We start from the raw sequence: 57671 nt of genomic DNA on the forward strand, positions 1-57671 counted from the left end.
AGAAGAAGATCACGGCCACCACGACGAAGGCGTACTTTTGTCCCAGGTGGCGAAACGGCGGTGGCAGGCGCGTTATACTCATGTTACTGACCGGTACGTAGTGTGGAGCTCGCATCGTACGTACCGGTCAGTAACATCGTCAAGCAGTTTTTGGCGACCCCGATTTCCAGGAGCTCGCATGTCCCGTAAATCCGCTCCGTCATCCACCGCCGCGCCGGCGCCCAAGCTGGCCGCCGACCGTATCCGCGCCACCGCGCGCGAACTGTTCTATCGCGAAGGCATCCGCGCGGTGGGGGTCGACGCCATCGTATCGGCCGCCGGCGTCACCAAGCCCAGCCTGTACCGCAGCTTCTCGTCCAAGGACGAACTGGCCGCGTCGTACCTGCGCGACTACGAGACCGAATTCTGGAGCCGCTTCGACGCCGGGGCGCAACGCCATCCCGACGATCCGCGCGCGCAGCTGCGGCTGTACCTGGAAAGCCTGGCCGAGCGCGCCGCGAACGCGGGGCCGTACCGCGGCTGCGGGCTGAGCAACGCCGCCGTGGAGTATCCCGATCCCGATCATCCGGCGCGTCTGGTGGCCGAAGCGCACAAGCGCGAACTGCGCCGTCGCCTGATCGATATGGCGCGCCGCATGGGCGCGCGCGAGCCCGAAGTGCTCGGCGACGGCTTGATGCTGCTCATCGAGGGCGCTTTCATTTCGGGCCAGCTATTTCACGGCGACGGGCCGGCGCGTCACGTCGCGCGATTGGCCGACAGATTGATCGAAGCCAGTCTGTAGCGATTCCGTTTCATATTCGTTCGATTTTCAAGCCGCCCCTCGGGGCGGTTTTTTTTGGTGGGGGCGGGCGATGTGCCGCGTGTAAGTCCGCCATTTTCGTACGTGTTCAGGTGCCGATTGCCGGTATCGGGATATATGGGCTTATTTGAAACTAGAACAGCTTTTTCACCGGGTGCCAGGCACCTGTTCGCAGCAGTTTTTTCACGACTGTTTATTGGCCTCCTTTACCGATTTGAATATGAATGACAGAAAATCCAATAGCATGTCGCCAGCGGCGAGATACTTGCGTTTCGGCGTTGTCGCGGTAGCGGGTGTGGCGGCGGGCGCGCTGCCTTCGTCGGATGTCGATGCCCAGGCCGCGCCGGCCGCCGCCGAGGTAGCCAAGATCGAGGCTCTGTCGGATGCGGACATTTACAGCGACTACGAGCACGAGCATGGCATCGTGATGACGCCCGATGGCAAGGACGACTACATCAGTTACAGGTCCGCCGAGAGCGGTCGTCCGAAGCCCCCCCCCCCCCCCTTTCAAACTTCAAACCATTGGGTAATGACGTCGTAGCGGAGCGGATACGGGTAGAAGTGCACGGTGACGAAACCCTCGGCGTGTATGTCGACTCGGAGCACCGTTCGCTCACCGTGCGTGACAGCACGATAGATGCATACGGCAAGCCGCCTTCCGTCGACTCTCCCGATTATTACGGTGCCGCGGCTGTCTACGCCGGTACGCTGAATATCGAGAATTCCACGGTTCACCATAACTATGCGGCCCAGCCGTTCGAAGACGCGGTAGGAGTCGGGGTAACCTCGCTCGGGGATAAGGCCATACTCAACGTTACCGACAGCGAGGTATCGGGTGCGAGGGGCGCGGTCATCGGTTGGGGGGGGCGAAGCGACATTTACCGATTCGGTCCTGCGTGGTTCGGCCTTCGGGCTGTACGCCGAAATGTGCGACACCTGCAGAGATGATGATGGCACCTCGCCTTCGATTCGCGTCCAAGGCGGGGTTGTTCAGGGCGGCATGGGTGCAAATAACGTCGCTGTGGTGGCAACAGGGTCTGGAAAGGTCGCGATCGAGAATGCGGAACTGCTCGGAGCCAGCGGCATGTACGCCACGTTCGGCGCGCAGGTCGATATGAAAGGCGGGCGCATTCTGGCGCACAACACCAATATCCTGGGAAGCCAGGGTTACGCCGATGGTCCCTATGGCGGCGTGGTCGTGACAGAGGACGGTCAAGTCAACCTGGAGGGCGCCAAGGTCAGTGCAACTGGCCTGGGGGCCGCCGGCTTGTGGTTGCTGGGCGACAAGGACACCAGCCCGCGAGCCAGCCTGCGCAACACCGACGTCCACGGAGAGGTCGCCGCCATTGCGCTGGGGTTCAATGGCGAGGCGAACATCTCGGGCGGCAGCTTGAGCGTAGAGGATGGGGCCGTGCTCACCACCCTGACGCCCGATGCAGTCGAGTATTACTACGACTACGCCTTGTCCATGGAGCATCTGCCAGCTGATGCGCCGTTGACGCCGGTCCGCGTCACGCTGTCCGATGGCGCGCGCGCCAGCGGAGAAACGTTGATCGCGCATGGCGGGTTGTTGCCCATGACGCTGCGCTTGAGCAGCGGGGTCGACGCCCGCGGCGACATCGTCACGCTGCCGCCTTCCGCGCCGCCCGATTCCGCGGAGCAACCGGATGCCGAGCCGGAACCGGATGCCGAGCTGGAACCGGACGCCGCGGCGCAGTCGGACGCCAAGGCGAATGCGCGGGTCATGGCGCAGGTAGATGGCGGGGAACCTGTTGCCGTGCCGATCCCGGCCCCTTCGCATCCCGATGCCCCGATCGACGTGTTCATCGACAGCGGTGCCCAATGGCGGGGCATGACCAAGACCGTCAATGCGTTGCGCATCGAGGACGGCACCTGGACCGTCACCGGGTCGTCCACGGTGAACAGCCTGCACCTGCAGGCAGGCAAGGTGGCGTACGCAACGCCTGCCGAAAGCGACGGAGAATTCAAACACCTGCGGGTCAAGACCCTCTCGGGAAGCGGCCTGTTCGAGATGAACGCCAGCGCCGACCTGAGCGATGGCGACCTGCTGGTCGTGTCCGACGAGGCCAGCGGGCAGCACAAGGTGCTGGTGCGAGGAGCCGGCACGGAACCCACCGGTGTGGAAAGCCTGACGCTGGTCGAGCTGCCCGAGGGCAGCCAGACGAAGTTCACGCTTGCCAACCGGGGCGGGGTGGTCGACGCCGGCGCGTTCCGCTATCGCCTGACGCCGGACAACGGTGTCTGGGGCCTGGAACGGACCAGCCAGCTTTCGGCCGTCGCCAACGCGGCCTTGAATACCGGGGGCGTGGGCGCGGCCAGCAGCATCTGGTATGCGGAAGGCAATGCGCTCTCCAAGCGCCTGGGCGAGTTGCGGCTCGATCCCGGCGCGGGCGGCTTCTGGGGGCGCACGTTCGCCCAGAAGCAGCAGCTCGACAACAAGGCTGGCCGACGCTTCGACCAGAAGGTGTACGGTTTCGAGCTGGGGGCCGACCATGCCATCGCAGGACAGCAAGGGCGCTGGCACGTGGGCGGCCTGCTGGGCTATACCCGCGCAAGGCGCAGCTTCATCGATGACGGCGCCGGGCATACCGACAGCGCGCATATCGGGGCCTACGCGGCGTACGTGGCGGACAACGGCTTCTATTTCGATTCGACCCTGCGCGCCAGCCGCTTCGAGAACGACTTCACGGTAACGGCCACCGACGCCGTTTCCGTACGGGGCAAGTACCGGGCCAATGGGGTAGGCGCCACCTTGGAGGCCGGCAAACGTTTCACGTTGCACGACGGCTGGTTCGTCGAACCCCAGTCCGAGGTGTCGCTGTTCCATGCCAGCGGCGGAACCTACCGTGCCGCGAACAACCTGTCGGTCAAGGACGAAGGCGGCACCTCCGCCGTGCTGCGCCTGGGCTTGGCGGCCGGGCGACGCATCGACCTGGGCAAGGACCGCGTGATCCAGCCCTATGCCACCCTGAGCTGGCTGCAGGAATTCAAAGGCGTCACGACCGTTCGCACCAACGGGTACGGGCTGCGCACCGACCTGAGCGGTGGCCGGGCTGAATTGGCGCTGGGCCTGGCCGCCGCGTTGGGGCGCGGCCACCAGCTCTACACTTCGTACGAGTACGCCAAGGGCAACAAGCTGACCTTGCCTTGGACGTTCCACCTGGGCTATCGCTACACCTGGTAGCGGCGCATCGCAACAACGGGGTCATCGCGACCCCGTTGTTGCATTCCCGGACCGCGCTGCGGTCAGCTGTGGTAGGCCGATTCGCCGTGGCTGGTCACGTCCAGTCCTTCGCGTTCCTGGTCTTCCGGTACGCGCAGTCCGCACAGTTTGTCGGCGATCTTGTAGGCGATCCAGGCCACCGCGGCGGACCACACGATCGTCAGCAGCACGCCTTCGAGCTGCACCCACACTTGGCCGGCGATTGCGCCAGCGCTGTCCAGGCCGGGGCCGCCCAGCACCTTGGCATTGAACACCCCGGTCAGCAGGGCGCCGACGATGCCGCCCACGCCATGGACGCCGAACACATCGAGGGCGTCATCGGCGCGCAGCAGACGCTTCAGGCCGTTTACTCCCCAGACGCAGACCACGCCGGCGGTCACGCCGATGACCAGGGCGCCGACCGGGCCGACCAGGCCGGCGGCGGGCGTGATGCCGACCAGGCCCGCCACGGCGCCCGAGGCCGCACCCAGCATCGAGGGTTTGCCCTTGACGGCCCATTCCGTGAACAGCCAGCCCAGCACCGCGCCCGCGGTGGCGATCATGGTGTTGAAGAACGCCAGGGGGGGCGCCGTCGCTGGCCGCCAGCGACGAGCCGGCGTTGAAGCCGAACCAGCCGACCCACAGCAGCGCCGCGCCGATGAAGGTCATCGGCAGGTTGTGCGGCTGCATCGCTTCGCGGCCATAGCCGATGCGTCGGCCCACCACGTACGCGCCGACCAGTCCGGCCACCCCCGCATTGATGTGCACCACGGTGCCGCCGGCGAAATCCAGCGCGCCGCGGGCATTGAGCAGGCCCGGCGCGGTTTCGGAGGCGAACCAGACCATGTGCGCGATCGGGATATAGGCAAAGGTGAACCAGATCGCCGTGAACACCAGCACGGCGCGAAAAGCGCGCGCGCTCGGCGAAGCTGCCCACGATCAGGGCGCAGGTGATGCCCGCGAAGGTCGCCTGGAACGAGGCGAACAAGAGCTCGGTGAGCGTGCCCGACAGCGCGTACGTGCCATCGGCCGGCGTGAACATGCCGGAGAAGAACGTGCGCGACAGGCCGCCGAAGACGGCGTTGCCTTCGGTGAAGGCCAGCGAGTAGCCGTAGGCGAACCACAGCAGCAGCCCGAGGGCGAAGGTGCACAGCACTTGCAGCAGCACCGACAGTACGTTTTTGCTGCGCACCAGGCCGCCGTAGAACAGGGCCAGGCCGGGCACCGCCATCATCAGTACCAGCAGTGTCGAAACCAGCAGCCAGGAGATATCGGCTTTATCCATTTTTATGGGCTCCAGGGAGTCGTGTTTACAGGGCGGCCTCACCGGACTCGCCGGTGCGGATGCGGATGACTTCCTCGAGCGGGGCGGTGAATATCTTGCCGTCCCCGATCTTGCCGGTGCGGGCCGACTGTTCGATCGCTTCGATCACCTGGTCGACCAGGTGATCCGGCACGGCCGCCTCGACCCGCAGCTTGGGCAGGAAGTCGACGGCGTATTCGGCGCCGCGGTAAAGCTCGGTGTGGCCTTTCTGGCGTCCGAAGCCCTTCACCTCAGTGACGGTCAGGCCCTGGACGCCGATGTCGGACAGGGCCATCCGCACTTCGTCCAGCTTGAAGGGCTTGATGATGGCGATGACGAGTTTCATGGCGGTTCCTCTCATGGTTACGCGTAGGCATCAAGACCTATGCAAATTCCATGCCATGTTTTTTCGTACCCGCGGCCCCGGCCCCGCACGGCGGCGGGCATCCTGGGCGTGCGCGCATGCGCCACAACAGGGCACGCCGGGTGGCGTATGCGCCACGCTGGTGCATGACGCGCCAAAAGCCGCTTAATGTTGAAACTAATTGTGTTTTTTCGGGCTGCTTTGTAGCCAATTGCGTGGAAATTGCAGATTGCTGCAAGGCGGGCTGGGGTTGTTTCGCGCTGCCCATGGCGCGCCGATGTCGATCGCGGACCCAATGCCCATGCGGCTTTCCGTCATGCCGGCAAGCCGGCCGGGGCGCCTGCCGCGCGCATTTGCTTGTCATAAATGTATCCACGCCTTGATACGCGGGTTTACACGTAAGCGCTTGGCGCGGCCGTGCCCCTCGGGAAGAATGGCCTGCATGGGTGGCGGCGTTGCCGCTGTCCATGCAGGCCTGGAACGGTGTCGCGACAATCGACCCGTTCCGTTGGGCCACGGGGCGTAGCTGACGGCTGCTTCTCGGGATCGCCGGCTGGCGATTCAGTTTTTCTCCTGTGCTTTGAAAGGCGGCGCCGCTTGCGGGCCGCTTTTTTTTCGCTTGGCGTCGGCGCTGTGCGAGGCTCTACACTGTGAGGTCAAGCAACAACCGACACGAAGGCGAGGAAGCCATGAACCGCACACAGCAATGGATGGAAGACCTGCAGAAGAACATTTCCGATCTGATCGCCCGCAGCCCGGCAGCGGATGTGGAGCGCAATGTGCGCGCGATGATGACGCAGACGTTCGCCCGGCTGGATCTGATCACCCGCGAAGAATTCGAGGTGCAGGTGGACCTGCTTGCCCGGGCGCGTACGCGGGTCGATCAATTGTCGGCGCAGGTGCAGCAGCTGGAAGCCCGCCTGGCCGCGCTCGAAGCCGGCAAGCCGCAAGCATAGGCAACCCTGCGGCCGCTCCCGCGGCGTGACGTTTCCGGCACGGCGCGCCCCCACGCCAGCGCCGTCTTGGCCATACTGGCGCATCGTCATCGCAGGGGAGTTGGCCATGACCCTGGCCGTATTGGCCAGCCGGGCAATCGCCGGCTGGCAGGCGCCCGCCGTGCGCGTCGAGACCCATCTGGGCAGCGGCCTGCCCGCTTTTGCCATCGTCGGGCTGCCCGACGTCGAGGTCCGCGAAAGCCGCGAACGGGTGAGGGCGGCCATCCAGAACAGCGGCTTCGATTTCCCGCCCGGCCGCATCACCGTCAACCTGTCGCCCGCCGACCTGCCCAAGGCCTCGGCGCGCTTCGATTTGCCCATTGCGCTGGGTATCCTGCTGGCCAGCGGCCAGGTGGCCGCCAGCGCCGCGCAAACGGCGGCGCTGCCCGACTGCGTGTGGGCGGCCGAGCTGTCGCTGTCGGGCGCCCTGGTGCCGCTGGCCGCGCCCTTGGCCCTGGCGCTGGCCGTGGCACGCGAGCAGCCGGGCGCGACGCTGGTGCTGCCGGCTGGCAGCGCCGCCGTGGCCGCATGGGTGCCGGGCATCCGGGTGCTGGCTGCCCATACGCTGGGCGAGGCGGCGGCGTACCTGGCCGGGCACGCCGAGCTGGCGCCAGCCGAGCGCCGCAGCTGGCCCGAGGCCGAACCCGGTCCGTGCCTGTCCGACGTGCGGGGCCAGCCGGCTGCCCGGCGCGCCTTGGAAGTGGCGGCCGCCGGCGGCCACAGCCTCTTGATGTGCGGGCCGCCCGGGGCGGGCAAAAGCATGCTGGCGCAACGCCTGCCGGGCCTGCTGCCGCCGCTGGAGCAGCGCCAGGCGCTGGAGGTGGCGGCCATCGCGGGCGCCGGCGGGGCGCCCGAGGTCCTGCGCGGCCAGCCGCCGTTCCGGGCCCCCATCACTCCGCCTCGGCCGCCGCCCTGGTGGGCAGCGGCGCCAGGCCTCGCCCGGGCGAGATCAGCCTGGCGCACCATGGCGTGCTGTTCCTGGACGAACTGCCCGAGTTCGAGCGTCGCGCCTTGGAGTCCCTGCGCGAGCCGCTGGAGACCGGCAAGGTCGTCATCTCCCGGGCGCTGCACAGCGTCGAGTATCCCGCCGTATTCCAGCTGGTGGCGGCCATGAACCCGTGCCCCTGCGGCTGGCGCGGGCATGCGTCGAAGGCCTGCCGCTGCACGCCGGACCAGGTGCGCCGCTATGCGGCGCGCGTGTCCGGGCCGCTGGTCGATCGCATAGACCTGTGGATCGAGCTGCCCGCCACCGAGCCGCAGTGGCTGGCCGAGCCGCCGGGCGAGCCCTCCCTCCCGGTGCGCGAGCGCGTGGCGCGCTGCCGCCAGCGGCAATTGGCCCGCCAGGGCTGCCTGAACGCCAAGCTGTCCGGCCCGGCGCTCGATGCGCATTGTGCCCTGGGCGCCGCGGCCCGCACGCTGCTGCAGCAGGCCATGCGGCGCCTGGGCGGCTCGGCGCGCGCCGCCCATCGCGCGCTCAGGGTGGCGCGCACCCTGGCCGACCTCGCGCACGAGCCGGAGATCGGCGCCGCCCATATCGCCGAAGCGGTACAGTACCGCCGTCCCGCCTAGCTGTGAAGATTCAATAGGTTGTATGCATGGTTCATCCGAACCGGATTTGAGAAACTGGAAATCGCCGACCCCCCAGTTCACTCAAGGAGCCCGGCCGGATGAACACCCATAAGCATGCCCGATTGACCTTCCTACGTCGACTCGAAATGGTCCAGCAATTGATCGCCCATCAAGTTTGTGTGCCTGAAGCGGCCCGCGCCTATGGGGTCACCGCGCCGACTGTGCGCAAATGGCTGGGCCGCTCCTGGCTCAGGGCCAGGCGGGCTTGGCCGATGCGTCCTCGCGCCCGACGGTCTCGCCCCGAGCGATTGCGCCGGCCAAGGCGCTGGCTATCGTGGAGCTGCGCCGCAAGCGGCTGACCCAAGCGCGCATCGCCCAGGCGCTGGGCGTGTCAGCCAGCACCGTCAGCCGCGTCCTGGCCCGCGCCGGTCTGTCGCACCTGGCCGACCTGGAGCCGGCCGAGCCGGTGGTGCGCTACGAGCATCAGGCCCCCGGCGATCTGCTGCACATCGACATCAAGAAGCTGGGACGTATCCAGCGCCCTGGCCACCGGGTCACGGGCAACCGACGCGATACCGTTGAGGGGGCCGGCTGGGACTTCGTCTTCGTGGCCATCGATGACCACGCCCGCGTGGCCTTCACCGACATCCACCCCGACGAGCGCTTCCCCAGCGCCGTCCAGTTCCTCAAGGACGCAGTGGCCTACTACCAGCGCCTGGGCGTGACCATCCAGCGCTTGCTCACCGACAATGGCTCGGCCTTTCGCAGCCGCGCCTTCGCCGCGCTGTGCCATGAGCTGGGCATCAAGCACCGCTTTACCCGACCTTACCGCCCACAGACCAATGGCAAGGCCGAACGCTTCATCCAGTCGGCCTTGCGTGAGTGGGCTTACGCTCACACCTACCAGAACTCCCAACACCGAGCCGATGCCATGAAATCCTGGCTACACCACTACAACTGGCATCGACCCCACCAAGGCATCGGGCGCGCTGTACCCATCTCCAGACTCAACCTGGACGAATACAACCTATTGACAGTTCACAGCTAGTCGCGCGTTTCCAGCAAGCGGTTGACGCGCAGCGCCAGCAGCGTGCAGACCACGCCCGACAGCAGGTAGACGCTGACGGCCACCAGGCCGAAGCGCGCCGACAGCCCCAGCGCCACCAGCGGCGCGAACGCCGCGCCCAGCAGCCAGGCCATGTCGGCCGTGAGCGCGGCGCCGGTATAGCGGAAACGGCGGATGAAGTTGGCCGTCACCGTGCCCGAGGCCTGCCCGTACGACAACCCCAGCAGCGCGAAGCCGATCAGGATGAAGGCGTCCTGCGCCAGCGGCCCGCCGCCCAGCAGCCAGGGCGTGAACAGCGCGAACAGGCCGATCAGCAGCGCCATCAGGCCCAGCGTGGTGCGCCGGCCGATGCGGTCGGCCAGCCAGCCCGAGGCCAGGGTGCACACGATGGCCAGCGCCGCGCCGGCGATCTGCACCACCAGCACGTCGCCGCTCATCTGGCTGGCGCCGGCCGCGATCCACGATAGCGGGAACACCGTCACCAGGTGGAACAGCGCATAGCTGGCCAGCGCCGCGAACGCGCCGATCAGCATGTTGTAGCCTTGCTCGCGCAACATCTCCGTGGTGCGGATCGGCTCGAGTTCGCCCTCTTCCATCAGCTGGGTGTATTCCTCGGTCACGACCAGCCGCAGGCGCGCGAACAGCGCGACCACGTTGATGGCGAAGGCGACGAAGAAGGGATAGCGCCATCCCCAGTCGAGGAAGTCGTCGCGGGCCAGCGTCGAGATGAGGAACAGGAACAGGAACAGGGCGCTGGCGATCATGAAGCCGATGGGCGCGCCCAGCTGGCCCAGCATGGCGTACCAGCCGCGCCGCCCCGCCGGCGCGTTCAACGCCAGCAGCGAAGGCAGGCCATCCCACGAACCGCCCAGCGCCAGGCCCTGCAGGCAGCGGAACAGGCTGAGCAGCAGGATCGCGTACATGCCGATGGCGTCGTAGCCGGGCAGGAACGCCATGCCGCAGGTCGCCGTGCCCAGCAGGAACAGGGCCGCGGTCAGCTTGGCGCCGCGCCCCCAGCGCCGCTGCACCGCCATCGACAGCGCGGTGCCGAACGGGCGCGCGATGAAGGCGAACGAGAAAATCACGAACGCCCACAGCATGCCGTCGAGTTCGCTCTCGAACGGAAAGAACACGCTGGGAAACACCAGCACGCAGGCGATGCCGAAGACGAAGAAATCGAAGTATTCGGAGGCCCTGCCGATGACGACGCCGACCGCGATCTCGCCGGGTGCCACGTGCGAGTGGCTGGCGCCGCCCGAGGAGCCCGGATGGGGCGTTGCAGGGGCATAGCCGGGATGCTGCGTGGTGGTCGACATGTGATTGCTCGCTGGTCCGGAGGTTGAATTCGAAGGTCTGAATTCGCCTTTCTGCGTTCGTGCAATTCACTGCATGCGAAGCCGGGCAACGCCGCGTCGGGCCGCGCCATGGATCGCGCCGCCTGGGCGAAAAAACACCGCCACCGCACACTTTTACTCTTTTTACCCTAGATTTTTCGCGTCTTCCAGCGTAGCGTTCAGATTCATTTCCCACGGTTACGTTTCGGGGTAGGGCTATGCCGTTATTCCAAAGACTCCGCGGATTGACCATGCTGGGCGTGCTGCCCCTGCTTGCAGGGTGCAATGCGGTGCTGCTTTCGCCGTCGGGCGACATAGCGCTGCAACAACGCAATCTCATCATCATCTCGACCGGCCTGATGCTGCTGATCATCGTGCCGGTGATCGCCCTGACCCTGCTGTTCGCCTGGCGCTACCGGGCCGGCAACACCGCGGCGCGCTACGAGCCGGACTGGAACCACTCGACCGTGCTGGAGCTGCTGATCTGGTCGGCGCCGCTGCTGATCATCATCGCCCTGGGCGCGCTGACCTGGGTCAGCACCCACCAGCTCGACCCGTACCGCCCGCTGGCGCGCATCGCCGACGGCCCGCGACGTGCCGCCAGGCACCAAGCCGCTGGTGGTGCAGGTGGCGGCGCTGGACTGGAAATGGCTGTTCGTCTATCCCGAGCAGGGCATCGCCACCGTCAATGAAATGGCGGCCCCGGTGGACCGCCCCATCCAGTTCCAGATCACCTCCTCGTCGGTGATTAACTCGTTCTTCGTGCCGGCGCTGGCCGGCCAGATCTACGCCATGCCGGGCATGCAGACCACGCTGCACGCGGTCATCAACCACCCCGGCGAATACGAGGGCCTGTCCGCCAACTACAGCGGCGGCGGCTTCTCCGGCATGCGCTTTCGTTTCCATGGCCTGGACCAGGCCGGCTTCGACCAGTGGATCGCGCGGGTCAGGCAGGCCGGCGGCGCGCTCGACGCCAGCGCCTACCAGGCGCTGGCGCAGCCCAGCGAGCGCGAGCCGGTGCGCCATTACGCCAGCGTGGCGCCCGACCTGTTCCAGCGCATCGTCGGGCGCTGCGTCGAGCCGGGCCGCGCCTGCATGGACCACGGCAAGCCGTCTCCCGCCAAGGCGCTGGCGACGCAACTGGCCGGGCAGATCTGCCGCGGCGAGCAGGACCTGGTGCTGTAGCGCGCACGCCGCCGGCGTGCGCGCGGGCTTTCATTCATGGCTCACGCGGAAATCGACATGACTGATCAACCGGACCAAACGCTGCTCCTCGGCCGCCTGAGCTGGGAAGCCATTCCGTATCACGAGCCCATCCTGCTGGTGACGTTCATCGTCGTGGCCCTCGGCGGCATCGCGCTGCTGGGCGCCATCACCTACATGCGCGCCTGGGGCTATCTGTGGCGCGAATGGTTCACCAGCATCGACCACAAGAAGATCGGCATCATGTACGTGGTGCTGGGCATCGTGATGCTGCTGCGCGGCTTCGCCGACGCCATCATGATGCGGCTGCAGCAGGCCATCGCCTTCGGCGACAACCTGGGCTACCTGCCGCCGCACCACTACGACCAGATCTTCACCGCGCACGGCGTGATCATGATCTTCTTCGTCGCCATGCCGCTGGTGACCGGCCTGATGAACTACATCGTGCCGCTGCAGATCGGCGCGCGCGACGTGGCCTTTCCGTTTCTCAACAATTTCAGTTTCTGGATGACCGCCACCGGCGCGGTGCTGGTGATGATGTCGCTGTTCGTGGGCGAATTCGCGCGCACCGGCTGGCTGGCCTATCCCCCGCTATCGGGCATCCTGCACAGTCCGGACGTGGGGGTCGACTACTACATCTGGACCTTGCAGATCGCCGGGGTGGGCACCTTGCTTTCAGGCGTCAACCTGCTGGTGACCATCGTCAAGATGCGCGCGCCGGGCATGACGCTGATGCGCATGCCGGTGTTCACCTGGACGGCGCTGTGCACCAACATCCTGATCGTGGCGGCGTTCCCGGTGCTGACGGCGGTGCTGGCGCTGTTGTCGATGGACCGCTACGTCGGCACCAACTTCTTCACCGCGGACGGCGGCGGCAACGCCATGATGTACGTGAACCTGGTGTGGATCTGGGGCCACCCCGAGGTGTACATCCTGATCCTGCCGGCATTCGGCATCTTCTCCGAGGTGGTGGCCACGTACTGCCGCAAGCGCCTGTTCGGCTACGCCTCGATGGTGTACGCCACGGTGGTCATCACCGTGCTGTCCTACCTGGTCTGGCTGCACCATTTCTTCACCATGGGCTCGGGCGCGAGCGTCAACTCGTTCTTCGGGATCACCACGATGATCATTTCGATCCCGACCGGCGCCAAGATCTTCAACTGGCTGTTCACCATGTACCGCGGCCGCATCCACTTCGAAGTGCCCATGCTGTGGACCCTGGGCTTCATGGTGACCTTCGTCATCGGCGGCATGACCGGCGTGCTGCTGGCGGTGCCGCCGGCCGACTTCGCGCTGCACAACAGCCTGTTCCTGATCGCGCACTTTCACAACGTCATCATCGGCGGCGTGCTGTTCGGCCTGATGGCCGGCATCACCTACTGGTTTCCCAAGGCGTTCGGCTACCGGCTCGACCCGTTCTGGGGCAAGTGCTCGTTCTGGTTCTGGCTGGTGGGCTTCTACCTGGCCTTCATGCCGCTGTACGTGCTGGGGCTGATGGGCGTGACGCGCCGGGTCAACCATTTCGAGGACGCCTCGCTGCAGATCTGGTTCCAGGCCGCGGCGCTGGGCGCGCTGCTGATCGCCCTGGGCATCGCCAGCTTCCTGATCCAGCTGGTGGTCAGCTATCGCCGCCGCGAGGCGCTGCGCGACGACACCGGCGACCCATGGGACGGCCGCACGCTGGAGTGGTCCACCTCGTCGCCGCCGCCGGCCTACAACTTCGCGTTCACGCCGCGCGTGCACGACCTGGACGCCTGGTGGCAGATGAAGCAATACGGCTACGCCCGCCCGCTGCAGGGCTTCGTGCCCATCCACATGCCCAGCAACACCTGGGCCGGCATCGTGCTGGCCGGGCTCAGCGGCGTGCTGGGCTTCGCCCTGATCTGGCACATGTGGCCGCTGGTCGTGCTGGCGTTCGCCGCGCTGATCGGCGTGACCATCGCCCATACCTTCAACTACCAGCGGGACCACTACGTACCGGCCGAGGAAGTCGTCCGCTGCGAAGCCGCCCGCACCGCGCTCCTGTCCCGACATGTCTGAGCCCACCGCCACCACCCTGCCTCCGTCCGCCGCCCCGGATCCGGAACGCCTGTTCTACGTCCCCGGCGAGCATCACCCGAAGAACGGCACCCTGCTGGGCTTCTGGGTCTACCTGATGAGCGACTGCCTGGTGTTCGCGTGCTTGTTCGCCACCTATGGCGTGGTGGGCCGCAACTACGACGGCGGGCCCACCGGCGCGGAACTGTTCGACCTACCGCTGGTGGCGGTCAATACCTCGCTGCTGCTGCTGTCGTCCATCACCTACGGCTTCGCCATGCTGGAGATGCGCCGCCAGCGCATCGGCGCCACGCAGGCCTGGCTGGCGGTCACCGGGCTGCTGGGGGCCGGCTTCCTGGGCCTGGAGCTGTACGAGTTCGCCCACCTGATCCACCAGGGCGCCGGCCCGCAGCGCAGCGCCTTCCTGTCGGCCTTCTTCACCCTGGTCGGCACGCACGGCCTGTACGTCACCTTCGGCATCGTCTGGCTGGTGACGCTGATGGTGCAGGTCGCCCGGCACGGCCTGATCCCCGAGAACCGGCGCCGCCTGATGTGCCTGTCGATGTTCTGGCACTTCCTGGACCTCATCTGGGTCGGCGTGTTCACCTTCGTCTACCTGATGGGAGTCCTGCCATGAGCGAGCGCACCGAGCACGCGGCCGATCTGCCGCCCCCGCATGGCGCCGGCCATCACCACGAGGACGACGACGGCCCGCACGGCACGCTGGCGAGCTACCTGACCGGTTTCGTGCTGGCCGCGATCCTCACGGCGATCCCGTTCTGGCTGGTCATGGACGGCGTATTCGCCAGCTCGCGCACCACCGCGCTGGTTATACTGGCGTTCGCAGTGGTGCAGATCGTCGTGCACCTGGTTTATTTCTTGCACATGGACGCCAAGTCGGAAAGCGGCTGGAACATGCTGGCGCTGATCTTCACGCTGGTGCTGGTCGTGATTACGCTCAGTGGCTCGATCTGGATCATGTATCACCTCAATAGCAACATGATGCCCATGTCCGTGCATGACGTACGGAACATGCCTTGACACATCCCACGCAGCAAAACGCGGCCGGCGGCCGCGAACCCGCCCCGACGCGCCGACCGCGCGGCGCAGCGACCCTGATCATCCTGGCCGCGCTGGCGGCCGCGCTGTTCGCCGGCGCCTGCGCGCTGGGCGTCTGGCAAATACACCGCCTGGCCTGGAAGCGCAACCTCATCGCGCAGGTCGAGACGCGCGCGCACGCGCCGGCCACGCCCGCCCCGGTGCCGGCCGACTGGCCCGGCCTGAGCAACGCCAATGCCGAATACCGGCGCATCGCCGCCAGCGGCACCTGGCATTACGCCGGCCAGACCCTGGTGCAGGCGGCCACCGAACTGGGCAGCGGCTATTGGGTCATGACGCCGCTGCGCCTGGACGGCGGCGGCACGGTGCTGGTCAACCGCGGCTTCGTGCTGCCCGAATGGCGCCGCCAGCAGTCGGCCGGCGACGCCGCGCGGCCGGACGCGCCGGCGCGGGTCGAAGGCTTGCTGCGCATGGGCGAGCCGGCCGGCGGATTCCTGCGCGAGAACAAGCCCGCCGCGGAGCTCTGGTACTCGCGCGACCTGCCCGCCATCGCCGCGCGGCGCGGCCTGGGCGAAGTGGCGCCCTACTTCATCGACGCCGATGCCGCCGCCGGCGCGCCGCGCAACCCCGCGCAGGCGCCGGTGGGAGGGTTGACGGTGCTCAGCTTCCCCAACAACCACCTGGGCTATGCCATCACCTGGTTCGGCCTGGCCGCCATGGTGCTCGCGGGCGCGGCCATCGTCGCGCGCCACGAGCTGCGCGCGCGACGGCGCGGCTGAGCGCGCCGCCCGCGTTTGCGCCCGGGCGCCGCGCCTGCTCAAATAGCCTGCTCGGACACCTCCAGGAGACGCCCATGAGTACGGAAAAAACAGCCATCGTCACGGCCGGCGGCAGCGGCATGGGCGCCGCGGCCGCGCGCCGGCTTGCCGCCGACGGCTTTCGTGTCGCCATTCTCTCTGCGTCGGGCAAGGGCGAGGCGCTGGCCGCCGAGCTGGGCGGACTGGGCATGACCGGCTCCAACCTCGAGCCGGCCGACATGCAGGCGCTGGTCGACGCCACCCTGCAGCGCTGGGGCCGTATCGACGCGGTCGTCAACAGCGCCGGCCACGGCCCCAAGGGCGCGCTGCTGGAGATCGACGACGCCGGCTGGCACGCGGGCATGGACTACTACCTGCTGAACGTGGTGCGCATCGCCCGGCTGGTCACGCCCGTCATGCGCGAGCAGGGCGGCGGCAGCATCGTCAATATTTCCACCTACGCCACCTTCGAACCCGAAGCGGCGTTCCCGACCTCGGGCGTGCTGCGCGCCGGACTGGCCGCCTTCGCCAAGCTGTACGCCGACCAGTACGCCGCCGACAACGTGCGCATGAACAACGTGCTGCCCGGCTTCATCGACAGCCTGCCCGAGAAGGAAGACCGCCGCGCGCGCATTCCCATGGGCCGCTACGGCCTCGCCGAAGAGGTGGCCGACCTGATCGCCTTCCTGGCCTCGTCGCAATCCAGCTACATCACCGGCCAGAACATCCGCATCGACGGCGGCATCACGCGCTCGGTCTGAGCGCGGCCGCCCTTTTCAATCCGATCCGACCATGAGCACGCTCTACACCCTGACCCGCGGCGACGCGCCGCTGGTCGTCAACATCCCCCACGGCGGCACCTGGGTGCCGGCCGAACTGCGCCCGCTGATGCAGGCCGAGGCGCTGGGCGTGCCCGACACCGACTGGCACGTCGACCGCCTGTACGATTTCGTGCGCGCACGCGGCGTCACGCTGATGGCGGCCACCCACTCGCGCTACGTCATCGACCTGAACCGCGACCCCGACGGCGGCGTGCTGTATCCGGGCGCCTCCAACACCGAGCTGTGTCCCACCACGCGCTTTGACGGCGGCCCGGTCTGGAAGGACGAGGCCGCCGGCCATCTGCTGCTCGACGTGGCGGCGCGCCGCCGCCAGTACTTCGACCCCTACCACGCCCAGCTGGCCGCCGAACTGGCGCGCGTGCAGGCGCGCCATGGCTATGCCGTGCTGCTGGACGGGCACTCCATCATTTCGCACTGCGCGCGCTTTTTCGACGGCAAGCTGCCCGACCTCAACCTGGGCACCGCCGACGGCGCCAGCTGCCCGCCCGGCCTGCAGCAGGCGGCCGCGCAGGCCTTGCAGGCGGACGGCTTCACCGCGGCGGTCAACGGACGCTTCAAGGGCGGCTGGATCACCCGCCACTACGGGCGGCCGGCCGAGGGCTATCACGCCCTGCAGCTGGAAATGGCCCTGTCGGCCTACATGACCGAGCAAGCGCCGTTCCATTGGCAGCCGGAACGCGCCGAGCCGCTGCGCCAGGTGCTGGAAACGCTGGTCGCGGCGCTGCTGGCCTGGCGCGCCGCCTAGGTGTGAACTGTCAATAGGTTGTATTCGTCCAGGTTGAGTCTGGAGATGGGTACAGCGCGCCCGATGCCTTGGTGGGGTCGATGCCAGTTGTAGTGGTGTAGCCAGGATTTCATGGCATCGGCTCGGTGTTGGGAGTTCTGGTAGGTGTGAGCGTAAGCCCACTCACGCAAGGCCGACTGGATGAAGCGTTCGGCCTTGCCATTGGTCTGTGGGCGGTAAGGTCGGGTAAAGCGGTGCTTGATGCCCAGCTCATGGCACAGCGCGGCGAAGGCGCGGCTGCGAAAGGCCGAGCCATTGTCGGTGAGCAAGCGCTGGATGGTCACGCCCAGGCGCTGGTAGTAGGCCACTGCGTCCTTGAGGAACTGGACGGCGCTGGGGAAGCGCTCGTCGGGGTGGATGTCGGTGAAGGCCACGCGGGCGTGGTCATCGATGGCCACGAAGACGAAGTCCCAGCCGGCCCCCTCAACGGTATCGCGTCGGTTGCCCGTGACCCGGTGGCCAGGGCGCTGGATACGTCCCAGCTTCTTGATGTCGATGTGCAGCAGATCGCCGGGGGCCTGATGCTCGTAGCGCACCACCGGCTCGGCCGGCTCCAGGTCGGCCAGGTGCGACAGACCGGCGCGGGCCAGGACGCGGCTGACGGTGCTGGCTGACACGCCCAGCGCCTGGGCGATGCGCGCTTGGGTCAGCCGCTTGCGGCGCAGCTCCACGATAGCCAGCGCCTTGGCCGGCGCAATCGCTCGGGGCGAGACCGTCGGGCGCGAGGACGCATCGGCCAAGCCCGCCTGGCCCTGAGCCAGGAAGCGGCCCAGCCATTTGCGCACAGTCGGCGCGGTGACCCCATAGGCGCGGGCCGCTTCAGGCACACAAACTTGATGGGCGATCAATTGCTGGACCATTTCGAGTCGACGTAGGAAGGTCAATCGGGCATGCTTATGGGTGTTCATCCGGCCGGGCTCCTTGAGTGAACTGGGGGGTTGGCGATTTCCAGTTTCTCAAATCCGGTTCGGATGAACCATGCATACAACCTATTGAATCTTCACAGCTAGGCTGCGGGATATCGCGCACTCACCCAGACGCCACCATCGTGATCGATCTTGCCGCCATCCAGACCGCCCGGGACATCCTGCGGGGACAGGTCCTCAATACGCCGTTCACGCATTCCCGCACGCTGTCCGATATCCTCGGCGCCGAAATCTGGCTGAAGTTCGAGAACCTGCAGTTCACCGCCTCGTTCAAGGAGCGCGGCGCCCTCAACCGGATGCTCAACCTGACCGAGGCCGAGCGCGCCGCCGGCGTGATCGCCGTGTCGGCCGGCAACCATGCCCAGGGCGTGGCGTACCACGCGCAGCGCATGGGCGTGCCGGCGGTGATCGTCATGCCGCGCTTCACTCCCACGGTCAAGGTGGCCAACACGCGGCGCTTCGGCGCCGAAGTCGTCCTGGCCGGCGACACCTTCGACGACGCCAAGGCGCGCGGCTACGAACTGGCGCGCGAGCGCGGCCTGGTCATGATCCATCCCTACGACGATCCAGCCGTGATTGCCGGGCAGGGTACGGTGGCGCTCGAAATGCTGCAGGCGCGCCCAGACCTGGACGCCATAGTGGTGGGCATCGGCGGCGGCGGCCTGATCGCGGGCATCGCCACCGCCGCCAAGGCCATCAAGCCGGACATCGAGATCATCGGCGTGCAGACCGAGCGCTTTCCGTCCATGTACGCCGCCGTCAAGGGCGTGGCCATGGAAAGCGGCCACTACACGATCGCCGAGGGCATCGCCGTCAAGTCACCCGGCACGCTGACCCAGGAGATCGTCACGCGCCTGGTCGACCACATCGAGCTGGTCAACGAAAGCGATATCGAGCATGCCATCGTGGTCCTGCTGGAAATCGAGAAGACCGTGGTCGAAGGGGCCGGCGCGGCCGGCCTGGCGGCGCTGCTGCGGCTGCAGGAACGCCGCGACGAGCGGTTCCGCGGCAAGCGGCTGGGGCTGGTGCTCACGGGCGGCAACATCGATCCCCTGATGCTGGGCGAGCTGATCGAGCGCGGTATGGTGCGCGCCGGGCGCCTGGCGCGCATCCGGGTCGACCTGCGCGACCTGCCGGGCGCGCTGGCGCAGGCCACCAAGCTGATCGCCGACGCGCACGCCAACATTACCGAGGTGCATCACCAGCGCGCCTTCACCACCTTGCCAGTGCGCAATGTCGAGGTCGATTTCGTGCTGCAGACGCGTGGCCATGACCACATCCAGGAAGTCATCGCGGTGCTCAATGCCGCGGGCTTCGCGGCCAGCAACCACGATCACTGATCCGCATCGGCCAGGCGCCTGAGCCGGTACAGGCGCTCGCGCTGCAGGATCGCGGCTAGCGGCAGGGGCTCGCGCCCGAGCGCCACATAATCGTCGGCAACCGTCGCCAGCGCGTCGCGTAGCGCGGCCGGGTCGGCCTGCCACCAGCGCGCCAGCAGATGATCCGGACTGAACGCGTCCAGGCCCTGGCGGCGCAGCTCGGAGCGGTTGAAATCCTTCAGGTTCCAGGTCATCACCAGGGTGGCGGGCGCCTGCGGCAGGCCGCAGCGGGCCCGTCGCGCCAGGCCGGCGGCGATCACATGGAAATCCTTGGGGTCGCTGTAGCGCAGCCCCGTTTCGTAAGGCTGCGTATCAACTTCCAGCGCCCGCGGAAAGCTGGCGTTCGTCGCCTCCCATTGCGCGGCCAGGGCTGCGGCGGGAATGTCCCACAGGCGCGCGGCGTTGCGGCGCCATTCTTCGCCGATGCGCTCGGTCCAGACGGGCTGGAAGACGCCTGTCCGCGCCACTCGCAACAGCAGCTGGCGGGCGATGCCGGACATCAGTACGCAGGCATCGAGAACGACAAACGGAGGCGCGGGGTTCGGTATCAAGTTGAGGTAGGGCATGCGCGGCCCGTTGGCGCGGCGCGTCTATCGGGCCTGGGGAAAACAGCGGTGCCGTTTGATGGTGCACCCACCCGGAATCGAACCGGGACGCCTTGCGGCGAGGGATTTTAAGTCCCTTGCGTCTACCAATTTCGCCATGGGTGCGGCTGTCCGGCAGGGCGACAATGATAACGTGCTTTAACGGGCCGCTGGCCGCGCCGCGGGCCTGAATCCTATACAATGCGCGCCGTGGAAGGTTGGCAGAGTGGTTGAATGCACCGGTCTTGTTCAATCGAGCGCCACGCGGGAAACCGCATGGCTGTAAGGAGTCAAATTCGGCGAAGCCCCTGGCCCTGTCCGAGGTAACGCCGAGCGAAGGCCACCCCTGCCGGGGCGGCAACGTGTAGAGACTTGACGGCTCCCACCTAAGGTCGCCCGACTATGGTGAAGGCAAAGTCCAGACCAGCAAACAGACATCGTTCTGGTGGCGAAAGCCATAGCGGTACGGAAAACCGGCGGGGCTTCACGGCCCTCGTGAGTTCGAATCTCACACCTTCCGCCATTTCATCGCGGCGCCATGCCCGCCTGCGGCAGGGGCCGTGCAAAAAAGCGCATAATTGCCGTTTCGATATCGACTCTGGTTGGAGGCGCGACATGCGAGCCGTAGAAATCACCCGTCCTGGCGGTCCTGAAGTCCTGGTGCCCACCGAGCGCAGCGTTCCCGAGCCTGCTTCCGGCGAAGTGCTGATCAAGGTGTCCGCTGCCGGGGTCAACCGGCCCGACGTGCTGCAGCGCAAGGGCAACTATGCCCCGCCGCCGGGCGCCTCGGACCTGCCCGGCCTGGAAGTGGCCGGCGAGATCGTCGGCGGCGATGCCGCCGCGGGGGGCTTTGCCATCGGCGACAAGGTCTGTGCCCTGGTGGCCGGCGGCGGGTACGCCGAATACGTGGTGGCGCCGGCGCCGCAGTGCCTGCCGATTCCGCGCGGCCTGACCGAGATCGAGGCGGCCGGCCTGCCCGAGACCTATTTCACCGTCTGGAGCAACGTGTTCGACCGCGGCCGCCTGGCGGCCGGCGAAGCGCTGCTGGTGCACGGCGGCGCCAGCGGCATCGGCACCACGGCCATCCAGCTGGCGCGCGCCATGGGCAACAAGGTCTACGCCACGGTGGGCAGCGACGAGCGCGCGCGCGCCGTCGAAGCGCTGGGCGCCGCGCTGGGCATCAACTACAAGACGCAGGACTACGTCAAGGAAGTGCTGGACGCCACCGGCGGCGCCGGCGTGGACGTGGTGCTGGACATGGTGGCCGGCGAGTACATCGGCCGCAACCTCAAGTGCCTGGCCGACGACGGCCGCATCGTCATCATCGCGCTGCTGGGCGGCGCGCATGCAAACGTGGATTGCAATCAGGTGCTGCGCCGCCGGCTGACCATCACCGGTTCGACGCTGCGTCCGCGCCCGGTCGAGTTCAAGGGCGAAATCGCTCGCGCGCTGCGCGAGCGGGTCTGGCCCTTGCTGGAAAACGGCACCCTCAAGCCGGTGGTGCACGCCACGCTGCCGCTGGAGCAGGCCGCCGCGGCCCATGCCATGATGGAAGCCGGGGAAAACATCGGCAAGATCATCCTGACCGTATAGCGCCAGCCGGACGGCGGGCGCGCCGGATCGCCCGGTGCGCCCGGATTTTCTTGCCCTGGTAACGGCGCATCGGCCGGCAACAGGATACAATCTCAGGTTTGACCCGACCCCGGGTCAGGCCTTTTGACTCTTTTTTCTGCGCCATGACCACAGCTGAGAATCGCGCCCGCCTGGTGCTGGGCAACTGGAAGATGCACGGCAACCTGGCCGAGAACGCCGCCTTGCTGGCCGAGTTGCGCGCCGCCGATGCCGCCGCCCATTGCGAAATGGGGGTGTGCGTGCCGTTTCCGTACCTGGCCCAGACCGCTGCCGCCTTGCAGGGCAGCGCCATCGGCTGGGGCGCGCAGGATGTCAGCGCGCACGCCAAGGGCGCCTACACCGGCGAAGTCGCCGCCCCCATGCTGGCCGAATTCGGCTGCCGCTGGGTGCTGGTGGGCCACTCCGAGCGGCGCACGCTGCATGCCGAGAGCGACCAGCTGGTGGCCGACAAGGCCCGCGCCGCGCTCGAGGCAGGCCTGACCCCGGTGGTTTGCGTCGGCGAATCGCTGCAAGAGCGCGAAGGCGGCAACACCCTGGGCGTGATCGAGCGCCAGCTCGAACCCGTCCTGGCCCTGGGCCGCGATGCCCTGGTCCGCATGGTCCTCGCCTACGAACCCGTCTGGGCCATCGGCACCGGCCGTACTGCCAGCCCCGAGCAGGCGCAGGAAGTGCACAGCGCCATCCGCGTGGCGCTCGACGGCCTGCAAGCCAGCCAGGTGCGCGTGCTGTACGGCGGCAGCGTCAAGGGGGCCAACGCCGCCAGCCTGTTCGCCATGCCCGACATCGACGGCGGCCTGGTGGGCGGGGCCTCGCTCGTCGCTGAAGAATTCCTGCGCATCGCCGCAGCTTAAGTTTCCGTTCCGGAGTCTGTAATGTCTTTGATGCTTACTGTCCTGCTGGTCGTCCAGGTTGTATCGGCGCTGGCTATCATCGTTCTGGTCCTGCTGCAGCAGGGCAAGGGCGCCGACATGGGGTCGGCGTTCGGTAGCGGCTCGGCCGGCAGCCTGTTTGGCGCCACCGGCGCGGCCAACTTCCTGTCGCGCACCACCAAGTGGGCCGCCGTGGTGTTCTTCGTCAGCACCGCGGGCCTGGCGTACGTCACCCACAAGGGGCCGTCCGGTCCCGCCATCGATTCGGGCGTGATGCAGAATTTCCCGCAGGATCGCTCGGTGCCGCAGGCACCCGGCAGCGCGCCGGCCGGCAGCGGCTCGTCGGTGCCGCAGGCCCCGGGCAGCGGCGTGCCGGCCGCCCCCGCCCAGCCTGACGCCTCCGTGCCCCAGGCGCCCTGGCGGTTTTGCCCATGGGCATTTACATGCTAGAATGCCCGACTTTCCAGGATCTTCGGATCCTGGTCGAAGTTTTGCAGGATGCCGACGTGGTGAAATTGGTAGACACGCTATCTTGAGGGGGTAGTGGCGAAAGCTGTGCGAGTTCGAGTCTCGCCGTCGGCACCAAGGATTTGTCCAGGCAGGCCCTGGCGCGGGAAAGACCCGCAAGAGAAAGCCAGCAAAAAAGCCCATATGCGTCAGCGCCTATGGGCTTTTTGTCGTCCAGGCAGATGCCCAGGCTATCAATGGCCTGGGCATCTGCCAATCCAGGCTCAGTGGCAATGCACCGTGCCTGCCTTTCTGTCCATGTGGCAGCATTTTCCAGGCGGCGAGTCTTTCCGGCAGCCACCGCCGTGGGCCGAGGCCGGAAACGGCAGGGCGAGTGCCAGAAGCAGCCACGCCGTGGCGAAAAGTTGGATCTTTCTCATTGGTCTCTCCCGGATCGATGAAGGTGAACAACCGGCTGTTCCAGCGCTATCCACTGCCTCCCTGGGCCGGCCTTCTCGGGCATGGGTGCCCCTGCGTTCTTGTTTCGCATGGTTACATTAACAACAAAATCGTCAAGCGTCGAATCTGTGGGCCGTGCGGGCGCCAGGGGGCTTGAGCGCCGCCGCCGCGAGGTCTGACCGAATCGGGGACGCGTGGCGCATAATGGTTCCGGGCTTGGCATCCAGGATCCGGCTGAAAGGCGCGCGGGACGGGCACGGCATGTCCACCCGGCTGGCGCGTCCCCGGTGGACGGTTCCGGAGCGGCGCCCCTTCTGGAAAGGAGTCAGCCATGTCGATCACACCACCCGACGACGAGGGGGCCGAGCCCGGGCCGTCCAGCCAGGCGCCGCACGCGCAGGCCGCGGCGTTGCGCCGGCCGATCGAACGCAGCCGGTTCGGCGGCTCGCAGCGCCGCCCTGAACGCCAGGACGGCGACGATGCGCCGGTGTCGCGCAGCGACCTCAGCAAGGGGCCCGAGGAGGTGCTCGAGCGCCGTACGGCCAGCATAAATTGGCGTGTGCTGCTGGTCTCGTCGGCCGTGATCGTCGCGTTCTCGGTATGGGCGATCCTGGTGCCCGGCGATGCGCGCATGAGGATGAAGACGGCCGTCGACTGGATTGCGGCCAATCTGGGCTGGTACTACGTGCTGACCATGACGCTGGTGATCGGTTTCGTGCTGTGGGTCGCGTTTTCCAAGGAGGGAGACGTGCGCCTCGGCCCCGATCATTCGCGGCCGCAATACCGGCTGTCGACCTGGGTCGCGATGCTGTTTGCCGCCGGCGTCGGGATCGACATGCTTTTCTTCTCGGTCACCGGGCCGGTCGTGCAGTACCTGCATCCGCCGTCCGGCGAGGGCGGCACGGCGGCAGCCATGCAGGACGCGGTCGTCTGGACGATGTTCCACTACGGGGTGGCGGGCTGGTCCATGTATGCCTTGCTGGGCATGGCGATGGGATACTTCGCCTACCGCTGGGGCATGCCCCTGTCCATCCGCGCGGCGCTCTATCCGCTGTTGGGCAAGCGCGTGCGCGGCCCCCTGGGCGACGGCATCAGCATCATCGCGCTGGTCGGCACGGTGTTCGGCGTGGCGACCTCGATGGGCATCGGCGTGGTGCTGCTCAACGTCGGTTTCTCGCTGATTTTCGGGCTGGAGCAAGGCCTGTCGCTGCAGATCGCCCTGGTCGTGGGCGCCGTGATCCTGACCATCGGGGCCACGACGTCCGGGGTCGACCGCGGCATCCGCTGGATTTCCGAGCTGAACCTCTGGAGCGCGGTGGCGATGATGGTCTACATCCTGCTCACCGGGCAAACGGCATTCCTCCTGAATGCGCTATCGGAGAACATCGGCCGGTTTCTTGTGACGTTCCCCGCGCGCACCTTGCAGACGTTCGCCTACGAGCCCGGCGGGCCGGAGTGGATGGGCGGTTGGACGCTGTTCTTCTGGGCGTTCTGGCTGGCGTGGGGGCCGTTCGTCGGCGTCTTTCTCGCGCGCATTTCGCGCGGGTGGACGCTGCGCGAATTCGTGATCGCCGCGATCACCGCACCGGTGCTGTGCGACTTCATCATCGTTTCGCTGTTCGGCAACTCGGCCCTTTATCACGTGCTGCAGGGCGACACCGCGTTCGCCGCGCTCGCGGTCGAAAGCTCCGAGCGTGGTTGGTACGCGCTGCTGGCGATGTTTCCGGGAGCCATGTTCCTGATAGGCCTGGCCACGCTGTCGGGGCTGTTGTTCTACCTTACCAGCGCGAATTCGGGCGCGATGGTGATGTCGAACTTTTCGGCGTCGATCCCCGACCCCTCGCACGACGGGCCGAAGTGGCTGCGCATCTTCTGGGCCGTGCTGACGGCAGTGCTGACGGTGGCGATGCTGCTGGCCGGCGGCGTGACGACGATGGAGTACGCCACGCTCATCTTTGCCTTGCCGGTAACCATCATTGCCTACACGGTCATGGCGTCGTTCTACAAGGTGCTGAGGATGGAGCGGGCCGAGCGCGAGGGGCAGGTGCTGCGCAGGCCGTCCATGGCGCCGATGGGCGGCCATCTGCCGGAGCGCTCATGGAAGCAGCGCCTCGAACAGCTGCACGCGTTCGCGTCGCTGCGGCAGGCTACCCAGTTCCTCGACCATACCGTGCGCCCGGCGCTCGGCGACGTTGCCGCCGAGTTCCGCAACCAGGGCTACGAGGTCGCGAGCGAATCCCTGGCCAGCGAGCGCGGCATCGAGGAACCGCTGCTGCGCGTGTCGATGGACGGTTTTCGCGCCTTCCAGTATCACGTCGCCGTCGTCGAGGCGCCGGTGCCGATGTTCAGCGGCCGCATGTCGCGCGAGACCGACGTCTATTACCGGCTCGAGGTGTTCACCCAGACCGGTTCGGGCGGCTATGACCTGATGGGTCTGACCCGGCAGCAGGTGATCGACGACGTGCTCGAGCGCTTCGAGGCTCACCTCGCATTCCTCACCTTTTCCACCAATACCGATACGGCATCGGTGCTGACGCCGCCGGCGCCGGCCAGGAACCCGTAGCCCGCGCACGCCCGACGGTATCTCAGCGCGCCGCGCCGGGCGCGCCGGCGGGCGCTGCCTGCCGGCCGGCCAGTACGTCGGACAGGGCCCCGGCCTCCCGGACCAGCAGTTGCGCCAGTTCGGTTTCCCGATGCTCCGGGTAGCGGATGCGGGGGATGAACAGCGAGAAGCAACCGATGACGTGTCCCCCGGTGCCGAAGATGGGGGTGGAAATGCCGGCGGCGCCTTCGATCTTCTCGCCGCGCGTGCTGACGGAATAGCCTTGCTCGCGGATTTGCTTCAGGTCGCGATTGAGTTCGCGCGCCGGCAGGGCGGCCAGGCCGGTGGGCGAGAGGGGCTCTTTCTTGAGCAACGTGCGCACGCGTTCGGGCGGCAGGTGCGCCAGCACGGCATGTCCCGAGGCGCCCCAGAGCACCGAGACCGGGCGGTACAGGTCGAGTTGGTAGCGCAACTGGTTGGCCGATTCGACCTGCTTGGCGAACACCAGGGTGGCGTCCTGGTCGCGGTACAGCGCCAGCGCGCAGGACTCGTTGGTGTAGGCGACGATGCGATGCAGCGGCGCGCTGGCCAGCTGCACCACGTTCACCTTGTTGGAGATCATGGCGCCCAGCCGGTACATCTCCGGGCCGAACGCGTAGCGGCGCGCGCCCTGCACGCGCTGCATCAGGTTCAGCGCCACCAGTTGCTGCAGCAGGCGGTGCGCCGTGCTGTGCGGCAACTGCAATTCATCGGCGATGTCTTTCACCCCGACGTCATCGTCCTGGGAGGCGAGAAAGGCGATCAGCCTGACGATTCGTTCGACGGTACCGCGCTCGTTTTCCATGTCTGCGCATTTTCCGAGTGACCCGGCCCAGGAGGGGCCAGGGTGCTGCGTGAGTGATCGGCCAGTGCCGGCGACAGCGTGAGTGTAGAGGGTGGCGGCGTTGCCCAAGCGCGACCGCCGGCGCCGGCCGGGCACGCTTTCGCCACGGTTCCGGCTTGCTTTTTGCCGATTATATATTCCGTTGTTCGGAATTTACATATCATTTAATGACATCCAAATCCGGCGTGCCTAAACTGGCCTGGCCTCGAGAAGAAGGCGGATGCCACAGGAGATAGGACGACATGCGAGTGCAACGGTTGCTGGCGACGGACGGGATAGGCGGGTACTACTGGCGCGACCAGGAGGCGATCGGGCAGGGCGCGCCGCGTGACGGCTTCTTGTACCGGGGCGCGCCGGTCACGCCCGGTTTTACGTCCATCATCCAGGTGAGTTCCACGGTGCTGCTGACCGGCGTGGCCGACGACGGCAGCGAACTGTACGGCGATTGCGCGACGGTGAATCACGCCTTCCGGTCGGGGCGCCAGCAGGCGCCGGATGCGGCCAGCCTGATCGCACAGGCCGAGGGGCCGCTGTCGCGCTGGCTGGCGCAGTGCGACCTGTCGTCGTTTCGCGACGCCGCCGCGCAACTCGATACCATGCGGCTCGACGGGCAGCCGTTGCACATGGCGCTGCGCTACGGCCTGTCGCAACTGCTGCTGCAGGCGGTGGCCGCGCATCACCGAGTCACGATGGCCGAGATCCTGGCGCGCGAGTATGGCCTGACGCTGGCCGACACGCCGTGCGACCTGTTGGGTTCCTGCGGCGGCAACTGGTACGAGAACGTCGACAAGGCGATCGTGCGCGAGCTGCCTTATTTTCCGCAGACCGCCATGGTGCGCACCGACCAGCTCGACGAACTGCCGGCGTACGCCGAATGGATCAGCCAGCGCATCCGCGCGGTGGGCCGTCCGGATTTCTTCCCGACGCTGCATTACGACCTGCACGGGCTGCTGTCGCAGCGGGTGGGCGACGACCTGGATGCGGCGCTGGTCTATCTGCGCAAGGTGGAGGCGGCCAGCGCGCCGTACCCCGTGCTGTTCGAGGATCCGCTCGACGCGGGCGAGCGCGGCGCCCAGATCGCGCTGATGGGGCGGCTGCGCGAGGCCCTGCGGCGCGCCGGCTCGGGCATTCGCCTGATCGCCGACGAATGGTGCAACACCCGCGAGGACGTGCGCGAGTTCGTCGCGCAAGGGTGTTGCGATCTCATCCAGATCAAGATGCCGGACCTGGGGGGCGTGGACAACACCGTGCAGGCCTGCCTGATCTGCCGTGACGGCGGTGTCGGCGTGTACCTGGGGGGCAGTTGCAACGAGACGGACATCTCGGCCCGCGTCGCCGCGCACGTCGCGCTGGCGGTGCGTCCGGTCGAGTTCCTGGGCAAGCCGGGGCTGGGGCTGGACGAGGGCGTGATGATCGTCACCAACGAAATGCAGCGCGCGATCCGCTCCTATCGGACGCGCCTGTCCGCGGCGTAGCGTCCGTCCGCACGGCGCGGGCGGTTTGTCGGCATCACTGGTTTTGGGGGCCCGTCGGCCACGCATGGCGTGCGGCCGGCGCACAACATGATCGAACCAAGGACACAGACATGACACGTTGGCAGCAATGGATCATCGCCGCGCTGGGGTGCGGCGCGGCCTGCCTGGGCATTGCGACGAGCGCCCTGGCAGCTCCGGCCGGCTACCCGAAAGGACCGGTCACCCTGGTGGTGCCGACCGGCCCCGGCGGCGGCACCGACCTGGCGGCGCGCGCGTTTTCCGAGCGGCTCTCCGCCATACTGGGCCAGCCCGTGGTGGTGGACAACCGCGCCGGCGCCGGCGGCATCATCGGCACGCAGGATGTGGCCAAGTCCAGGCCGGACGGACACACGCTGCTCATCTCCAGCAACCAGTTCGGCATCCTGCCGGCGGTGCAGGACAACCTGCCTTTCGATCCGGTCAAGGATTTCATCCCCGTCACCTCCATCGGCCTGATTCCGACCCTGGTGCTGGTGAACCCGTCGTTGCCGGTGCGGTCGGTCGCCGAACTGATCGATTACGCGCGCAAGCAGCCCGGCGGCGTGCAGTACGCGTCGGCCGGAATCGGCTCGCCCAACCATCTGTTTGCGGCAATGTTCGGTTCGATGGCCGACGTGCCGATGATGCACGTGCCGTTCCGGGGCACATCGCCGGCGCTGGTGGCCGTCGCCGGCGGGCAGACCGCCGTGGCCTTCGCCTCCCAGCCGGCCTCGCAGAGTTTCGTCGCCGCCGGCAAGCTGCGCGCCATCGCGGTCACCTCGGCCCGGCGCCTGCCGTCCTTGCCGGACCTGCCGCCGGTGTCCGATACCGTGCCCGGCTACGACGCCGATATCTGGCTGGGCGTGTGGGCCGTGGCCGGTACGCCGGACACGGTGGTGGACGCCATTCATGCCGCGTTCGAGGAGGCCTTGAAGGATCCACGCGTGATCGACAGCCTGGGCAAGATGGGCATCGTGGTGGCGACCCGCTCCCGCCAGGACTTCACCGCCATGGTCGAGCGCGAGATCGGCAAGTGGGCCCGCGTCGTCGCCGAGGCCGGCGACGGTTTCCAGAAGCAATAGCCGCCAACCATCCGATCGCTGGAGTGCCGCATGCAGCTCGCATCGCCGTCGCCCGCCGTGGGCGTCACCCGGCCGCTGGCCGACGCCATCGTGGCCACCGCATCCTCCAGGCTGGGCGCCGCCACGCTTCAGACGGCGCAGGCCTGCCTGCTCGACAGCCTGGCGGTGACGCTGGCCGGTGCGCAAGAGCCGCTGGTTGCCGTGCTTGACCGCACGCTCGCCGGTTTCGGCGGCGCGGGGCAGGCCACGCTGATCGGCCGGGGCAGGCGTGCGCCGTTGCCCGACGCGGCGCTGGTCAATGGCGCCGCGGGCCATGCGTTCGATTTCGACGATATGCACATCGAGTCGGCCATGCATCCGAGCGTGCCGGTGGTCGCGGCCGCCCTGGCCGTGGCCGAACACGAGGGCGCGGACGGAGCGGCGCTGCTGCGGGCCCTGGCGCTGGGCATCGAGGCGCAGCTGCGCATCGGCGAGGCGGTGCGGCCCCACCATTACCAGCGGGGCTGGCATGCCACCGGCACGCTCGGCCATTTCGGCGCGGCGGTCGCGGCGGGTTGCCTGCTGGGACTGGACGCGCAACAGACGACGATGGCGCTCGGTATCGCCGGTACGCAGGCCAGCGGCCCGAAAGAGACTTTCGGCACCATGTCCAAGCCGCTGCATGCCGGCCAGGCGGCGCGCAACGGCGTGATGGCCGCGCTGCTGGCGCGCCAGGGGTACACGAGCACCGAGGATATCCTGGACGGGCATTATGGGTTCGGCCGCGTGTGCGGCGATGGCGCGCATTGGGACGGCCTGCTCGACGGCTGGGGCGAGCGCTGGTCCATGCACGACATTCTCTACAAGCCGCACGCCTCGTCCTTTTGCACGCAGGCATTGATCGAATGCGCCCTGGCCCTGCGTGCGACGCCGGGCTTTGCCTGGACGGCGGTGGCGCGGATACATGGCGAAGTCAGCGCGATGTCCATGGCCAATGCGCGCATCGTCGAGCCGCGCGACGGCATGCAGGCCAAGTTCAGCCTGTCCCATGCGATTGCCCAGGGCCTCGTGCATGGCCAGGCCACGATTGCAGATTTCTCCGATGCCCGCGCGCGCGAGCCGGCCCTGCGGGCCTTGCGCGCGCGCACCACGATCGCGCAAGGGGCCGGGCTGGCCTGGCCCGAAGCCATCGTCACCGTGACGCTGGCCGACGGCAGCCAGTTGCGCCGGCACGCGGACCTGCGCGCGAGTACCGCTACGTCGCAGGACAAATGGCGCGTCACGCTCGGCAAGTTCATGAGCGTGGCCGGCGCCGTGCCCGGTTTCGCGTCCTGTGACGCGGTGCGCGACGCCGTGCTGCGCCTGCCCGAGGCGCCCGGCGCGGTAGCGGCCCTGATGGCGCTGCTGCGGCCGCAGGCCGCGACGCCCTCCGGAGCCTGAGACCGCCTGCTTTCCCAACCCCATTGCCATTACACGAGGAGACCCGCATGACGACTTTGGGAGTCGGGGCGATCCTGTCGGCGGAACCCGCCGAGATCGTCCGCCGCTTGACCTTCGCCACCAAGGAGGCCGCCGCAGCCGGCCACGAGGATCTGTTCCATGCCATGTCGCGCGTCAATCTCGCGCATGCCGTGATGCTGCGCGACCGCAACCTGATACCGCCCGAGGCCGCGCGGGCGCTGGTGGCGCTGATGGTCGAACTGTTCGAGCGCGGACCGTCCAGCGTCGCGCTGGAGGCCGGCGCCGGCGACCTGTATCCGCAGATCGAGGCGCACGCGGCCGCGCTGCTGGGCGCCGACGTGGCGGGCTACCTGCAGCTCGGGCGGTCGCGCGGCGACGTCATTCCGTCGGCGATGCGCCTGAAGCTGCGTATCAAGCTGATGCGCCTGCTGGCGTCGGTGCTGGCCCTGCGCGAAGCGATTCTCGATCGGGCCGTCGAGCATGCCGATACCATCATGCCCGCCTACACGCACTGGCAGCAGTCGCAGATCATGACGGTGGGGCATTTCCTGGGCCGGTTCAGCGCCTGGCTGGAGCGGGATACGCAGCGCCTGTTCGAATGCGTGTCGCGCCACAATCTTTCGGTGCTGGGCAGCGCCAACGGCGTGGGCACCAGCGTGCGGGTCGACCGCGCAATGACCGCCGCCTGGCTGGGGCACGACGAGCCCACGCTGTCCACGGGCGACGGCACCAATGCCTGGGACTACATGATCGAACCCGTATCGGTGGCGGTGCTGCTGTGCTCCCACCTGGCGCGCCTGACGGGCAACTTCATTCTCTGGCACACCCAGGAGTTCGGCATGGTGCGGCTAAGCGATGCATTCTGCACCGCCAGCACCTATCTGCCGCACAAGCGCAATCCCGAACCGCTCGAGACCGTCAAGGTGTTCGCCGAGCAGGTGCAGGGGGCGCTGGCCACGGTCTACCTGATGGCGCGCAACGAGGACTGGCCGCACAGCCTCATCAACCACGGCTTCGACGCGATCAATGGCGCCTTGACGCTCAGCGGCGACGCGGCGGACCTGACCGGCGCCATCATGCGCGACATCAGCTTCGACCCCGCGCGCATGCGCGAGCTGCTGGACCTGAGCTATGCCACGGCGTCGGAAGTGGCCAACACGCTGGTGGCGGCCGGCGGCCTGCCGTTTCGGGAGGCGCACGAGATCGTCGGCACGGCGGTACGCGCCTGCATGGCGGACGGACGGGCTGCGCTCACGCTGGCGCGGGTGCGCGACGCGGCCCGCGGCATGGGCATCGACCTGCCGCCGATCGACGATGCGCAGCTGGCTGCCTGCATCGATCCGGGCAATTTCGTGCAGGCCATCCATTCCAGCGGCGGGACGGCGCCCGCGGAGGTGCGCCGCGTGCTCGCCGTGTGGCGGGACGCGCTGCACGCGGACCAGCGCGCGTGGCGGCAGTGGCAGGACCGCTACGACGAGGCGGACCGCGCATTGCTGGCGAGCGCGCGCGGCGGCGCTTGAATCCGGACCGGCGCGGCGGCCGCTACCGTCGCCCGGCTGTTTACTTCAGGAGGTTTGCATGGCTGACCTGTTTTCAGTGCTGCGTATCGCATACACCCTTGCGCTGGGCGCGGCGCTGGCCGCGCCGGCGGCCGTCGCGGCGCCGTTTCCCGACCGTCCGGTGCGCCTGGTCGTGCCCTATCCGCCGGGCGGCGGCGCCGACATCTTCGCCCGCACCCTGTCCGAGCCGCTGGCGGCCCAGCTGGGCCAGCCAGTCATCGTCGAGAACCGGCCCGGGGCCAACGGCATCATCGGCACCGATGCCGTCGCCCGCGCCGCGCCCGACGGCTACACCATCCTGCTGGGCAACAGCGGGCCCAATGCCATCAACCAGGCCATTTATCCCGACCTTCCCTATGACGCGGTCGACAGCTTCGAGGAAGTCAGCCTGATCGGCTACACCACCCATGTGCTGGTGGTGCATCCGGGCGTGCAGGCCCGCTCGGTGACCGAGCTGATCGCGCTGGCGCGCCGCTCGCCCGGGCAGCTGAACTTCGCCTCGACCGGGCAGGGCGGCACGCCGCACCTGGCGGGCGAGCTGTTCAAGCTGATGACCGGCACGGACATGGTGCACGTGCCCTACAAGGGCGCGTCGCCCTCCAACGCGGACGTGATCGCCGGGCAGGTGCAGCTGACGTTCAACACGCTGCCGCCGTTGATGACCTCGATCAGGGCCGGCAAGGTGCGCGCGCTGGCCGTCACCGGCAAGCAGCGTTCGCAACTGCTGCCCGAGGTGCCCACCATCGATGAGGCCGGCGTGGCCGGCTACGATGTGCAGACCTGGTACGGCATCCATGCGCCGGCGGGCACGCCGGCGGCGGTCGTGGATCGGCTCAACCAGGCCCTGGTGGCCGTCCTGTCCAACGCCCAGGTGCGCGCGGCGCTGGTGGGGCAGGGCTATGAGGTTGCCACCAGCACCCCCGGCGAGTTTTCCCGGATGGTGCGCGACGACGTGGCGAAGTGGCGCAAGGTCGTGAAGGAGGCCAAGGTCAAGGTCGACTGAGCCGGCGCGCAGGTGTCTTGTATCTTTCCTCCGGTGGTGATTAGCTATCACCACCGCGCGCCGATGACCGCGAGTTGGTGCCCAAAGCGAGGACTTTGTGGGACAGATAGCGGCTCGGCAGCGCACTGCTGGGCCGGCGAGACACTGGACGGTATCGTAGGGCGAGGACCCTGTATGTACAAGGCAAGTGGGCGCAGTGGCTGACAGCAGTTTGTTATCTGCAGGAGGCCAAGTCCATGTTTTCATAGGTATTGATGTATCAAAGGCCAAGCTGGATTGCACGTTGCTGACGGCTGAGGCTGACAAGCATAAGACCAAGGTGGTGGTCAACACCGCCGCGGGCGTACAAGCCCTGCTGGCGTGGTGCGCCAAACACGGCGCACAGCCGGCGCAGTTGCACGCCATCCTGGAGCCTACGGGTCTGTATCACGAGCAAGCGGCCACGGCGCTGCCCCAGGTCCGGGTCTCTTTGGTCAATCCCGCCCAGGCCCGGGACTTTGCCAAGGCCTTGGCGCTGCGCTCCAAAAATGATGCGCTCGACAGCTACGTGCTGGCTCGCTATGGACAGACGCTGAGCCCGGCGCTGTGGCACCCGGCGCCCTTGCATGCGCGTCAACTGCGCGCCTTGTTGACGCGACGCGAGGCGCTGAGCAAGGATCTGTTGCGTGAGCTCAATCGCAAAGAGAAGAGCCAGTTCAGCCCCTCGGCGCCCTTGGTCGATGGTTCCATCGACAAGGCCATCGCGTTCTTGCGCGAACAGATCAAACAAATCGAGCGGGCGATCGATCAGCACATCGACAACCACCCCGACCTCAAGCAAGACTGCGAGCTGCTGAACTCCATCCCCGCCATCGGGCCTCAGGCCGGCAACGCCATCCTGGCCGTCATGCACAATCGGCATATCGACTCCGCCCAGAGCCTGGCCGCCTATCTCGGGGTGGTCCCTGTGCAGCGCCAATCCGGCAGCAGTCTGAACAGCTGCGCACGCCTGTCCAAAGCCGGCCCCTCCCAGGTGCGCGCCACGTTATACATGGCGGCCCTGGTTGGGACCCGCCACAACCCCCACATCCGCGCCCTTTACCAGCGCCTGCTCAAAGCAGGAAAAAGCAAAAAGGCCGCGCTGGGCGCGGCCATGAGAAAACTGGTGCATCTGTGCTTCGGGGTCCTCAAAAACCGCATCCCCTACCAGCCCAATTACGCCATGAACGGTTGACTGCCAAGACGGTATCTGTCCCCGCAGGGGGGCTGGCGCCTGCAAGATTTCATGGCGTCTGCCCGTGCGTGTGCCTGTCCCCGCTGGGACAGGCACACTGCCGTACGCCATCGACGCTTGACGACTAAGACAGTATCTGTCCCCGCAGGGGGACTGACACCTGCTGATTGTCGACACCCGCCCCGTGCGCCAGCGCTCAGTACGTGCCGGGGTACGCGCCGCCATCGATCAGCATGTTCTGCCCGGTGATGTAGCCGGCGTGCACGCTGCACAGGAAGGCGCAGAGCGCGCCGAACTCGTCGGGACGGCCGAAGCGGCCGGCGGGGATGCCCAGCTGCTGTTCCTCGCGCAGCGCTTCGATACTTTGGCCGCACGCCTGCGCCGCGACGCGCATCGTGCTCTTCAGCCTGTCGGTGTCGAACCTGCCCGGGAGGATGTTGTTGATGGTGACCCCGCGGGCCGCGATCTCCGAGCGGGCCAGGCCGGCGATAAAGCCGGTCAGGCCGGAGCGGGCGCCATTGGACAGGCCCAGCGTGCTGATCGGCGCCTTCACGGCGGTCGAGGTGATGTTGACGATGCGTCCGAAGCCGCGCGCCTGCATGCCGTCCACCGTGGCCTTGATCAGCGCGATGGGCGTCAGCATGTTGGCGTCGATCGCCTTGATCCAGTCATCGCGGTCCCAGTCCTGGTATTGCCCCGGCGGCGGACCGCCGGCGTTGGTCACCACGATGTCGAAGTCCGGCCCGGGGCCGCCCGGCGCTTCGAGCGCGGCCTGCCTGCCTGGCTCGGTGGTGATGTCGCAGGCGACGGCGATGACCTTGCCTGCCTGGCCGCCCGATTGCCGGGCCTGGTTTTCGGCGTCCTTGCGCAGCGCGGACGCCGCGTCCTGCAAGACGCCGTCGTTGCGCGCGTTGATGACGACGTTGACGCCGTTCTGCAGCAGCGCGCTGGCGCAGCCATAGCCGAGCCCCTTGCTGGCGCCGCATACCAGCGCCCACCGTCCTGCAATGCCGAGATCCATGTGTGTCTTCCTTGGGTTGGATGGCCGGTCCGAGCGGGAACGGGCCTGAATTACGAAAAGCGTGGGGGGCGCCGCCGTCAGCCTGCGGCCGGGCCGGCGCGCGCCGCCGGCACTGCGTCGACCAGCTCCCAGGCCTGGCGCAGCATCTCGTAGGCCTGGCGCGCGGGCGAGTCGTCCGCATGCGGGCGTATCCACAGGTGATAGGTCATCTCGGGCAGCGGCGGCAGGCCGTCGGCCTCGTCCAGCATGCGCATGTCGGGCGCGAGCAGGTCGATGCTGCGCGGGGTGACGCCCAGTCCGGCGCGGATCGCCGCCTTGATGCCGACCAGGTCGGGCACGATGCGCGTGACCGTCCAGCGTATATGGTGCTGCTCGAGCGCCGCCAGGGCCATTTCGCGATAGATGCTGGAGCCGTCGGCCAGGATCAGCGGCAAGGCCTTGTCGGGGCGGTGCACATAGTCCGCGGCGCATAGCCAGACCACCGGCGAGCGTTTCAGGATCAGCCCCTCGAATTCCTGGTGAAAGCGGGCCGAGATGGCCATGTCGATTTCGCCGCGCTGCAGCAGCTCGAACAGCCGCGGCGCGCGGTCTATGCAGACGTCGATGTTCAACTGCGGCAAGGCCTGGCTGGCCTGCCGCAGGATGGAGGGCAGCAGGGTCTCGACGGCGTCGTGCGGCGAGCCGATGCGCAGCGTGCCCTGCAGGCGTTCCTGGAAAACGCGGAAGACCTCGTCGTTGAGCGCCAGCACCTGGCTTGCGTACTTGAGCATCTTCTGCCCGTCCTCGGTCAGGACGCGGCTGCGCCCCTGCTTCTCGAACAGGGCGGTGCCCAGCGTCGCTTCCAGCTGATGCATCTGGTGGGTAATGGCCGGCTGTGTCTTGAACAGCTTTTCCGCGGTGGCGGAAAAGCTGCCGGTCTGCGCAATGGTCACCAGAGTGCGCAACTGCTGCATGTCCAGATGGCGCACGGATCGTATCCCCTGTCTTGATTTATTAATCATTTTAATGGTTCAGGAAAATCTTTCATTAGTAGACGCTGCGCCGGCTACCTAGAATTCCTCTCGTTGTCTGTGCCCGCCGCATGCGCGGGCGCGCATTTCGCTCCTGCCCGGGCGGCGCCTGTCGCGCCGCGGGCAGGTCCGTCCGAACACTTTCACTTCTGCAGGTGCTCATGAAGTTCGATACGCTGCTGACCCATGGCGGTCGCGACCCGAAGGCGCACAAGGGGATGGTGAACACACCTGTCTACCGCACCTCAACCGTTGTATTCGAGTCCATGGCCGAGTACAAGGCAACCCGTGGCGCGAAGTTCGACCACGTACGCTACGGGCGGCTCGGCACGCACACCGTGAAGGAGCTGGAGAACCTGGTGGCCGCCATCGAAGGCGGCCATCGGGCGGTTCTCACGCCCTCGGGCGTTTCGGCCATCGCCACGACCCTCAATACCCTGGCCCGTCCGGGCTCGCACATCCTGGTGCCAGACAACGTCTATTACCCCTGTCGCGAGTTCTGCGAAAAGGTGCTGGCGCCGCGCGGCGTGCGCGTCGAGTACTACGCCGGTTCGGAGGTCGAGCGCCTGGTCCGCCCCGATACCTCGGTCGTGTACTGCGAGAGCCCTGGTTCGCTGACCATGGAAATGCAGGATTTCGCCCGCATCGCCGCCGCCGCGCATGCGGTCGGCGCCAAGGTGGTGGCCGACAACACCTGGGCGACGCCGGTATTCCTGCAGCCGTTCGAGCACGGCATCGACGTCTCCATCCATGCCGCCACCAAGTACCTGGTGGGCCATTCGGACGTGATGATGGGGACGGTGACGGCGCATGACCCCGAGCTGTGGCTGGCCATCCGCACGGAAGCGGCCGCGCAGGGCCTGTCCATCAGCCCCGACGACGCCTATCTGGCCACGCGCGGTATCCGCACGCTGGGGGTGCGCATGGCGGCGCACTACCGCAACGCGCTGGACGTGGCGCAATGGCTGGCCGGGCATCCACGGGTGGCGCAGGTGCTGTATCCGGCGCTGCCGCAGCACCCCGACCACGCGCTGTGGCGCCGCCAGATGCGCGGCGCCTCGGGCCTGCTGACCCTCGAACTGGAGCCCTGCAGCCTCGAGCAGCGCGACGCCTTCATCGACCGGCTGACGCTGTTTGCCATCGGCGCGAGCTGGGGCGGCTACGAGAGCCTGGTGCTGCCGGCCGATACCGCCGGCAAGCGCAGCCTGGCGGGCAGGGACTATGCCGGGCCGCTGGTGCGGCTGCATATCGGATTGGAAGATGTCGAAGACTTGAAGCGCGACCTGGACCAGGCGCTGCGCCGGGAGGATTGAACCGTGTCGAAAATACAAGACTTGTTGTCCGGCATGCAGCCGGGAACCGTGGCGCATGACTACCTGCCGGTGGGCACCATGAGCTCGGGCATGGCCATCGCCATCCCGGTGACGGTGATCAAGGGGGCGGCGCCGGGACCTTGCCTGTGGGTCAATGGACAGGTGCATGGCAATGAACTCAACGGCGTGATCGCCGCGGTGGAGCTGGGCCGCCGGGTGGATCCGGCCGCGCTGTCGGGCAGCCTGGTCATCACGCCCACGGCCAACCCCCTGGGGCTGGACAACCGCACCAAGACGGCGCCGCAGGATCTGCAGGACCTGGACCAGACTTTCCCGGGCAATCCGCAGGGGATGGTGACCAACCATATGGCCCATGCCCTGTTCCAGGAAGTTCGGGCGGTGGCCTCGTGCCTGGTGAACATGCATACGATGGGCTCGATCCACGACAGCAAGCCGTACTGTGTCTACAAGGTCTTTCCGGGCAGCGCGGTCACCGAGGCGCAGCTGCTGCGCATGACCTCGTTCTTCGAACCCTCGGTCAGCTGCCGCATGGACGTGGGCGGCGCGGGCGAACTGCCCGGCAACATTGCCGGCGGGCTGGATTACCAGTGCCTGGCCATCGATGTGCCGGCCTTCATGGTCGAACTGGGCCAGGGCAGCTGGTACACGCCGGAGAACGTCGAGCAGGCGCTGACCGGGCTGCTGCGCCTGGCGAGCCACCTGGGCCTCATCGACGAAAGCGGCGTATCCGCCGGCGCTCCCGCGCCCGCCAGCGTGCGCCGGGTCACCCGGCGCCGCTGGGTGATGGCGCGCCATGGGGGCTTGTTCCTGGCGGCCGGGCGGGCCGGCCAGATCGTGCCGGCCGGCGCGCCGCTGGGCCGCATCGTGGATTTGCATGGCGCCGGGGTGGAGGCCGTCAGCCTGGATACCGATTGCATCGTCATCGGCATGCGACGCGATCCGGTGGTGCACACCGGCGACCGCGTGGCGTTCGTGGCAACGCAATGGGACCAGGCCGATATCGGCGCCGGCTGAGGCGCGGCGCCGCGATACCCGTCCATTCCGATTCGAGCAGGTCCGGCGCCGCGGGCGGCGCCGGTGGTTGCGTTCGGCCCGCGCCCGCGGCGCGTGGCCTTTTTCAACGAAGAACAGAGGGGAATACCATGCAACATACTCTCGCGAAGTATCTGGCCGCCGCCGTCGCGGTACTGCCCTGGACCGCCGGGGCGCAGGACAAGGCCGCCAAGCCCTGGCAGCCGGACGGCCCGGTGACGCTCATCCTGGGCTATGGCGCGGGCGGCGGGCACTATGCCCTGGCGCAGGTGCTCCAGGCCCGCATGGCCGAGGAACTGGGCCAGCCGCTGATCGTCATGCCCAAGCCGGGCGCCGGCGGATTGATCGCGACCGACTTCGTCGCCAACGCGCGGCCCGACGGCCGCACCATCACCTGGTCCGGGCCGGGCGTGCTGACGATCTGGCCGCAGTTGCGCCAGATTTCCTATGACCCCAAGAAGCTGACCCCGGTCAACCTGCTGGTCCAGATGGGCTACATGCTGGTGACCAAGCCGGGAGAAAGCCGCTGGAACAGCGTGCAGGACGTGATTGACGGCAGCAAGAGCGGCGACGTGACGTATTCGTCGGTGGGCGTGGGCACCTCGAACTCGATGACCGGCCATTTGCTCAATGCCATGACCGGCAGCCGGCTGCGCGAGATCGGCTACAAAGGGGGCGGCCCGGCGCTGATGTCCACCATGGCCGGCGAGACCGATATCGGGTTCGGCGATACGGCCACCCATGAGCTGATCGCCGCCGGCCGGCTGCGCGCCATCGCCACCACCACCCGCCAGCGCGAGCCGCGTTTTCCCGACGTGCTGACGGTGGCCGAGACCGTGCCGGGCTACGAGGTGACCAACTGGCTGGGCGTCATCGCGCCGCCGGGCACGCCGCAGCCCATCGTGGATCGCTACCAGCAGATCTTCGCCAAGCTGATGGCCGAGCCGGAGATCGCCAAGCGCGTCAAGGAACTGGGCATGACGCCCGACGTCGGCACGCCGCAGGCATTCAGCGAGCTGATCGATTCGGAGACGCAGCTGTGGAAGCGCCTGATCCGCGACCAGAACATCAAGGTTGAGTAAAGCATGCCGACAGGAGAGAAGACGATGACTACGATGCAACAACGTTACGATGCGGTGAAAGACGCCATGGCGCAGATCGGCCGTCTGGCTGCGCAGCTCGACGGCGAGGCGCTGCGCGAGGCGATCGGCCCGGTGCTGGTCGCCCTGGGCGAGCGCGACGAGCTGTTTCCGCGCGATGAGTTCCCGATCCGGGCCGGCAAGCCCGGCGGGCTGTATCAGTTGTGGCGCGGCGAGAGCGGCGACCTGGCCCTGTATGCGTCGGCGGGCAAGACCGGCAAGAAGCAGCCGCCGCACGATCACACCACCTGGGCGGTGATCGCCGGCGTGTACGGCGAAGAGCACAACGTGTTCTTCGAACGCACCGACGATGGCTCGCGCGCCGGTTTCGGCACGTTGCGCCAGATCGACGCCCTGACCGTGGTCCAGGGCAACGCCGCGCGCCTGAGCGGCGAGGTGTTCCACACGATCGAAGTCGTGTCCGAGGAAGATTCGCTGCACCTGCACCTGTATGGCCGCGCGCTCGATACGCTGAGCGGACGCATCAATTTCGCCACGGAAGAAGGCGGCGCCTATACCCGCTTCATGGCGGTGCCGGAAACCTACGCGCCCTGGATCGCGCCGCGCGATTTGTACGAGATGCTGACCGACGGCGGCGAGCTGGCCATCCTGGACGTGCGCGAGAACGGCGTCTATACCCAGGGGCACCTGTTCCATGCCGCGTCCATGCCGTTGTCGGTGTTCGAGCTGCGCGTCGACGACGGACTGCCGTCGCCGCACGTGCGCATCGTGGTGATCGACGACGCCGACGGCCTGGCCGAGCAGGCGGTGCGCCTGCTGCATCAGCGCGGCTACCACAACGTGGCGGTGCTGCAGGGCGGACAGCCGGGCTGGAATGCTGCCGGCCTGCCGGTATATACCGGCGTTTTCGTGCCCAGCAAGGCTTTTGGCGAAGTGGCCGAGCACGTCTACGGCACGCCCAGCATCAGCGCCGTCGAGCTCGACGCGCTGCGGCGCAGCGAGGAGGTGCTGGTGCTCGACAGCCGCACCGAACAGGAATTCAACCTGATGTCGGTGCCGGGCGCCTATTCGTGCCCGGGCGCCGAGCTGGTGGCGCGTGCGCTGGACCATGCCGGCCCCATCGTCGTCAACTGCGCCGGCCGTACCCGCTCCATCATCGGCGCGCAGTCGCTGCGCAACGCCGGCAAGACAGACGTGCGGGCCCTGGAAAACGGCACGATGGGCCAGCACCTGGCCGGCCTGCCGCTCGAACGCGGCAAGTCCGCCAGCTACCTGGACCGCCCGGTCGCCGCCGGCGCCGCGCAGGCGGCGCAGGCGTGGGCGCTGGGCATGTCCATCGCCACGCTGGACGCGGGCGAATTGCACGACATGCTGTCCAACCCCTATCGCACCACGTACCTGTTCGACGCACGCGATCCGTCCTGCTCGTCGCGGGCGACCCTGCCGCGCGCGGTGGCCGCGCCCGGGGGACAGCTGGTCCAGCAGACGGATTACTACGCGCCGGTGCGCAATGCGCGCATCGTGGTGTTCGACACCGACGGCGTGCAGGCGCCGATGACCGCCGGCTGGCTGCACCAGATGGGCTGGGAAGTCTATCTGCACCGGCCCGAGGCAACGGCGCTGGTCGCGCCGCCGCGCGTCGAGTACGACGACGAGCGTGGCGTGCCGGTCGAGGCCGTCGCGGCCGACGCCGTGATCATCGACGTGGGGGATTCGCGTACCTATCGGGCCGGCCACCTGGCCGGCGCCGCCTGGGCGCCGCGCTCGCGCCTGCCGGCCTTGCTGGCGCAGCGCAAGCCCGCCGGGCCGCTGCTGTTCACGTGCGCGGACGGTCGGGTCTCGCGGCTGGCGGCGGCCGACGCCGCCGCGCAGGGCTACCAGGCCGCCTACCTGAAGGGAGGCACCGCGGCGCTGGGCGCGGACCGGCTGCGCGGCGACGCGCCGCAGTTCCTGACCGAGGCGATCGACGTCTGGTACCGCCCCTATGACCGCGAGACCGGCATCGAGGAAGCCATGCACCAGTACCTGAGCTGGGAAACCGGCCTGCTGGACAAGGTCCGGTCCGACCCCACCGTGGCGTTTCGCATCTGAACGCGGCGACGGCCCCGCGCGCTTGCGCGCCGGGGCCGTCGCGGCCGGCAGGCGAGCCCGGACTGCTCAGCTGGGCGTGATGCCGGCCGCTTCCACGAACGATTTCCAGCGCTGCTTGTCCTGCTGCACGAAGGCGTCGATTTCGGCGGGGGTGGCCGGCGGGTAGGTCAGAAAGCCCTGGTCCACGTAGGTCTTCTGTACCGAAGGCTTGGCGATGGTCTGCCGGAACTCGTGGTTCAGCTTCTGGACGATCTCCGCCGGCGTCTTGCGCGGCGCGAACACCGCATGCCAGGTGACGACTTCGTAGTCGCTGCCGATCACGCTGGCGATCGTCGGCAGCTTGGGGGCCCAGGGCAGGGGCTCGGCGCTGGAGACGGCCAGGGCGGTCAGCTTGCCGGCCCTGACCAGCGGGTCGACGACCGACCAGGCATCGATGTGGAAGGTATTGCGTCCGGCCGCCAGGTCGGACATCGCCGTCATGTCCTTGTAGGGGACATGCAGCACGCCCGGCGCGCCGATCTTCTTGGTGAAGATCGCGCTGGCGATGTGGCTGGACGTGCCGATGCCATACGAGCTGTAGCTGCACTGCTGCTGGTTCTTGCGCAGGTAGTCGATGAAGGCCTGCGGGGTCTTGATGCCCAGGCCGGCGTTGACCACTAGCACCAGGGGCAGCTTGGCGGTGCGCGAGACGGCCGCGAAATCCTTGTCGGGATCGAAGGGCAGGGTGCGGTAGACGTACGGGTTGATGCAGAACGGCGTGGCCGTGGAATAGAGCAGGGTGGTGCCGTCGGGGCGGGAAATGCCGACCTGGCGGGTGCCGATGTTGCCGGCGGCGCCGGGCTTGTTCTCGACGATGAACTTGCCGCCCAGGCGTTCGCTGACGTCATTGACCAGCAGGCGGGCTATGACATCGGTGCTGCCGCCCGAGCCGTACGGCACGACGACGGTGACCGGACCGGCGGGGTAGGCGCCCGCCTGCGCCAGGGCAAGCCGGGGCAGGGCGGCGGCTCCGCACAGGCCGGTCAGTACTCTCAATGCATTGCGACGCTGATTGTTCATGGAGCGCTCCATAGATATTTTTCCGGTTCGCTTCGGCGGCCGGGGCATCGGGACGGTGCGAGGCCCTGGCCGGGTGGATGAGCGAGAACCGGTGTCTGCGCCCGCTGTTCAGCGGGCCCTCCAGTGGTCGTAGGCATCCCGCGCCTGGTACCAGCTGCCGATCGCGAACAGGAACCACGGGTTGCCGAAGTAGAAAGGATGGCCTGGAATTTCCCCCATATCGAATGCGTTGATCGGTTCGCCCGACTGCGTGGCGATCTTGCGGCCGACGCAGTGGCCCAGGTAGCTCATCATGGCCACGCCGCTGCCATTGCAGCCCAGCGCGTAATGCAAGCCGTCGGCGCCGCCGATGTGGGGCATCGAGTCCAGCGTCATGGCGACGTTGCCGCCCCAGCTGTGGGTGATGCGCGTGCCGGCCAGTTGCGGAAAGCGCTTGAGCATGGCGCGGTACAGCAGCCGGGCGGTGGTCGCCTCGTCGGTGGGCACGAAGCGCGCGCGCCCGCCGAACAGCAGCCGCCGCCCGTCCGGCGAGAGCCGGTAGTGGTTGACGACGCGGCGCGACTCGGACACGGCCCGATTGGTCGGCAGCAGGCTGGCGGCGAGGTCCGGCGGCAGCGCTTCGGTGGCGATCATGTGGGTGCAGACCGGCACGATGCGGCGCTTCAGGCCGCCGAGGTTGGCGCCCGTATAGCCGATGGTGGCGATGACCACCTGGCCGGCCCGCACGGTGCCCCGCGCGGTATGGACGTCATAGCCGCCGGCGCGGCGCTCGATGCGTTCGACCGGCGTGCGGCCAAGCACGCGCGCGCCCGCGTCGCGTGCCGCCCGCAGCATGCCGCCATAGAGCTGGGCGGGTTGCAGGTGGCCGGCGTGCTCGATCAGCGCGGCGCCGTGGTACACGGACGAGCCGATCTCGGCGGCCAGCTCCTCGCGCGGGATCATGCGCGCCTGCGATCCGGTGCAGGCATTGAGCTGGTCCAGGCGCGCCTGCCAGCTCTGGTAGTGCGCGGGCACCCACATGGTGGTGAGCCGCCCCGTGCGGCGCCAGCCGCACTCGATGGCGTACCGTTCGATCAATGATTCGACATAGGCCATCGAGGCCGCGGCGTCGCGCAGCCGCGCGGCCAGGCGCTCGGCGCGCTGGCCGGCGCTTTCGCCGACCGCGGCGAGCGCCTTCTTCTGCACGTTGACGCCGCCCGACACCTGCCCGCCGGAACGGGTGCTGGCGCCTTCGCCGGGACGGCCGGCCTCCAGCACCACGGCCTCGATGCCGGCCTCGCGCAGGGCCAGGGCGCAGCACACGCCGGTGTAGCCGCCGCCCACGATGGCCACGTCGGCGCTGGCCGGCAGGGTGTCCTCGCCGCATTCGGGCGGCTCGTAGCCCTCCCACCAGTAGGGCCGCCGGCGAAAATCCGGCGCAAAGATGTCCCTGGACGCGGCCATGTTCGGCTCCCGCATGGCTGCGCGCTCAGGCGGCCGCGCCGCTGGCCGCGGCAATCGCCTGCGGCGAGGGCAGGTCCGCGTAGCGCTGGCTCAATTGCGCATAGAGCCGCTCGATATCCTGCGCGCCGCCGTCTTGCGGCGGCGCCGAGCCGGCCAGCGCGGCGAACATCTGGTGCTTGACGAAATGCCGCCAGCTGATGGGCAGCGCCGCCATGATGCGCGTCATCGCGTCGTAGCGCGCCGGCGTCCAGACCGCCTCGAAGCGCGAGCGGCCCGGGCCATGGTCGAAATGGGCCTGGCCGCCCCGGTCGGCGCGGCGCAGTTCGCGGGTGGCCGCCTCGTCCACGCTGAGGTCCGCGCGCACCGCGACGCCATAGGCCTCGCGGGCGCGCTGGCGCGACACGAAGCCGCAGCGCACGTCTTCCACCACCTGCTCGATCGGCCGTTCGTAGGGATGGCCATAGCCGCCGCCGGCCGGGCCCTGCAGGCGGATGACGTCGCCCGGGGCGCAGTTCACCAGGTCGCTGTTGCGCAGCTCCTCCGGCGCGTCGGAGTCGGGGTTGCGGATGAAGCGCGAGTTGGCGCCCGCCTTGCCGCCCATGACGCCCCAGGCCGCCAGCTCGGAGCGGTTGCGGTTGCGCGCCGTGACCACGCCGTTGGGCGCCAGCAGCCGGAATTCCATCGTGGCCGCGTTGCCGCCGCGCTGGCGGCCGGCGCCGCCGGTGTCCGGCACCAGGCCGTAGCGGATGATTTCGATCGGCACCTCGGCCTCGTTGATCTCCACCGGCGTGTTCTTCAGGAACGCGTTGTTGGCGCCGCAGCCTTCGACGCCGTCATGTTCCGGTCCGCCGCCGGCGCCGCCGCCGCACGGGCCGATCGACGACAGCACCTGGCGGCCCTCGCGCGTGGCGGTCTTGACGTTGAGCAGGGTCGAGCCGCCGGCCGGGCAGGCCGGCAGGCGATCGGGCATGGCGCGGCTGAAGACGCCGAAGGTGCAGGCCTGGATGACCGCCGCCATCAGGCTGCGCATGCCCACGGCCGCCGGCGCCTGCGGATTGACCACCGTGCCTTCCGGCAGGACGGCATGGCAGGGCCGTACGCTGCCGGCGTTGAGCACGTTGCGCGGCGCCAGGGTATGCATGACGTAGATCAGGCCGACCGTGATCACCGAATGGTGGCCGTCGCCTCCGGTGGGTACGTTCAGCGACGAGGCGACCTGCGGGTCGCTGCCGGTGAAATCCAGCTCCAGTTCGTCGCCGCGCACGCGCAGCGTGATCTGGATGCGGCACGGGTAGCCGCCCACGGTATCTTCGTCGGCGTACTCGGCGAAGCGGTACTCGCCGTCCGGGATCTCGCGGATCAGGGCGCGGGTCTGTTGCTCGGCGTAATCGAGGATGGCCTCGGCGCCCTGCATGAATTCGTCCACGCCGAACCGGTCGATGATCTCGTGCACCTTGCGCTCGCCGACATTGAGCGCGGCGATCTGGGCGTTGAGGTCGCCGCGGTTCTGCTCCGGCATGCGCACATTGACTTCCATGATGCGCAGCACTTTCTCGTCGATGACGCCGTCGCGCGCCAGCAGCATCGGCGGGATGCGCAGGCTCTCCTGGTGGACTTCGGTCAGGGTGCGCGACAGCGACGCCGGCACGGCGCCGCCCATGTCGGTATTGTGGATGTGGCTGCCGACGAAGCAGACCAGGCGGCCGTCGCGGAACACCGGCTTCCAGACGTGCATGTCCGGGGTATGGGTGGCCACGAAGCCGCTGTACGGATCGTTGGTGAGATAGATGTCGCCTTCGCGATAATCGTCGAACATGGCGATGACCCGGCCATAGTCCAGCCCGGTGTACCAGGTCGCGCCGAAGGTCTTGGGCGAGGCGAAGGTCTTGCCCGCCGGCGTCATCAGCTGCGCCGAGAAGTCCTCGGTTTCCTTCACGAAGGTCGAATAGGCGGTGCGCATCAACGTATAGCCCATCGCCTCGGCGGCGGCGGTGCAATGGTTGGCGAGCACTTGCAGGCGGAAATTGTCCACGGTCACGACGCGGCTCCTTCGGTGATGCGCAGATTGGCGTACTCGTCGACCCGGCATGCATAGTCGGGCGGGATGACGGTAGTGCAGTCGTCCTGGGTCACGATGGCCGGGCCGGTGAACTGCTGGCCCGCCGCCAGGGCGGTGCGCGCGTACAGCGGCACCTCGTGCCAGGCGCCGTCCAGCCAGACGCGTACCTTGCGTTCGGCGCGCGGCGCGCCGGGGCGCAGCGCATGGCGCGGGAAGGCGGGCTTGTCGTTGTTGCCGGCGATGACCACGCGCAGGCTGACGATCTGAACCGGAGCCTGTTCGTCGGCGTGCCCGTACAGGCGCCGGTGCATGTCGTGGAAGGCCTGGCCCACCGCCTGCACGTCGCCGGCCTCGATGTGGATCGGGTCCAGCACGGTATCGATCTCGTACGACTGGCCGCGATAGCGCATTTCGGCCGAGTACACCAGCTCGGCCTCCTCGGCGTGTCCCTGTTCCTGCGCCAGCCATTGGCGCGCGCGCCCGGCCAGGGTGGCGAATTCGTCGCACACGAAGGCCAGCCGGTCGGCGCTGAGGTCGGTGTACACGGTCTTCAGGAAGTCGCTCTTGAGGTCGGCGATCAGGCCGCCCAGCGCGCTGAGGGTGCCGGGCGAGGGCGGCACCACGATCTCGCGGACCTTGAGCTCGCGCGCCAGGAAGCAGCCCAGCATCGGGCCGGCGCCGCCGAAGGCCAGCACGGCATACTCGCGCGGATCGATGCCGTAGCGCGACACCAGGCCGCTGACCTCCGAATACATGCCGGAGACGGCGATCTGGATGATGGCCTCGGCCGTTTCCTCGATGCCGCGGCCCAGCCTGTCGGCCAGCTCGCCCACCGCCTGGCGCGAGGCGTCGGCATCGACCGTGACGGCCTGGTAGCCCAGTTCGGAATGGCCGACCAGCCCGCAGCAGACGAAGGCGTCGGTAATGGTGGCGCGCGTGCCGCCGCGCCGATAGCAGGCGGGGCCCGGATGCGAGCCCGCGCTTTCCGGGCCCACCTTGAGCACGCCCAGCGGGTCCACCCAGGCAATGGAGCCGCCGCCTTCGCCCACCGAGGACACCGAGACGGACGGGATGTAGATCTGGAAATCGCCGATCAGCTCGCCCACGCCGTATTGCGGCTTGCCGTCGACGATGACCGCGATGTCGGCGCTGGTGCCGCCGATGTCCAGGCTCAGGCAGCGCGGCAGGCCGGCCGTTGCCGCGACGTGGCTGGCGCCGATGACGCCGGCGGCGGTGCCCGACAGGATCATCTGCACGCAATCGCGCTTGCCCTGCTCGGCGGTCATCACGCCGCCGTTGGATTTGGTCAGGCGCGGCTCGGGCTGCACGCCGGCGTTCTTCAGCGCCTGCTGCAGCGATGTCAGGTAATGGGCGACGCGCGGCTGCACATAGCCGCCGATCACGGCGGTGATGGTGCGCTCGTACTCGCGGATGATGGGCCAGGTCTCGCTGGAGCACGACACCGGCAGGCCGGGCGCCAGCGCTTCGGCGATTTCACGCACGCGCAGTTCATGCGCCGGGTTGCGGTAGGCGTGCAGCAGCGAGACCACGATGCCTTCGGCGCCCGCGTCCAGCGCCTGCCGGACCGCGCGCTCCACGCTGGCCTCGTCCAGCGGCGCGCGCACCGTGCCGTCAGGGCCCATGCGCTCGGCGATGCCGAACACCATGCTGCGCTTGACCAGCGGCGCGGGCCGCCGCGACAGCAGGTGATACATGTCGGGGGTTTTCAGCCGCGCCAGCTCGAGCACGTCGCTGAAGTTCTCGGTGGTGAACAGCGCCAGCTTCAGGCCCTTGCGCTGGATGACCGTATTGATGCCGACCGTGGTGCCGTGCGTGAAATACGTGATCTGCTCGGGCTGGATGCCGTAGCGCTCGCCCAGCATGCGCACCCCGGCGATGACTTCTTCGCCGGGTTGGTCGGGCCGCGAAAAGACCTTGAGACTTTTGATTTCACCGCTGTCTTCGTCGAATACGGCGAAATCGGTGAATGAGCCGCCGATATCGACGCCTACCCTGTACCCCATGGTGCCCCCATCGATGTCGCGCAAAGCCGATAAACGCTTGCAAAGTGCCCGCGAGCCGTTTAAACTTTCCGCTAGGTGAACAACATTTTCATGAAGTGGTCAAATGAATGATAATCGCTCGGTCCAGAGGTGTCTAGCGCTGCTGCGCAGTTTCCGCAGCGGCCCGGGGCAATCGCTCACCGCCTTGTCCAAGGCGGTCGACCTGCCGCATTCCACCGTGCTGCGCTTTCTGACCACGCTCGAGAGCGAAGGCTATGTGCGCAAGGAAGGCACGTTGTGGTCGTTGACGCCCCAACTGCTGGAGATCGGCTTTGCCGCGCTGGCCAACACCGGGGTCAACGATGTGATCCAGTCCGCCCTGCAGGAGCTGGCGGACCAATGCGCGGGCACGGCCAACATCGGCGAGCGCAGCAAGAACGACGTCATCATCATCGCGCGGGCCAGCTCGGAAGCCGAGCGGCGCAAGATCCTGGTGGTCAATCTGCGCGTGGGCAATGCGCTGCCGCCGGCCAGCGCGCTGTGCTCGGCGCTGGACCTGCCCGAAGACCAGTGGGCGATCGCCCGGTACCCCGAGCGCAAGGTCACCACCGTGGGGGTTGCGCTCTTCTCCAGCCAGGCGCGCGGTCTTTCATTGGGCCTGTCCGTCAACGACGACGACTACGACATGCCGCGCATCGAGGCCGAGGTGTTGCCGCGCCTGCGTGCGCAGCGCGATCACATCCGGCGCCTGATGAGCCTGGGCGAGATGTAGGCCTGCGCCACTATTCCCCTGGTTGCAGCATGGGTTGCGCGGCATGGCGCGGGCCGGCCGCATTGTTTGATGGCGCGCAAACGGGCGAGCCGCGCTCCTTTCCCTTTGCGCGCGCGGGGGCGTAAAGTAGGGATTGCCCGATGCGCGGTCGCGCGTCGCACAATGTGTTGATGGAGGACGTTATGTTCAAGCAGGTATTGGGTGGCATGGCCTTGATGGCGGCGTTCAGCGCGCCGGTTCTCGCGGCCGAATGCTCGGTGGACATTGCCGGCACGGACCAGATGCAATTCGACAAGAAGGCCATCGAGGTCAGCAAGTCGTGCAAGCAATTCACGGTCAACCTCAAGCACACCGGCAAGCTGCCCCGCAACGTGATGGGGCACAACTGGGTGCTGACCAAGACGGCCGACATGCAGGCGGTCGAGAAGGATGGCATAGCCGCGGGCCTGGACAACCAGTACCTGAAGGCCGGCGATACGCGCGTGCTGGCGCACACCAAGGTGCTGGGCGGCGGCGAGTCGGATTCGGTGACGTTCGACGTGGCCAAGCTGGCCGCGGGCGATGACTATACGTTCTTCTGCTCGTTCCCCGGCCATGGCGCCCTCATGAAGGGCACCCTCAAGCTGGTCGACTGAGCGCCGGCGCGGACCCTGGCGCCGCCGCCGGGGCGCGCTGTCAGGCGGCCTGGCGCAGCGGCCGGACCGTATAGGCGCAGCGGCGCGCGCCGGCCAGGATGTGCTCGGCCCGCTCGACCCGCGCCTGCGGGCCGATGATCTCGCGAAACAGGTCCAGTTCGCTGCGGCAGAAGGCCATGCAGGCTTGCGCGGCCGCACAGATGGGACAGTGATTCTCCACCAGCAGGTAGCCATCGTCGGTGGCGACCAATTCGGCCATGTAGCCCTCGCGGCTGCGCACGGCTACCAGGCGCTCCAGGCGCTCGCGCAGGCCGTCGGCGCCTTGCATGGCCTCGGCGTAGCTGGCGCGCATGCTGGCCTCGCGCGCGCCGATCAGCTTGTCTATCCCGCTTTCACCGAAGACCTGGCGCACCGCGCCCAGCATCTGCACCGTCATCTCGGCGTGCATGTCGGGAAAGCGCGCATGGCCGGCCTGCGTCAGCCGCCATATCTGGGTGGGCCGGCCGCGGCCGGCCGAACGCGTTTCGGCGTCCACCAGGCCTTCGACCTGCAGGCGCGCCATCTGCTGGCGCACCGCCTCGGCCGTCACGTCCAGCACCTCGGCGATGGCCGCGATGCCTTGCGGGCCGCGCGTCTTGAGCGTCATGAGAATGCGCTCGGCCGGTTGGTGCGGAACCCAGTGCGTGCTGACAGAGGCGGATTGATCGGACATGGCGGTTGGGCGTCTCAGGGGCTGGCCGGCAGGGCGGCGGTGCGGGCGGAACGGGCGGGCGCGGCGGCGTCGGTATTCCAGCCTCCGCCCAGGGCCTTGTAGAGCGCGACCAGGCTGGTATAGGACTCCGACTCGGATTGCGCCACGGCATCCTGTGCGCGCAAAAGAGTACGCTGCGCGTCCAGCACCGTCAAATACGGCGCGGCCCCTTCACGATAGCGCGTTTGCGCCAGGTCGGCGGTGCGCTGGCTCTGCGTGGCGCTGTCAAGCAGGTCGCGCAGCCGCTGCTGGTTCTGTCCATAGCGCGTCAACGCGCCTTCCACTTCCTCGATGGCCTGCAGCGCCACCTGTTCGTAGCGCGCCCGCGCCGCGTCGTGCCGGGCCTGGCCCGCGCGCAGCTGCGCCTGGACGCTGCCCAGGTGCAACGCCGGCCAGCTGATCGTCGGCGCCAGCGCGAAGGCCTTGCTGCTGGCCTGGCCCAGGTCGCCGCCGCGCAAGGCAATGAAACCGAGGAACCCGCCCAGGTCGATGCGCGGATACAGTTCGGCGGTGATGGCGCCGACGTCGGCGTTGGTGGCGGCCAGCAGGCGCTCGGCGGCGCGCACGTCGGGGCGGCGTTGCAGCAGCATGGCCACGTCGCCGATGGGCAATTGCGCGGCCAGCGGCGCCAGCGGCTGCTCCTGCCGCAGCTCGCCCAGCTCGGCCGGCCGCATGGCCGCCAGGACGGCGATGTGGTACTGGGCCAGGCGCCGTTGCGTCTCCAGCGGCGCGAGCAGCGCCCGCGTGCCGGCCAGCTCGGCCCGTGCGCTGGCCAGGTCGCCGGCATAGCCGCGGCCGGTTTCCACCAGCGCCGCGGTGACGCGCAGCGTCTCCTGCTGGGTGGCGAGGTTGGCGCGCGCCACGGCCAGCCGTTGCTCGGCGCCGCGCATCTCGAAATAGTTGCGTGCCAGCTCGGCCACCACCACCAGGCGCGTCTGGGCCAGGTCGGCGGCGGCGGCCTGGTCGCGCGCGGCCGCGGCCTCGGCCCGTCGCTGCAGGCGGCCGAACAAATCGATTTCCCAGGTCGCGTCGAAGCCCGCGCGGTAGCTTTGCGCGAGGTTGCGCTGGTCGGGGCCGGGGTTGATCTGCGACAGGCTGCGCGTGTAGCCGCCGGCCGCGGTCACGGTCGGCCAGCGGTCCAGTTCCTTTTCGTCGAGCGCGGCGCGCGCTTCGCGCAGGCGCGCCTGCGCCTGGCGGATATCGAGGTTGCGCGCCAGCGCCAGGCCGATCAACGCGTCCAGCCGGGCATCCTGCAACTGGCGCCACCATTCGCGTTGCAACCGGTCGGCCGAGAACAGCGCCTGTTCGGGGCTGGCCAGCTTCACCGGCGCGGGCGTGGGCGCCTGGTACTGCGGCCCCACGGCGCAGCCGGCCAGCGCCAGCGCGGCAAGCAGCGCGCCGGCGGTACGTGCAAAGGTCGTCGGGACGGGATGCGTCATGATGCGGTCTCGTGTGCGGGGGAGGCGGCGCCCGCCTGGGCGTCCAGCCGCGCCAGTTCGCGGGCGCGCGCGGATTGGCCGGCGGCGCGGTGGTCGCGCGCCAGCAGGGTGTACATGGTGGGCAGCACGAACAGGGTGAACAGGGTGCCCACCAGCATGCCCACCACGATCACCAGGCCGAGGCTGAAGCGGCTGTGCGCGCCGGCGCCGCTGGCGAACAGCAGCGGCACCAGGCCCACCACCATGGCGGCCGTCGTCATCAGGATGGGGCGCAGCCGGATACGCGCGGCCCGCTCCATGGCGGCGCGGCGGTCCAGTCCGGCATGCGCCTGCATCTCGTTGGCGAACTCCACCATCAGGATGCCGTGCTTGCTGATCAGGCCGATCAGGGTCACCAGGCCGATCTGGGTATAGATGTTGATGGTGGCCATGCCGAGCGCCAGCGGAATGAGCGCGCCGCAGATCGACATCGGCACGCTGACCAGGATGATCAGCGGGTCGCGCAGGCTTTCGTACTGGGCGGCCAGGACCAGATAGATGACGATGATGGCGAACAGGAACGTCACCACCAGCGCCGAGCCTTCCTGGCTGTACTGGCGCGCATCGGACTGCCAGTCATGGCTGAAGCCGGGCGGCAGCAGGCGCGCCTGTTCGGTAAGGAACTGCATCGCGTCGCCCATGGTCACGCCGGGCATGGGAATGGCCTGGAACGTGGCGGAATTCAGCTGGTCGAACTGGGTCAGCCGGTTGGGTTCGACGCCCATCGAGATCTTCACCAGCGTGGCCAGCGGCACCTGCGCGCCGCTGGCGCTCTTGACATAGAACTGGCCCAGCGACTGCGGCGTCAGGCGCATGCCGCGCGGGCTTTGCGGTATCACGTCGTACGAGCGTCCGTCCATGCCGAAGCGGTTGACGTAGTTCTCGCCCACCAGCACGGCCAGCGTATCGCCGATGGCCTTCATGGTGACGCCCAGGCTGTTGGCCTTGGCGCGGTCGATGTCCACCCGTACCACCGGATTGTTGTAGTCCAGGTCGCTGTCGACCACCATGAACAGGCCGCTTGCGCGCGCGGCGTGTTTCAAGGTTTCCATGGCGTCGTAGACCACGCGGTAGTCGGCCGCGCTCATCAGCACCATCTGCACCGGCAGGCCGCCGGTCGAACCGGGCAGCGACGGCAGCTGGAATGCGAAGGTGTTGCTGCCCTCGATCGCGTTGACGCGGTTCTGCAGATCGCCCTGGATCTCGTCGGCCGAGCGTTTGCGCGCCTGCCAGGTGACCAGGTTCACCCCGCCGATGCTGTTGGCCACGCCGTCCGAGCCGTTGATGAGCCAGCGGCCGTTCTGCTCGGGAATCTCCTGCATGACGGTGTCCCACTTCTGGCCGAACTTCTCGACGTAGTCGATATTGGCGTGCTGGGGTGACTTGGCGGCGGTCAGGATCATGGCCTGGTCTTCCGCGGGCGCCAGCTCGCGCTGCGCGCTGCCGTACAGCACCGGCAGGTTCGCCAGCACCACGACGGCGATCAGGCCGGTCACCCAGCGGTGGCGCAGCGAGACGTCGAGCACGCGCCCATAGGCGTCGCCCAGGCGCTGGAAGAAGTGCTCGGCCTTGCGCGCCATCCAGCCTTCGGAGACACGGCTGTTCAGCAGGAACGAACTCATCACGGGCGAAAGGGTCAGGGCGATCACGCCCGACACGCCCACGGCCGCGGCCAGCGTGAAGGCGAACTCCTTGAACAGCGAGCCGGTCAGCCCGCCCATCAGGCCGATGGGCGCGTACACGGCGGCCAGGGTGAGGGTCATGGCGATCACCGGCCCGGCCACCTCGCGCGCGCCGACCAGGGCGGCGTGCACCGGCGACTTGCCTTCCTCGATATGGCGGTGCACGTTCTCCACCACCACGATGGCGTCGTCGACCACCAGCCCGATGGCCAGCACCATCGCCAGCAGCGTCAACAGGTTGATGGAGAAGCCCAGGGACAGCATGATGGCAGCCGCGCCCAGCATGGACAGCGGAATCGTCACCACCGGAACCAGCACCGCGCGCAGCGAACCCAGGCACAGGAAGATCACCGCCACCACGATGAGGACCGCCTCGAGCAGCGTATTGCGCACTTCGTCGATCGAGGCGTTGATGAAGCGCGCCAGCTCGAACGGAACCTGCACTTCGACGCCAGGCGGCAGGTTCTGCTTGATGCCCGGCAGCAGGGCGTTGATGCGTTCGACGATGGTCAGGGGGTTGCCGACCGGCGTGGCGTTCAGGCCGAAGTAGACGGCCTTCTCGCCGTCCATGCGGGCGCTGGAGTCGTACGAGGCGGCGCCCAGCTCCACCGTGCCCACGTCGCCCAGCCGCACGATGGCGCCGTCGACCTGGCGCACCACCATGTCGCGGAAATCGGTCAGGCTGTTCAGGTCCGTGTTGACCTGGATGTTGGATACCACGTACAGCCCCTTGGTCTGGCCGGGCGCGGCCTGCACGTTGTTGTCGCGCAGCGCCTGCGCGATCTCGCCCGCCGAGATGCCGCGCGCGGCCATGCGGGCCGGATCGAGCCAGACGCGCATCGCCAGGGTCTGGCCGCCGTACAGGTCCACGCTGGCCACGCCGTCGATGGACGAGAGCTGCGGCAGCACCACGCGCTGCAGGTAGTCGGTCAGCGCGGGAATCGGCATGGTCTTGCTGGAAAAGCCCACGTAGGCCACCGACGTGGCCTCGCCCGAGGACTTGGCCAATACCGGGTCGTAGATCTCCTGCGGCAGCCGGTACTTGACCTGGTTGACCTTGGCCATGATCTCGGTGAGCGCCTTGTTGGAATCGGCGTTCAGCTTCATGCGCACGGTGATCAGGCTGCGCCCCTGGGTGGACGAGGACGAGAGATAGTCGATGTTCTCGACCGTCGCCACCGCTTGCGCGATGGGCTGGGTCACGAAGCCTTGCATCAGCTCGGGCGAGGCGCCCGGGTACTGGGTGGTGATGGTGATGGTGGTGTTTTCGGTCAGCGGGTATTGGCGCACCGGCAGCTCGCCGGTGGCGCGCAGGCCCAGCAGCAGGATCAGGGTGCTGACCACCAGGGCCAGCACCGGGCGGCGCACGAACAGGTCGGTGAATGTCATGGTCGGCCCCGATCAATGGCTGGCCAGCGCCGTGCCGCCGCCGGCGGCCAGCGTGTCCTGGCCGAAGACCTCGACCGCCGCGCCGTTGTGCAGCCGCAGCTGGCCCGAGGTCACGACCCGCTGTCCGGCCTGCAGCCCCTCGGTCACCACGATGCGGCTGTCCACCCGCTCGGCGGTCTTGAGGAACACTTGCCGCACCGTCGCGGGCCGGACGGTGTCGTCCACGACGTAGACCGAGTCGCCGTAGGCGCTGTAGCTCACCGCGGTTTCCGGCACGGTGATGACGCCGGGGCGTTCGGGCAGCGCCACGCGGGCATTCACGTACATCCCGGGCGCCAGCACGCCGTCGGGATTGGGCAGGGTGGCGCGCACCAGCAGGGTGCGGGCCTGTGCCGACACCTGCGGTTCTATGGTGCTGACCACGCCGTCGAATGCCCGGCCCGGATACGCATCCACGCCGACGCTGACGGCCTGGCCGGTCCTGATGTCGCGCAGCGCCTGTTCCGGCAGCGTGATGTCCGCGTACATGGTGCGCGCGTCGGTCAGCGACACGACCGGTTCGCCGGCGCGCACGAATTGGCCCAGGTCGACCCGGCGCACCCCCAGCACGCCGTCGAAAGGCGCCTTGACCTGCTTCTGCTCGACCAGGGCCTGCACCCGGCGCACCTCGCCGGCAGCCTGGTCGTAGGCGGCGCGGGCCTGGTCCAGCTGCTCGGCGGTGGCCGCCTGCTGCGGCACCAGGCGGCGCGTACGTTCCAGCACGCTGCGCGCGTTGCGCAGTTGCGCCTGCAGGCGGGCCAGGTCGCCCTGTTCGGGGGCATCGTTCAATTGCGCCAGCACCTGGCCGGCCCGCACTGCCTGGCCCGACTCGAAGGCGATCCGCGCGATGCGCCCGTCCACTTCGGCGGGAATGACCACCTGGCGGCTGGCCTGCAGCGTGCCGATGCCGGCCAGCGTGACCGGCAGCGGTCCCAGCGCCGCGGGGGCGGCCGCGACCTTGACGGGAGCCATCGTCCAGGCCGGCGCCGAGCCCGCGTCACGCAGGTACAGCCACGCACCTCCCGCTATTGCCACGGCGGCCACGATGCCGGCCGCCAGCGTCCCTTTCTTGCTTTTCATGACGCAACCTAATTATCAAAGAATATTCTTGGATAATTAGTCAAAGCGAGATTACCGTCAAGAAATTAAAGATAATCCGACAGACCTTGTGGGGTTATTGCGGGATTGGGTTTTGGGGGAGATTCAGTCTTGCGCGGCGGGTTCCGGCAGCGTGAACAAGCCGAGAAAGCGCGCAATGCCCGCGCGCGGGCCGCTGTAGCGTAGTTGCTCGGCCGCAACGGCGGCATCGAGGTCGCCATCGTCGTACACCAGCGCCGCCAGCGCGTTGGGGGAGGCTTCGATGGTCGCATCGGGCCGCGCCGGCGGCCGGCCGCGCAGCAGGGCGATCTGGCCGTTTTCCACCCGGGCCCAGAAATGCTGGCCGTTCAGCACCAGTTCGTAGGTGGCGGTCAGGCGGGCGGCCGCGCGCGGGTCGAACATGGCGCGAAACGACAGCACCAGCGAGTCCACGCTCAGCCCGGCCTCGCGCGGCAGGGCCGGCGAGCGAGCGCCCCATTTGCCCAGCTGGAGGATGACCGGCTCCAGCTCGCGGCCCCAGTCCGTCAGTTCGTAGACCCAGGCGCCTGCCGGCGGGTCCAGCTTGCGGCGGCGCAGCACCGCGACGGCCTCCAGCTCGGTCAGGCGCTGCGTCAGTACATTGGGGCTGATGCCTGGCAATCCCTTGCGCAGGTCGGTAAAGCGCTTGGGGCCGAGCAACAGCTCGCGCACGACCAGCAGCGCCCAGCGCTCGCCGACCAGATCCAGCGCATGGGCGCCCGCGCACCCATCTTCATAGCTTCGTTTGCCTGCCATGCCTGTGCCGCCGGG

General features: G+C 68.1%; 42 protein-coding genes, 2 tRNA genes and 5 pseudogenes (1 of these 49 cut by a window edge). 30 read left to right on the forward strand and 19 right to left on the reverse strand.

Annotated features, from left to right (window positions below; all coding sequences use genetic code 11):
* Positions 1 to 82, reverse strand: the 5' end (the start) of a protein-coding gene (locus BN118_RS03495; RefSeq protein WP_010931108.1) for an MFS transporter. Its footprint begins 1208 nt before the window's first position; 82 of the gene's 1290 nt are visible here — the first part of the coding sequence; it begins with the start codon at positions 80 to 82; its stop codon lies off the left edge, out of view.
* A 96-nt stretch (positions 83 to 178) separates the two neighbouring features.
* Here BN118_RS03495 and BN118_RS03500 point away from each other — a divergent pair, with 96 nt between their 5' ends.
* A complete protein-coding gene (locus tag BN118_RS03500; RefSeq protein WP_010931107.1) occupies positions 179 to 781 on the forward strand; it encodes a TetR/AcrR family transcriptional regulator in 603 nt (200 codons plus the stop codon).
* Between the two features lie 238 nt (positions 782 to 1019).
* Positions 1020 to 4004, forward strand: a pseudogene (gene bapC / locus BN118_RS03510) (autotransporter BapC).
* A 62-nt stretch (positions 4005 to 4066) separates the two neighbouring features.
* Here the strand turns inward: bapC and amt are convergent.
* Together amt and BN118_RS03520 are read right to left on the reverse strand one after the other, a co-directional pair.
* Positions 4067 to 5307, reverse strand: a pseudogene (amt, locus tag BN118_RS03515) (ammonium transporter).
* Positions 5308 to 5332: 25 nt separating this feature from the next.
* Positions 5333 to 5671, reverse strand: a complete 339-nt coding sequence (locus tag BN118_RS03520; protein WP_003812839.1) for a P-II family nitrogen regulator — start codon at positions 5669 to 5671, stop codon at positions 5333 to 5335.
* 707 nt (positions 5672 to 6378) lie between these two features.
* Between BN118_RS03520 and BN118_RS03525 the strand changes: the two genes are divergently transcribed.
* From BN118_RS03525 to BN118_RS03535, 3 genes and pseudogenes are all read left to right on the forward strand, one after another.
* A complete protein-coding gene (locus BN118_RS03525) occupies positions 6379 to 6645 on the forward strand; it encodes an accessory factor UbiK family protein (RefSeq protein ID WP_010931105.1) in 267 nt (88 codons plus the stop codon).
* A gap of 106 nt (positions 6646 to 6751) precedes the next feature.
* Positions 6752 to 8253: pseudogene (locus BN118_RS03530) on the forward strand (YifB family Mg chelatase-like AAA ATPase).
* Positions 8254 to 8351: 98 nt separating this feature from the next.
* A pseudogene (locus tag BN118_RS03535) lies at positions 8352 to 9301 on the forward strand (IS481-like element IS481 family transposase).
* On the opposite strand, the gene BN118_RS03540 reads toward BN118_RS03535, so the two are convergent.
* Positions 9298 to 10635 (reverse strand): MFS transporter, encoded by a 1338-nt coding sequence (locus BN118_RS03540; RefSeq protein WP_014905524.1) that lies wholly within the window; start codon positions 10633 to 10635, stop codon positions 9298 to 9300. The pseudogene BN118_RS03535 and the gene BN118_RS03540 sit on opposite strands and share 4 nt — an antisense overlap.
* Before the next feature lie 236 nt (positions 10636 to 10871).
* Between BN118_RS03540 and cyoA the strand changes: the two are divergent.
* From cyoA to hutG, 7 genes and pseudogenes are all read left to right on the forward strand, one after another.
* A pseudogene (cyoA, locus tag BN118_RS03545) lies at positions 10872 to 11838 on the forward strand (ubiquinol oxidase subunit II).
* A 57-nt stretch (positions 11839 to 11895) separates the two neighbouring features.
* Positions 11896 to 13896 (forward strand): cytochrome o ubiquinol oxidase subunit I, encoded by a 2001-nt coding sequence (gene cyoB / locus BN118_RS03550; RefSeq protein WP_014905525.1) that lies wholly within the window; start codon positions 11896 to 11898, stop codon positions 13894 to 13896.
* Positions 13889 to 14530, forward strand: coding sequence for a cytochrome o ubiquinol oxidase subunit III (gene cyoC, locus BN118_RS03555; RefSeq protein ID WP_014905526.1), 642 nt, complete (start codon positions 13889 to 13891; stop codon positions 14528 to 14530). Before cyoB ends, cyoC begins: the two co-directional genes overlap by 8 nt.
* The gene (cyoD, locus tag BN118_RS03560) at positions 14527 to 14934 is read left to right on the forward strand and encodes a cytochrome o ubiquinol oxidase subunit IV (RefSeq protein ID WP_003809276.1); all 408 of its coding nucleotides are present in this window, start codon (positions 14527 to 14529) and stop codon (positions 14932 to 14934) included. The genes cyoC and cyoD overlap by 4 nt, the downstream gene beginning before the upstream one ends.
* Positions 14931 to 15731 (forward strand): SURF1 family protein, encoded by an 801-nt coding sequence (locus BN118_RS03565; protein WP_010931101.1) that lies wholly within the window; start codon positions 14931 to 14933, stop codon positions 15729 to 15731. Before cyoD ends, BN118_RS03565 begins: the two co-directional genes overlap by 4 nt.
* Positions 15732 to 15805: 74 nt before the next feature.
* A complete protein-coding gene (locus BN118_RS03570) occupies positions 15806 to 16510 on the forward strand; it encodes an SDR family oxidoreductase (protein ID WP_014905527.1) in 705 nt (234 codons plus the stop codon).
* A gap of 31 nt (positions 16511 to 16541) precedes the next feature.
* Complete coding sequence (hutG, locus tag BN118_RS03575; protein ID WP_010931099.1) at positions 16542 to 17336, forward strand: N-formylglutamate deformylase; 795 nt, start codon at positions 16542 to 16544, stop codon at positions 17334 to 17336.
* On the opposite strand, the gene BN118_RS03580 is transcribed toward hutG, so the two are convergent.
* The gene (locus BN118_RS03580) at positions 17333 to 18283 is read right to left on the reverse strand and encodes an IS481-like element IS481 family transposase (protein WP_005013747.1); all 951 of its coding nucleotides are present in this window, start codon (positions 18281 to 18283) and stop codon (positions 17333 to 17335) included. The two genes, hutG and BN118_RS03580, sit on opposite strands and share 4 nt — an antisense overlap.
* A gap of 140 nt (positions 18284 to 18423) precedes the next feature.
* Here BN118_RS03580 and BN118_RS03585 point away from each other — a divergent pair, with 140 nt between their 5' ends.
* Complete coding sequence (locus BN118_RS03585; protein WP_003813999.1) at positions 18424 to 19641, forward strand: threonine ammonia-lyase; 1218 nt, start codon at positions 18424 to 18426, stop codon at positions 19639 to 19641.
* Here the strand turns inward: BN118_RS03585 and BN118_RS03590 are convergent.
* Together BN118_RS03590 and BN118_RS03595 are read right to left on the reverse strand one after the other, a co-directional pair.
* On the reverse strand, positions 19635 to 20246 hold the full coding sequence (locus tag BN118_RS03590) for a PIN domain-containing protein (RefSeq protein WP_010930016.1): 612 nt from the start codon (positions 20244 to 20246) through the stop codon (positions 19635 to 19637). The two genes, BN118_RS03585 and BN118_RS03590, sit on opposite strands and share 7 nt — an antisense overlap.
* Before the next feature lie 59 nt (positions 20247 to 20305).
* A tRNA-Leu gene (locus tag BN118_RS03595) sits at positions 20306 to 20390 on the reverse strand.
* A 489-nt stretch (positions 20391 to 20879) separates the two neighbouring features.
* Between BN118_RS03595 and BN118_RS03600 the strand changes: the two genes are divergently transcribed.
* The 5 genes from BN118_RS03600 (at position 20880) to betT (ending at position 26234) form a co-directional block, all read left to right on the forward strand.
* On the forward strand, positions 20880 to 21857 hold the full coding sequence (locus BN118_RS03600) for an NAD(P)H-quinone oxidoreductase (protein WP_003813997.1): 978 nt from the start codon (positions 20880 to 20882) through the stop codon (positions 21855 to 21857).
* A gap of 143 nt (positions 21858 to 22000) precedes the next feature.
* Positions 22001 to 22747 (forward strand): triose-phosphate isomerase, encoded by a 747-nt coding sequence (tpiA, locus tag BN118_RS03605; protein WP_003813996.1) that lies wholly within the window; start codon positions 22001 to 22003, stop codon positions 22745 to 22747.
* Positions 22748 to 22768: 21 nt separating this feature from the next.
* Positions 22769 to 23215 (forward strand): preprotein translocase subunit SecG, encoded by a 447-nt coding sequence (gene secG, locus BN118_RS03610; protein WP_010930017.1) that lies wholly within the window; start codon positions 22769 to 22771, stop codon positions 23213 to 23215.
* Positions 23216 to 23265: 50 nt separating this feature from the next.
* Positions 23266 to 23350: transfer RNA gene (locus tag BN118_RS03615), tRNA-Leu, on the forward strand.
* Between the two features lie 652 nt (positions 23351 to 24002).
* Positions 24003 to 26234 (forward strand): choline BCCT transporter BetT, encoded by a 2232-nt coding sequence (gene betT, locus BN118_RS03620; protein WP_014905528.1) that lies wholly within the window; start codon positions 24003 to 24005, stop codon positions 26232 to 26234.
* A 22-nt stretch (positions 26235 to 26256) separates the two neighbouring features.
* On the opposite strand, the gene BN118_RS03625 is transcribed toward betT, so the two are convergent.
* Entirely contained in the window at positions 26257 to 27057 is an 801-nt protein-coding gene (locus BN118_RS03625) for an IclR family transcriptional regulator (RefSeq protein ID WP_003813993.1), read from the reverse strand.
* 281 nt (positions 27058 to 27338) lie between these two features.
* Between BN118_RS03625 and BN118_RS03630 the strand changes: the two genes are divergently transcribed.
* The 6 genes from BN118_RS03630 to BN118_RS03655 all read left to right on the forward strand — a co-directional run bounded on the left by BN118_RS03630 (position 27339) and on the right by BN118_RS03655 (position 34886).
* Positions 27339 to 28571 carry a methylaspartate ammonia-lyase gene (locus BN118_RS03630; RefSeq protein WP_003813992.1) on the forward strand — a complete coding sequence of 411 codons (1233 nt, stop codon included), beginning with the start codon at positions 27339 to 27341 and terminating at the stop codon, positions 28569 to 28571.
* A 110-nt stretch (positions 28572 to 28681) separates the two neighbouring features.
* Positions 28682 to 29671: a tripartite tricarboxylate transporter substrate binding protein gene (locus BN118_RS03635; RefSeq protein WP_003813991.1), complete on the forward strand. Its 990-nt coding sequence runs from the start codon at positions 28682 to 28684 to the stop codon at positions 29669 to 29671.
* Between the two features lie 30 nt (positions 29672 to 29701).
* Positions 29702 to 31090, forward strand: coding sequence for an MmgE/PrpD family protein (locus BN118_RS03640; protein ID WP_010930019.1), 1389 nt, complete (start codon positions 29702 to 29704; stop codon positions 31088 to 31090).
* A gap of 47 nt (positions 31091 to 31137) precedes the next feature.
* Positions 31138 to 32631 (forward strand): argininosuccinate lyase, encoded by a 1494-nt coding sequence (locus tag BN118_RS03645; RefSeq protein WP_014905529.1) that lies wholly within the window; start codon positions 31138 to 31140, stop codon positions 32629 to 32631.
* Positions 32632 to 32689: 58 nt separating this feature from the next.
* Positions 32690 to 33673: a tripartite tricarboxylate transporter substrate binding protein gene (locus BN118_RS03650; RefSeq protein WP_003813988.1), complete on the forward strand. Its 984-nt coding sequence runs from the start codon at positions 32690 to 32692 to the stop codon at positions 33671 to 33673.
* 196 nt (positions 33674 to 33869) lie between these two features.
* Complete coding sequence (locus BN118_RS03655; protein ID WP_014905421.1) at positions 33870 to 34886, forward strand: IS110-like element IS1663 family transposase; 1017 nt, start codon at positions 33870 to 33872, stop codon at positions 34884 to 34886.
* Between the two features lie 196 nt (positions 34887 to 35082).
* Here BN118_RS03655 and BN118_RS03660 read toward each other — a convergent pair whose 3' ends face one another.
* A complete protein-coding gene (locus BN118_RS03660; RefSeq protein ID WP_003813987.1) occupies positions 35083 to 35907 on the reverse strand; it encodes an SDR family oxidoreductase in 825 nt (274 codons plus the stop codon).
* A gap of 77 nt (positions 35908 to 35984) precedes the next feature.
* Positions 35985 to 36908 (reverse strand): LysR substrate-binding domain-containing protein, encoded by a 924-nt coding sequence (locus BN118_RS03665; RefSeq protein ID WP_003813986.1) that lies wholly within the window; start codon positions 36906 to 36908, stop codon positions 35985 to 35987.
* Between the two features lie 170 nt (positions 36909 to 37078).
* On the opposite strand from BN118_RS03665, the gene metC reads away from it, so the two are divergent.
* From metC to BN118_RS03685, 4 genes are all read left to right on the forward strand, one after another.
* Complete coding sequence (metC, locus tag BN118_RS03670) at positions 37079 to 38230, forward strand: cystathionine beta-lyase (RefSeq protein WP_010930021.1); 1152 nt, start codon at positions 37079 to 37081, stop codon at positions 38228 to 38230.
* A gap of 3 nt (positions 38231 to 38233) precedes the next feature.
* Positions 38234 to 39265, forward strand: a complete 1032-nt coding sequence (locus BN118_RS03675; protein ID WP_014905531.1) for a M14 family metallopeptidase — start codon at positions 38234 to 38236, stop codon at positions 39263 to 39265.
* 128 nt (positions 39266 to 39393) lie between these two features.
* On the forward strand, positions 39394 to 40365 hold the full coding sequence (locus tag BN118_RS03680) for a tripartite tricarboxylate transporter substrate binding protein (protein ID WP_014905532.1): 972 nt from the start codon (positions 39394 to 39396) through the stop codon (positions 40363 to 40365).
* A gap of 24 nt (positions 40366 to 40389) precedes the next feature.
* Entirely contained in the window at positions 40390 to 42474 is a 2085-nt protein-coding gene (locus tag BN118_RS03685) for a rhodanese-like domain-containing protein (RefSeq protein WP_003813982.1), read from the forward strand.
* A gap of 66 nt (positions 42475 to 42540) precedes the next feature.
* On the opposite strand, the gene BN118_RS03690 is transcribed toward BN118_RS03685, so the two are convergent.
* The 4 genes from BN118_RS03690 to BN118_RS03705 all read right to left on the reverse strand — a co-directional run bounded on the left by BN118_RS03690 (position 42541) and on the right by BN118_RS03705 (position 49059).
* Positions 42541 to 43533, reverse strand: a complete 993-nt coding sequence (locus tag BN118_RS03690) for a Bug family tripartite tricarboxylate transporter substrate binding protein (RefSeq protein ID WP_003813981.1) — start codon at positions 43531 to 43533, stop codon at positions 42541 to 42543.
* 108 nt (positions 43534 to 43641) lie between these two features.
* Positions 43642 to 44976 (reverse strand): NAD(P)/FAD-dependent oxidoreductase, encoded by a 1335-nt coding sequence (locus BN118_RS03695; RefSeq protein WP_010930024.1) that lies wholly within the window; start codon positions 44974 to 44976, stop codon positions 43642 to 43644.
* 25 nt (positions 44977 to 45001) lie between these two features.
* Positions 45002 to 47014 carry a hydantoinase B/oxoprolinase family protein gene (locus tag BN118_RS03700; protein ID WP_014905533.1) on the reverse strand — a complete coding sequence of 671 codons (2013 nt, stop codon included), beginning with the start codon at positions 47012 to 47014 and terminating at the stop codon, positions 45002 to 45004.
* Positions 47011 to 49059: a hydantoinase/oxoprolinase family protein gene (locus BN118_RS03705; RefSeq protein ID WP_041166248.1), complete on the reverse strand. Its 2049-nt coding sequence runs from the start codon at positions 49057 to 49059 to the stop codon at positions 47011 to 47013. The genes BN118_RS03700 and BN118_RS03705 overlap by 4 nt, the downstream gene beginning before the upstream one ends.
* Positions 49060 to 49162: 103 nt before the next feature.
* On the opposite strand from BN118_RS03705, the gene BN118_RS03710 reads away from it, so the two are divergent.
* Both BN118_RS03710 and azu read left to right on the forward strand, forming a co-directional pair.
* Positions 49163 to 49810 carry an IclR family transcriptional regulator gene (locus BN118_RS03710; RefSeq protein ID WP_010930027.1) on the forward strand — a complete coding sequence of 216 codons (648 nt, stop codon included), beginning with the start codon at positions 49163 to 49165 and terminating at the stop codon, positions 49808 to 49810.
* A gap of 140 nt (positions 49811 to 49950) precedes the next feature.
* On the forward strand, positions 49951 to 50445 hold the full coding sequence (azu, locus tag BN118_RS03715) for an azurin (RefSeq protein WP_003813974.1): 495 nt from the start codon (positions 49951 to 49953) through the stop codon (positions 50443 to 50445).
* Positions 50446 to 50485: 40 nt separating this feature from the next.
* Here azu and BN118_RS03720 read toward each other — a convergent pair whose 3' ends face one another.
* From BN118_RS03720 to BN118_RS03740, 5 genes are all read right to left on the reverse strand, one after another.
* On the reverse strand, positions 50486 to 51157 hold the full coding sequence (locus BN118_RS03720) for a helix-turn-helix transcriptional regulator (RefSeq protein WP_010926969.1): 672 nt from the start codon (positions 51155 to 51157) through the stop codon (positions 50486 to 50488).
* Between the two features lie 14 nt (positions 51158 to 51171).
* Complete coding sequence (locus BN118_RS03725; RefSeq protein WP_014905535.1) at positions 51172 to 52635, reverse strand: efflux transporter outer membrane subunit; 1464 nt, start codon at positions 52633 to 52635, stop codon at positions 51172 to 51174.
* A complete protein-coding gene (locus tag BN118_RS03730; protein WP_014905536.1) occupies positions 52632 to 55745 on the reverse strand; it encodes a MexW/MexI family multidrug efflux RND transporter permease subunit in 3114 nt (1037 codons plus the stop codon). Before BN118_RS03730 ends, BN118_RS03725 begins: the two co-directional genes overlap by 4 nt.
* 12 nt (positions 55746 to 55757) lie before the next feature.
* A complete protein-coding gene (locus tag BN118_RS03735) occupies positions 55758 to 56864 on the reverse strand; it encodes an efflux RND transporter periplasmic adaptor subunit (RefSeq protein ID WP_014905537.1) in 1107 nt (368 codons plus the stop codon).
* A gap of 123 nt (positions 56865 to 56987) precedes the next feature.
* Positions 56988 to 57656 (reverse strand): winged helix-turn-helix transcriptional regulator, encoded by a 669-nt coding sequence (locus tag BN118_RS03740; RefSeq protein ID WP_010930032.1) that lies wholly within the window; start codon positions 57654 to 57656, stop codon positions 56988 to 56990.
* Positions 57657 to 57671: the final 15 nt, after the last annotated feature.

The organism is Bordetella pertussis 18323 (assembly GCF_000306945.1).
In the GTDB taxonomy this organism is placed as follows: domain Bacteria; phylum Pseudomonadota; class Gammaproteobacteria; order Burkholderiales; family Burkholderiaceae_B; genus Bordetella; species Bordetella pertussis.

Excerpts from the sequence above, each read along its gene's own strand:
- BN118_RS03500 (WP_010931107.1), top strand. The coding sequence starts at position 179 with ATGTCCCGTAAATCCGCTCCGTCATCCACCGCCGCGCCGGCGCCCAAG.
- BN118_RS03520 (WP_003812839.1), bottom strand. The coding sequence starts at position 5,671 with ATGAAACTCGTCATCGCCATCATCAAGCCCTTCAAGCTGGACGAAGTG.
- BN118_RS03525 (WP_010931105.1), top strand. The coding sequence starts at position 6,379 with ATGAACCGCACACAGCAATGGATGGAAGACCTGCAGAAGAACATTTCC.
- BN118_RS03540 (WP_014905524.1), bottom strand. The coding sequence starts at position 10,635 with ATGTCGACCACCACGCAGCATCCCGGCTATGCCCCTGCAACGCCCCAT.
- cyoB (WP_014905525.1), top strand. The coding sequence starts at position 11,896 with ATGACTGATCAACCGGACCAAACGCTGCTCCTCGGCCGCCTGAGCTGG.
- cyoC (WP_014905526.1), top strand. The coding sequence starts at position 13,889 with ATGTCTGAGCCCACCGCCACCACCCTGCCTCCGTCCGCCGCCCCGGAT.
- cyoD (WP_003809276.1), top strand. The coding sequence starts at position 14,527 with ATGAGCGAGCGCACCGAGCACGCGGCCGATCTGCCGCCCCCGCATGGC.
- BN118_RS03570 (WP_014905527.1), top strand. The coding sequence starts at position 15,806 with ATGAGTACGGAAAAAACAGCCATCGTCACGGCCGGCGGCAGCGGCATG.
- hutG (WP_010931099.1), top strand. The coding sequence starts at position 16,542 with ATGAGCACGCTCTACACCCTGACCCGCGGCGACGCGCCGCTGGTCGTC.
- BN118_RS03580 (WP_005013747.1), bottom strand. The coding sequence starts at position 18,283 with ATGAACACCCATAAGCATGCCCGATTGACCTTCCTACGTCGACTCGAA.
- BN118_RS03590 (WP_010930016.1), bottom strand. The coding sequence starts at position 20,246 with ATGCCCTACCTCAACTTGATACCGAACCCCGCGCCTCCGTTTGTCGTT.
- BN118_RS03600 (WP_003813997.1), top strand. The coding sequence starts at position 20,880 with ATGCGAGCCGTAGAAATCACCCGTCCTGGCGGTCCTGAAGTCCTGGTG.
- tpiA (WP_003813996.1), top strand. The coding sequence starts at position 22,001 with ATGACCACAGCTGAGAATCGCGCCCGCCTGGTGCTGGGCAACTGGAAG.
- secG (WP_010930017.1), top strand. The coding sequence starts at position 22,769 with ATGTCTTTGATGCTTACTGTCCTGCTGGTCGTCCAGGTTGTATCGGCG.
- betT (WP_014905528.1), top strand. The coding sequence starts at position 24,003 with ATGTCGATCACACCACCCGACGACGAGGGGGCCGAGCCCGGGCCGTCC.
- BN118_RS03625 (WP_003813993.1), bottom strand. The coding sequence starts at position 27,057 with ATGGAAAACGAGCGCGGTACCGTCGAACGAATCGTCAGGCTGATCGCC.
- BN118_RS03630 (WP_003813992.1), top strand. The coding sequence starts at position 27,339 with ATGCGAGTGCAACGGTTGCTGGCGACGGACGGGATAGGCGGGTACTAC.
- BN118_RS03635 (WP_003813991.1), top strand. The coding sequence starts at position 28,682 with ATGACACGTTGGCAGCAATGGATCATCGCCGCGCTGGGGTGCGGCGCG.
- BN118_RS03640 (WP_010930019.1), top strand. The coding sequence starts at position 29,702 with ATGCAGCTCGCATCGCCGTCGCCCGCCGTGGGCGTCACCCGGCCGCTG.
- BN118_RS03645 (WP_014905529.1), top strand. The coding sequence starts at position 31,138 with ATGACGACTTTGGGAGTCGGGGCGATCCTGTCGGCGGAACCCGCCGAG.
- BN118_RS03650 (WP_003813988.1), top strand. The coding sequence starts at position 32,690 with ATGGCTGACCTGTTTTCAGTGCTGCGTATCGCATACACCCTTGCGCTG.
- BN118_RS03660 (WP_003813987.1), bottom strand. The coding sequence starts at position 35,907 with ATGGATCTCGGCATTGCAGGACGGTGGGCGCTGGTATGCGGCGCCAGC.
- BN118_RS03665 (WP_003813986.1), bottom strand. The coding sequence starts at position 36,908 with ATGATTAATAAATCAAGACAGGGGATACGATCCGTGCGCCATCTGGAC.
- metC (WP_010930021.1), top strand. The coding sequence starts at position 37,079 with ATGAAGTTCGATACGCTGCTGACCCATGGCGGTCGCGACCCGAAGGCG.
- BN118_RS03680 (WP_014905532.1), top strand. The coding sequence starts at position 39,394 with ATGCAACATACTCTCGCGAAGTATCTGGCCGCCGCCGTCGCGGTACTG.
- BN118_RS03685 (WP_003813982.1), top strand. The coding sequence starts at position 40,390 with ATGACTACGATGCAACAACGTTACGATGCGGTGAAAGACGCCATGGCG.
- BN118_RS03690 (WP_003813981.1), bottom strand. The coding sequence starts at position 43,533 with ATGAACAATCAGCGTCGCAATGCATTGAGAGTACTGACCGGCCTGTGC.
- BN118_RS03695 (WP_010930024.1), bottom strand. The coding sequence starts at position 44,976 with ATGGCCGCGTCCAGGGACATCTTTGCGCCGGATTTTCGCCGGCGGCCC.
- BN118_RS03705 (WP_041166248.1), bottom strand. The coding sequence starts at position 49,059 with ATGGGGTACAGGGTAGGCGTCGATATCGGCGGCTCATTCACCGATTTC.
- BN118_RS03710 (WP_010930027.1), top strand. The coding sequence starts at position 49,163 with ATGAATGATAATCGCTCGGTCCAGAGGTGTCTAGCGCTGCTGCGCAGT.
- azu (WP_003813974.1), top strand. The coding sequence starts at position 49,951 with ATGCGCGGTCGCGCGTCGCACAATGTGTTGATGGAGGACGTTATGTTC.
- BN118_RS03720 (WP_010926969.1), bottom strand. The coding sequence starts at position 51,157 with ATGTCCGATCAATCCGCCTCTGTCAGCACGCACTGGGTTCCGCACCAA.
- BN118_RS03725 (WP_014905535.1), bottom strand. The coding sequence starts at position 52,635 with ATGACGCATCCCGTCCCGACGACCTTTGCACGTACCGCCGGCGCGCTG.
- BN118_RS03730 (WP_014905536.1), bottom strand. The coding sequence starts at position 55,745 with ATGACATTCACCGACCTGTTCGTGCGCCGCCCGGTGCTGGCCCTGGTG.
- BN118_RS03735 (WP_014905537.1), bottom strand. The coding sequence starts at position 56,864 with ATGAAAAGCAAGAAAGGGACGCTGGCGGCCGGCATCGTGGCCGCCGTG.
- BN118_RS03740 (WP_010930032.1), bottom strand. The coding sequence starts at position 57,656 with ATGGCAGGCAAACGAAGCTATGAAGATGGGTGCGCGGGCGCCCATGCG.